Raw genomic sequence first — 55,529 nt, forward strand, 5'->3', positions numbered from 1 at the left:
TACCAGAGCGGGACAGGTGCCAGCCAAGCAGCTCTCTGGTATGGCAATCGATCACCAGCGCCAGCACCGCCCAGCCATCCCGACCGGCCCAGACTCGACACAGATCCGTTGCCCACCGCTCGTTCGGCGCTTTGGCCACCGAAGGTAACGCTTGCACCCGCGGCCGGAAGCCGATGGGCCGTTTCTTCACCTGCCAGCCCTTGAGCTGGAAGATGCGCTGCACGGTGTTCTTGTTGAAGTCCAACAGGTGCGCTACCGTCCGATAGCCGAAGGACGGATTCTCGGCGATCATGGCCTTGATCGGACCGGCGAAGCGGTCCTGGACCTTGGGTGCCGACTTGGCCGGCTTGTAGTACACCGTTCTGCGCGGCACGCCGAACCACTGGCAGATCTTGCTGGTCGAGACGGTAAAGCCGTCGTCCTTGAGTCCCTGGTGGATCGTCTCGATCACTTCTCGTCCTCGCCCAGCAGGGACTGCAGCTTTTTTCTTGCACGCAATTCAAGCATGGCTTCGCCGTACGCCTCCTGCAGTTCCTTGATCTGCCGCTCGTACTGTTCCTTGACGTCCAGCGGCTTGGCGCGCAATGCGTTTTCCAACCCTTTGCGTCCTTCGTCAACCCATTCTTCGATCTCGGACGGCGGGATGTCGAAGGCCCGACTGGCCTCAGCGACGCTGGTTTTGCCCTGAATGATTTCAGTAACCAGCGCCGCCTTGCGCTTGGCTGTCCACCGCTTGAATTCTTCGTCCATTGTCATGCTCATGTGATTCCCTTTCGTGATTATCACCTGAGCAGGCTTTCAGTGGGTCGTTACAGCGGTGCAGTCATTGCAGGAGGATCGAGTAACGTTTTCGTCGGCGGAGGAATAGCGCAGACTGACCCGGTTCAACCGGAAAATTTGGTACCAGGCTGGGTGCATGCTGCATTGCTTGCAGTCGGGTTGGGTACAGCACTCGTTCTGGGCGGACCGATAGTCACAGCTGCAGGTACGTTCGGCGGGCTGGCTGGCGGAGAAGTGTTGGGCCGGGTTGGAGAGCGGGTGTTTGGCGCGGGCAGCGACGGGCAGAAATGGTCGATGCTGGCAGGGTCGATGGCAGGTGGATTCTTAGGATTGAAAGGTGTACCTAAAGGACTTAATTTACACGTTGAGCATGGCTCTTTGGGAATGAGTGGCGGAAATTTGAAATTTTCGCCTAAGTATAAAACTAAGGTGATGGACCCGGGTTATATGGATGAAAATTTACAAGGCAACACCGCACGTAATTGGATCAGCAATGGTATGAGAGTGCAAGTTGAATACCTTTCGCCAATTAAAAGAGAAGATTATAAAATTAATTTCTATAAAGGGAAGGTAGTAGATCAATATGGGGCACTATTTGATTCTGCTAAAGGGGAAGGCGGTCGAGCTATTTTTGTGATGGATGAGCAAGGAAACATGTACGCCTCGGTCAACCAGAAAGTAGGTAAATTCCATCATTCAAGTTTGACATCCGGAGGACCTGTGGCTGCAGCTGGTGAGCTAGAAGTTGTCGAAGGTGTCATCACATTGATTTCGGATCGCAGTGGCCACTATAAGCCAACTAAAGAGCTTATGGCACAGGCCCTTCAACAACTTGAAGAAAATGGCGTAGATATGAGATATGTATTCACAGATTTTGACTAATTTTAGATCAGCAGCACGTTAGCCTTAAGTCTACTACGGAGGACAAATGGAATATATTGATGAAATCAAAGGACCGTTGAATGCAATGCTACTTCCAGTGCGCTGGAAAGGTCTTAGAAGAAACGAAATAAGCCGTGTCATGACAAGTCTTGTTCATGCTTGGCTATACAAATATCCACCTCAATGGTACTTGAAGAAAATCATAGACATCATTGCGCTGCAAGAGAACTTGGAAGTCTATCTGCAGGAGCGATTTGAGAACGAGACTGATCATAACATAAGGCAATTTCTCCTAGATTTGGCACTGGAAATTGAAAGGCAATATCCTAATGTTGCGCGTTCAGGGCGATGTGTAAAGACGGCCGGACATTGGGTTAGCAATGAAGTATCTCAAAATCCTATTGAGATCGATGCAGGGCAAAGCCTTCCTTTCGTCAATGGAAGGGAGGTCGTATGGGAATTGCAAGAACATCTCCCAGAAACGCCCGAAGATGCACTATTAACAGAATTTCAGAAGTTTTATCACCAAAAAACGTTAAAAGGCAATATTAGATATGAAAACACATTGGAATTAGCGCACTATTCGGTAACGCGTTTTAATAAGAATTATTCGGAGCATTTTAGAGCAGAAATTGCTGAATTGCTGAGGGTAATGGCTATCGATAATGCTCATTCAATGCACAGAAATATCGAAACTACAACCGAACATGATTTTACGAATGATGAACGCAAATGGGAGTGGTATTGTCGTCTGCTAAACGATATTAGTAGCGGTTTAAAATCAATTGCGTATCAATATCATTAATAAGTTGGGTAACAATTATCAACGTTGGGAAGGCCAGTCAGTCGCAAAGAAATCTGATCGGCGATGATCCCAAGAGATAGGATGGCACTTGGCATCTCTGGCGCCTGACTCGTCCTGGCCAACCGCCGTTACAACGCACGGCGCTTCTTAACTGCCCTAAACCCCCACCCGCCCCTCAACCTTCCTCTTCGCCTCACTCGCCAGCACCACCAAAGGCGAGCACTTCCAATCCGGCGCCTCCAACACTTTTGATGCCTTCAGCAGATAAGCCCCATCTTCGCTGTCATCAAGCACGAACCCCATGTTCACCATCAGCCTGACCATCGCTTCATTGTCGGCGAGGACGTCACCCTGCAGGATGGCGATGCCCGCCGCCCGTGCGACGCAGATCAATGTCTGGATGAGCCGGGTTGCAAGGCCGCCGCGCTGCCAGGCATCGGCGACGACCACTGCGAATTCGCCGCGTACCGGATAAGGGTCGCAGACGTACTGGGCCATCGCGATGGCGGTTTCCTCGCCACCCTGCTGCACGGTGGCGAGCAGTGTGATGGCTCCGGTCGGGTCGTCCTGGAGGAAGCGCGCGAGCATGTCGGGTGACAGTTCATGCAGCGGATGAAAGAAGCGTTGATAGCGGCTATCCAGCGATAATCCGCGCACCAGGTCTTGTATCCGTTCACCGTCGTCCAGGCGCACGGCACGCAAGGTGACGGCGGTGCCGTCGCGCAGGCGGACGATGTCGCTTAGCTCCCGGTTTGCGGAGGAGCTGGAGTTGTTGAGGCCAAACGGAAGATAGTCTTTCCAGCTCAGCGAGAAAGGGAAGAGGTTGCCCATGATGCGCTCCTGTCTGATGGGATCAGGCGGCGGACCATTGGGGGCCGGTGCGGCGTGCCGGCGCGGTTTCCACACCCGACAGCGGACGGGCGCGGGCCGTTTCGAGCCGCAGGCTGATGCGGGCATCGCTGAAGGCAGAGAGCAGGGCCGGGGTGTCGCGGTCGAGGACGAAGGACTGTCCGGCGGCGAGGACGACATCACGGATATCGCCGTCCTGGGTGATCCAGACGCTACCCTCGAGGGCGCGCACCGTCCATCCCAGCGCATGCTTCACATGGGTGGAATGGAGCGCTTCAAGTGCGATTTCCTGGCCGGCGGGATCGAGTCTGAGCTGAGCCGGTGCGGCATTGCGTTCAAGTGTCTTGTGGACGGTGGCGTTCATGGTGTTCTCCCTTTGTGTGGGTGGGAAGGTTCGTGGATGGAAACCTCCATGTGGCACATTATGGTTTGTTCTCAGGTATTTACAATCCATCAAATTGGAATAAGATTGTTCTTGTAAATGGACAATCGATTGAGCGGAGGGAGGGGGCGATGGAGCGGCTGGTGGAGATGATGGCGTTTGCCAAGGTAGTGGAGACAAAGAGCTTTTCGGCGGCGGCGGTGGCGCTGAAGACGTCGAAATCGCTGGTGAGCAAGCAGGTCAGCAATCTGGAAGCCGCACTCGGCGTGCGCCTGCTGAACCGCACGACGCGTCGCATGAGCCTGACCGAGATCGGCGCCGCCTACTATGAGCATTGTTCCCGTATCTCACAGGAGATCGATGCGGCGGCCGAGACCGTGACCCAGCTGCAGGTGGAGCCGCGCGGGGTGCTGCGCATCACGTCGCCGGTCATCTTCGCGTCGCTGCACCTGGCGCCGGCGATGCAATCCTTCATGCGGCGCTACGATGAGGTCGAGATCGAACTCAATGCCACCGACCGACCGGTGGATATCGTGGAGGAGGGCTATGACCTGGCCATCCGCATCACCGACCATCCCGCGCCGACCATGGTAGCGCGCAGGATCGCGCCGGTGCGCTGGGTTACCTGCGCCGCGCCGGCTTACCTGGAAAAGCACGGCACGCCGACGACGCCGCAGGAACTGGCGCAGCATCATTGCCTGCTCTACCAGGGCATACCGACGCTGCGCAGCGGCTGGCGCTACCAGACCGGGGGCAGGGAAGTGTCGCCATCGACCAACGGCAAGTGCCGTGTCAACAATTCCGAAGTGCTGCTGCAGCTGGCGCTCGGTGGCATGGGTATTGTCCTGTTCCCCACTTATATTCTCGGGCCGTATCTCAAGGATGGGCGGCTCAGGCAGATCCTGCCGGACTTCGAAGCCAATCCCGGCATGGCGATGCATGCGATTTACCTGCCCAATCGCTACATGCAGCCGAAGGTAAGGGCTTTCATCGATCACCTGATGGAGCATTTCGGCCCCGAGCCGCACTGGGACCAGTTTTAGACCCTCGTTGCCGGCTCGACCCGCCCATGCCATATCCTATGCGTCAGCGCACCCCGATGTTTGTTGCGACAATGAATACGGCAGGTCAAGGGGTCGCCGGCAATTTCCCTGATGCAGTCATTGCATGTAAAATTTGCGGTTTTTCCAAAAGGCGGCCGGGTCGGTTTGGTGCATGCGATAACCAATAGGGGCACCTCAGGGACATGAAATCTTATCCGCTTGCCGGACGAGGGGCGCGGGCGAAAGCCCTTACTAATTTCTGATGGGATCCATTTTGCGTAATTTGCAGTGGTCAATGCAGTGGTCGATGGTTGTCATATCAACACTTTTTCCCCTGCTTTGCTTCCTTCCCGTCAAGGGTGTTGGGCCAAGCTTCTATCTCTACCTGCTTATCCTGTTGAGTCTGATCTGCATCGCTTGCCGATTCCGTCCGGCGGGAAAAGGTTTCCTTGAGCGAATCGGCGAGCATTGGCCGCTGCACCTTGCGATGGCAGGCATGCTGGGTGCCGTCCTGGCGAGTCAGCTGGTGAACGGGCATACCGCCCGGTATGAACTGCCGTTGCAGCTGGCTTGTTTTCCCCTGGTACTGTGGGGACTGCTTTTCGGTTCCTTCCAGCAGCTCAGGCAGGTGCAATGGGGCTTGGCTGCCGGCGTCCTGTTATGTACCGCGGCGCTGTACATGGAGACGGCTGCAATGGCATTGCGCCCGGAGGCGGTTGCATTGGGATTGCGCCCGAATTTCGTGCTAGGGATGCCGTTGGTGCCTTTTACCAACATGACGGTCATGATGGGCGTGCTGGTCCTGTTTTCCATCGGCTGGAACAATAAAGGCGACAAGTTGGAAATCGCACTTAAACTGCTGACCGGTGCGGTAGCCGTTTACGCCTCTTATTTGTCGCTTACGCGCAGCAGCTGGGTGGCTTATCCCGTCTTTGTCATCATTGCGTTGCTGGTTTTCAGAAACATGCAGCTTCGCCTGAAGCTTGCGATTTTCGCCATGATGGCGGGACTGTTCTTCGGGACTTATCTGTTCAGCGATGCGGTGAAAGCAAGGGTCCGTCTTGCGCATGCCGACATTGAGCTCTTTGTCAGTGCCAAGGAAAAAAATACTTCGCTTGGGCAGCGTCTCCAGCTCTGGCAGGCGTCTTGGGAAGTATTCAAGGAACATCCGGTCGCGGGGACTGGACGCGAACATTACCGGACGACTGTGCAAAAGCTGGCGGAGCGGCAGATCATCACGCCGCTTGCCGCCACCCAGCCGCACATGCATAGCGATTTGCTGTTTCATATGGCGACGCTAGGCCTCTTTGGCCTCGCCGCTATCCTGGCTCTTTACCTCGCTCCTGCCTATTATTTTCTAAAGGAAGTACGCCATCCCGACCGGGAAACCAGAACCATCGCCGGCATGGGATGTGTCCTTGCCCTGGGATTCTTCGTTTTCGGCCTGAGCGATACAATGTTTTACTGGAGGGTGAGCTACGCCTTTTATATCATCCTGCTGGCGGTCTTGTTTGCCGGCATGGTCAGGCGCAAGGAGTCTCTCGCCGGGGCGAGCGGAAGCGCGAGATCTGTTGCCCGGGCGGAGTGAGCGCCATTGCATTAAGCGAAAAAAGACATGATTCATATAGTTTGCTGTACGGACGAAAACTACGCCTTCAACTTTCCCGTTATCGCGCAGTCGGTCCTGCAGCACCATTCTGCCGACGAAGTCTCGTTCCATCTATTGCATTCCCCGCTCGAGCCGCTCACCCTGAAAAAGATCGAGCGGTATGCGGCGGACAAGGGTTTGCAGTTTTCGCGCTACCTTCTGGACGATGTGGTCTTCGCCGATCTGCCCGAGATCGGTTATTTCACCATCGCCATTTATTATCGCTTGATGATTCCCGAGCTGATCTCGCCGAAAATAGAGAAGGTTCTTTATCTCGACATGGACGTGATAGTCGAAGGCCGGCTGGACACGCTGTGGAACGAGGAGATGAGCGGCAAGGCAGCCGTCGTGGTCGAGGATGGGGCACCAAAGCATTTGGCGAGGCACTCACCTGCACGCTACTTCAACTCCGGCGTGATGCTTATCAACCTCGATTACTGGCGCCGCGAGGATGTCAAGCGAAAGGCCATCGATTTCATGCAGCAGAACCCCGACGTTCTGCGCTTCCCCGACCAGGATGCGCTCAATGTCGTGCTGCAGAAGGACGTCATTTTCTTTCCTGAAAAATGGAATTACCATCTCAACCTTGACCGGCATTTTCTAAAAAATGTATTGAAGGGCAAGGTTCCAGCCGAAAACAAGCCGGTCATTGTGCATTTCAATCAGAAGCTCAAGCCTTGGATGTACCATTGCAAGCATCCTTACCGCTTCCGGTACTGGGACCTGCTCAGGCAAACGACATTCGGGGACTATCGGATGAAAAACAAATCGTTCTCCAGCTTTGTGTTCTATAACACGCCCAGACCGCTGCGCTCGAAGCTATGGCCGCGCCTGGCCGCAAAGTTGCCGCAGAACTGATCGCCGGCCGCATTCGGCATTCGGCGCTCGGCCGCGCCGATCGATCCGCGCCGCCGATGCCGATGCCGGAAACACGGCATGCGATACACTCCTGAGCGATTCCATAACGCCTTATCGATTTTTCCTATTCCGGAATGAGCCAATCCCTGAACGTCCTGTTCATCAGTCCGACCGTGGACTGTTATATCGGAGGCACCGAAACCGTGGTGGGCCAGCTAGCGCAGTGCCTGAAGCACAAGATGCGGCTGACCGTGCTGAGCGGTGTGCCGGGCGATGGAAAAGGAGGCCTGTTCGATGCCGCCGGATGTGAGCTGCTCACGCTGCCGTTTGCCGGCCGCGATTCCAGGCGCAACCGTTTCTGGAGCAAGCTGTTGATGACCAGCTGCTTCAAGATTGAAAGCTACAGCTTTTTCCGGTCCCTCGCGCGCAGCGGTATCGATTTGTCACGCTACGACGTGATCGCGACCTTTTACGAAGCCGACGCCTATCTGCTGGAAAAGCAGTATCCGGCGCTGCGCGAACGCTTCCGCCATCTGCTGCCGGGCGTGTCGATGCGGCGCTTCTTCAAGCGGGTGCCGGCGAGCGACGTGTTCTTCTTCGGGTACCGCGCCGCGCCCCGCGCCGAACGCAAGTGGGGGGTGAAAGTACGGTCCCTGCCGCTGGGCGTCGACGAGCGTTTTTTTCCTGCGGCCGCGCCCGCCTATCCTGAGCCGGGGCAAAGGCGGCTGGTGTTCGTCGGCCGACTCGACAGGAGCAAGCATGTGGACTGGCTGGCGCAATTCTTCGCCGCGAGCGGACTGGCGCAGCAGGGATACCGGCTGGACATCATCGGCGACGGTCCCCTGCTCGACAGTTTGCGCGGCGCCTACAGCGCCGATTCCGGTATCCGCCTGCATGGCCGCAAGCGGCAGGAGGAAGTGATCGGCCTGCTGCATGGCGCCTTCCTGCTGCTGCACCCCACCGACCTGGAAAGCTTCGGCCTGACCATCCTCGAAGGCATGGCGGCCGGCGTGCCGGTGATCACGCATGAACTCGACAGCGTGAAGGTCTGGGCTGGAGATTATCCGCGTTATGCGGCGCATCTTGATGAGGCGGCATGGCTGCAGGAGATCCGGCGCTTTGAGGAGCGGGATTATTGGGAGCGGGCCAGCGCGGAGGGGATAGAATTTGCTCGCGGGCTGACCTGGACGGGGATTGCGGAGCAGGTGTTGGGGATTTTGCGGCGCGGGAAAGGCTAATTGACGCATATCTGGTGATGGCGGAGCGCCGTTACTCCTCCCTTCCCGCAGTCAAACTGGCTTGCAAACCAGTTCGTGGAGAGGGTTAGGCGGTGAGGGCGGTAGTCGGGACAATTGCAGCCGCCAATGCGGGAGTTGTCTTCATGGGCATTCAACAAGGACAGGATTTAGGCAGTACGGCTTGGCGATCACCCTCACCCCTGCCCCTCTCCCGCCTGCGGGAGAGGGGTTTCATTCTACATAGCTGAGAACACCACCTCAACCCGATCCTCCGCCTTCGGATGACTATCCATCCCGATGTCGGCCAGCGTGACGCCGGTCTGCATGCGTTCCTCGACGCGCCGGCGATTCTCCGATTCGGTGGCGCGGGTATTCTCGCGGTGCCAGAGGTGAAAGACTTCCGTCGAAAACGCGCCGCCCTTGCGCCGCACGCCGTGGCGTGCCAGCCGCAGCACCAGGTCGGCATCTTCATGTCCCCATCCCACGAAGCTTTCATCGAAGCCATTGACCGCCAGGTAGTCGTCGCGCCAGATCGCCAGGTTGCAGCTCTTGATGCGACTCCACTTGACCGCGCGGTAATGCCGCATCGGGGTGTCGGGAAAGTGCAGCAGCGGCACCACCTTGTTGGTCTTGCCGATCAGGCGTTGCTTCAGCCAGTAGGCCAGCCCGTAGCGGTGGACGGGAGCGGAAGAGGACAACAGTTCGCCGGTGAACCGTTCCGACAGCAGCACCCGGCTGCCCGAGACCATGAAGCCGCGCTCGGCCAGCAGGCGGTGGCGCGCGACATAGTCGGGGCGCGGGATGCAGTCGCCGTCGAGGAAAACCAGATAGTCGCCCCTGGCCGCGAAGACGCCCAGATTGCGCGCCGCCGAAGCGCGAAAGCCAGTGTCGGGCTGCCAGGCATGCACCAGACGTCTTGCGCCAGGCGCATGCGGCACGGCGGCGAAGGCGGACAGGGCGTCGCGCGTGGGCTGCCGCGACCCGTCGTCGGCAATGATGATTTCAAAATTTGCATCGGTCTGGTCGAGCAGGGCGCGTACCACCGCTGACAGCGCGTCGGGCCGGTTGTAGGTGGTGACGATGACCGAAATCAGCATGTTGAGGATTTTGCAAGCGCGTTGCAGGCACGCGGGTTGATCAAGGCCGCGAGTATACCCGAGCGGGCGTGGCAATCCGATAGGTGTTGCCGGGCAGCGCATCCTCTATAATCGAGAGCCTATGCCCGGTTCCCAGCCGGGTTTCCTTTTATTCATGCAATTCCAAGGCCCGCCGCGCAACGGTTTGAATTTGCCGCGCGGTACGGCCGCAAGCAGCGAGCTGAAATATATGACTTTGCCCCCCAACCTGGTGCGGATCTTTCGAATGGTGGGTCCGTTCAAGGGGCGCCTGTTTCTTGCCTTCCTCGGCATGATCTTTACCGCCGCCACCGAACCGGCATTCCCCGCCGTGATGAAAGTGCTGCTCGACAAGGGTTTTGTCGGCAAGCCGACTCTCGAACTGTGGCTGGTGCCCGTGGCGGTGATCGCCATCTTCGTCGTGCGCGGCCTGTCGACCTTCGCTACCAGCTACCTGATGACCTGGATCACCACCCAGCTGCTGAGCATCCTGCGCGGCCAGATGTTCGCCCGCATGCTTGAGGTGCCGGCGAGCTACTACACCACCAATTCCATGGGCAAGATCATCAACTCGATGATGTTCGAGGTGCAGCAGATCGTCGACATGATCCGCAACGTGGTGACCTCGGCCGTGCGCGACATGCTCACCGTAATCGGCCTGATGGCCTTCCTGATCTGGCTGAACTGGCGCCTGACCATCGTTGCGCTGATCCTGCTGCCGTTGACGGCGCTGGTGGTGCGCATGACCGGCAAGCGGCTGCGCCGCCTCAACCGCGAATACCAGGAAGTCAACAATGAACTGACCCAGGTGATCGAGGAAACCACCCGCGCCAACCAGGTGATCAAGATTTTCGGCGGCACGAAGTACGAGCGCGACCGCTTTGAAGGCCGTGCCGCCAAGCTGCGCCGCTACTCGATGCGCATGGCCACCACCTATGGCGCGACGGTGCCGATCACGCAGGTGATGGCTGCGTGCGCGGTGGCGGTGGTGATCGTGATCGCGCTGATCCAGTCGAGCCAGAATCAGACCACTGTCGGCGGCTTCGTCTCATTCATCACCGCGATGCTGATGCTGCTCACGCCCTTGAAGCGGGTGGCCGAAGTCAACGGTCCGCTGCAGCGCGGCCTGGCTGCGGCCGACGCGGTGTTCAACCTGATCGATTCGCTGCCCGAACGCACCGACGGCAAGAAGCTCGCCGGCCGCGCCCGGGGCAGGCTGGATTTCATCGATGTCAGCTTCCACTATCCGGGCCAGACCCAGATGGCGCTTAACCATATCAACCTCACCATACATCCCGGCGAGACCGTGGCCTTCGTCGGCACGTCGGGCGGCGGCAAATCCACATTGGTCAGCCTGGTGCCGGAATTTCACCAGGTGACTTCGGGTGAAATCCGCCTCGACGGCGAGCCGATCGGCAACATCGCGCTGGCCAGCCTGCGCGCGCAGATGGCAATGGTCAGCCAGAACGTGGTGCTGTTCGACGACACGGTGGCGGCCAACATCGCCTACGGCGACGTCAGCCCTGACCGCGCGCGCATCGAAGCGGCCGTGCGTGCCGCGCACCTGGGCGAGGTGGTGGCCCGCCTGCCCGAAGGGCTCGACACCATGATCGGCGACAACGGCAGCCGGCTCTCGGGCGGCCAGCGCCAGCGCCTGGCGATCGCGCGCGCGGTCTACAAGGATGCGCCCATCCTCATCCTCGATGAAGCCACCTCGGCGCTCGACACCGAATCCGAGCGCGCGGTGCAGGCGGCGCTGGACGACCTGATGCAGGACCGCACCACGCTGGTCATCGCGCACCGCCTGTCCACCATTGAGCGCGCGGACCGCATCGTCGTGCTGTCTGGCGGCGAGATCGTCGAAAGCGGCACTCATGCCCAGCTGCTCGAAGCCAACGGCGTGTATGCCAATCTGCATCAACTTCAGTTCGCCAAGGAGAATGTCGCATGAGCCAAGCCAAGCAAGCCGATCAACCCCAACAAGCGATTTCCCGCTTTCCCGTGCCCGAGATCAAGGACCTGCCCGACGACATCCGCACCGCGATTCTCGCCGTGCAGGAGAAGGCCGGCTTCGTGCCCAACGTGTTTCTCACGCTGGCGCACCGGCCGGCGGAATTCCGCGCCTTCTTCGCCTATCACGATGCGCTGATGCTGAAAGACACCGGCAGCCTGACCAAGGCCGACCGCGAAATGATCGTCACCGCCACCAGCGCGAAGAACAACTGCCTGTACTGCGTGGTCGCGCACGGGGCCTTGCTGCGCATCTATTCGAAGCAGCCGCTGGTGGCTGACCAGGTCGCGGTCAATCACCTGAAGGCCGACATCACCCCGCGCCAGAAGGCCATGCTGGATTTCGCGGTCAAGGTCTGCCTCGATTCGCAAAGCGTAGGTGACGAAGATTATGCGCTGCTGCGCGGCCACGGCTTCGATGACGAAGACATCTGGGACATCACTGCCATCACCGCATTCTTCGGCTTGTCCAACCGCCTGGCCAACGTGATCGGCATGCGTCCGAACGAGGAATTTTTCCTGATGGGCCGCGTGCCGCGCCAATGACGGTCCCGCAATGACGGTTCCCATTCAGGGCGTGGCGCGCACGCTCATCATTTCCCCCAACTGGATCGGCGATGCGGTGATGGCCCAGCCGCTGCTGAAGCTGCTGCACGACCGCCATCCCGGGCGTCCCATCGACGTGCTGGCGCCGAAATGGGTGGCGCCGGTATGGCGCGCGATGCGCGAAGTCGATACCGTGCTGGAAGCACCGTTCCGCCACGGCGCGCTGCAGCTGCGGGAGCGACGCGAATTCGCGCGCATGCTTAAGCAGCGCGGCTACGCCGATGCCTACGTGCTGCCCAACACCCTGAAGTTCGCATTGATTCCCTGGCTGGCCGGCATACCCAAGCGGGTAGGCTACAAGGGCGAGATGCGCTACGGCCTGCTCAACGTCATTCATCACGACAACCGCGAGGCGCCGAGGCCGATGGTGTCCTTCTATGCGGCACTGGCGGAGGCACCGCGCGCCGACGTGCCGCCGCCTTCGGCCCTGCCGAGGCCCAGCCTGAGCGTATCGGACGAACGCAGGCAGGAAGTGCTGGCCCGCGTGGGCCTGCGGTCCGGCCTGCCGCTGGTGCTGTTTGCGCCGGGTGCGGAATTCGGTACGGCCAAGCGCTGGCCCGCAAGCCATTTCGCTGAACTGGCGAAGACGCTGCAGGCACAGCGGCCCGGCGTGCAGATTGCGCTGATGGGGTCGGGCAAGGACAGGGAAGTGTGCGACGAGATCGTGCGGCTGGCGCCCGGCGTGCTTAACTTGGCCGGAGTGACGGCGCTGGACGAGGCGGTGGCGCTGATTGCCGGTGCCAGCGTGATGGTCAGCAATGATTCCGGTCTGCTGCACATCGCTTCCGCGCTCAACCGGCCCATCGTTGCGATCTACGGACCGACCGACCCGAATCATGCGCCGCCGTTCTCGGATGTGGCGACCTCGATTTATCTTGCGCTGGAATGCGCGCCGTGCAGGCAGCGGGAATGCCCGCTGGGGCATCATCGCTGCATGAAGGGAATCAGTGCGGAGATGGTGCGGGTGCCGGTGGAGGAGGCGCTGGCGTCGGACGTATGAGCGGTCCGGATCCGCATTTTTTCAGCCGATTGCCGGAAGATTTCTTGCGTCATGCGAGGGAGATGCGTTCGGGGATGACGGATGCCGAGGCGCTGATGTGGAGGCTGCTGCGCAATCGAAGGGTGGCTGGTGCGAAGTTTCGCACGCAGCATCCGATGGGAAGGTTCATTCTGGATTTTTACTGCGATGAGAAGAAGCTGGCGGTGGAGCTGGATGAAGGGCAGCATGTGGAGGCCGGGGAGTATGATCAGGCGCGGGATGCTTGGCTGCGGCAAAGGGGCGTGCGGGTTTTGCGGTTTTGGAATAATCAGGTGCTAAGCGAGACCGAGGCGGTGATGGAAGTGATTTATGCGGCGCTGGTTGGAGATGTTTGTCCCGACTGACGCCCTCACCCCCAACCCCTCTCCCGCCTGCGGGAGAGGGGAGTAGGCAGTGCTTGGAACCCCTCTCCCGCAGGCGGGAGAGGGGCAGGGGTGAGGGGGCCTGCCAAGACATCTTACCCAAGCCCAAACTTAATCTCGAATCTCCCTGACCGCCCCTCCAAACACCACCCCCGAACAAGCATTCCCCCCAATTCCATAAGCCAATTCCCCCGGCCGCTCCACCTCCCACAGCGCAAAGTCCGCCGCCTTCCCCACCTCCAGCGTCCCGATCTCCCCGCCCAGCCCAAGCGCCGCCGCCGCATTGCGAGTCACCCCCGCCAGCGCCTCCAGCGGCGTCATCCTGAACAAGGTGCAAGCCATGTTCATTGCCAGCAGCAAAGAAGTCATCGGCGACGTCCCCGGATTGCAGTCGGTCGATACCGCGATCGGCACGCCGGCCTCGCGCAGAGCGGCGATCGGCGGCAATGCCGTTTCGCGCAGGAAGTAGAACGCGCCCGGCAGCAGCACCGCGACCGTCCCCGCTTCCGCCATCGCCGCGATGCCTTCGGCAGACAAATACTCCAGGTGATCCGCGGACAACCCGCGATAACGCGCCGTCAGCGCGGTGCCGCCCTGATCGGACAATTGTTCCGCGTGCAGCTTCACCGGCAAGCCATGCCGCTGCGCCGCCTGGAATACGCGCTCGGTCTGCGAGGCGGAAAAGCCGATCTTTTCGCAGAAGGCATCGACCGCATCGACCAGGCCTTCGCCGGCCAGCGCCGGCAGCATGCGGTCGCACACTTCGTCGATGTATCCATCCGCATCGCCCGCGAACTCCGGCGGCAATGCATGAGCGCCGAGAAACGTGGTCCTGACTCGCACCGGAAGCTGCTCGCCGATGCGCCGCGCCACGCGCAGCATCTTGCGTTCGGTGTCCAGGTCGAGGCCGTAGCCGGACTTGATTTCCAGCGTGGTGACGCCTTCGGCCAGCAGGCTGCGCACGCGGCGCAGGCTTGCCTGCATCAGCGCCTCTTCGCTGGCCGCACGGGTCGCGCGCACGGTGGACATGATGCCGCCGCCGGCGCGGGCGATGTCTTCATAATTTGCGCCGTTGAGGCGGGCTTCGAACTCGCCGCTGCGGCTGCCGCCGTACACGATATGCGTATGGCAGTCGACCAGGCCGGGCGTCAGCAGGCGGCCGCGGCCGTCATGTTCGACCGTCGCACGCGCGCCGGACGGCAGCGCCGAACGCGGGCCGACCCAGGCGATGCGGCCATCGCGCACCGCGATCGCCGCATCGCTGATCTCGCCGTAGCCTTGTGCTTCGGACAGTGTGAGTGTGGCGAGGTGGACATGGGTCCACAGCGCATCCCAGCGCGGATCGGATTCAGTTGTTGTCGGCATTGCGTTTTTGCATGAGGCGTACGATGTACAGGGTGGCTGCCGCCGTTGCCGCCAGGTCGATATGCTCGCCGTCGCTGGCATCGATCAGCACCGACTCGCCGCCGCCGATCGCGGCTTCGCGGCCGGCCAGCGTGCGGCAATGAACGTCGCCGCCACGCGCATGAAAGATGAAGATCAGGTCGGCCTGCATGTCGCATTGCAGGCTGCCGCTGAACTGCAGCTTTTCCAGCGTATGGGTCCAGCAGGCGCGGCGGGTGATCACGTTGAGATCCCGGATGGGGCCATCGAGCAGCGCGGCATGCAATTGCTGTTCGCCGCGAAAGGCCAGCGGCTTGTTGTCGGGCGTCAGGATGGTGGCGTGCAGGCTGTCCAGTTCCAGCATCAGGCCGCTGCCTTCCAGTACGGCAAGCGAACGGTCGAAGCCTGCGAACAGCGAGAACGGTCCCGCGCCGCCGATCTCTGCGGTGCTGACCCGCCAGTCGAAATTGCTCAGGTCCGCGTCTTCCGGCGCAATTGCAAGCTGCAGGGTATTGCCGCCGCCGTTCTTCCACGGCATCGATACATAGTCGTCGCGGGTGAATTTGCGCATGGTCCCCTCATGTTCACTTCATGTTCCGGTACGCTCTGCGAGCCTTGCCAGCAGGCGGGCGGCGACCCGGGCTGTCCGTTGATCGATGTCCCGGCCGGGATTGAGTTCCGCGATGTCGGCCAGGCAAAGCTTGCCGCTGACTGCGATCATGTCCGCAATCGATTCGACAATCTCCAATGGTACGCCACGCGCGGCCGGCGCGCTCACGCCGGGCGCCACCCCCGCGGGCAGCACGTCGAGGCAGATCGTGAAATAGACATAATCGACTTCCGACAGGAAAGCGGCGACCTGCGTGCGCACGTCCTCGATGCGCGTGGCGGTGATGTCTTCATCCAGCATCCAGCGCACGCCGAGCGTCTTGGCGCGTTCGAACAGGGCTTGCGTATTGGCGAATTCGCTGATGCCGAGGCAGCAATAATGAAACGGCCAGCCTCGTGCGGCACACTCCTCGGCGATCTGCCGGAACGGCGTGCCGGAACTGGCGCGTTCGGCAAGGCGCAGGTCGAAATGCGCATCCAGGTTGAGGATGCCGATGCGCGGCTTGCTTTCCTTCTTTTCAAGATGCCGTGCCAGTCCGCCGAAGGAACCGAAGGCGATTTCATGTCCGCCGCCCATGGCCAGCGGCAGGTAGCCGGCGTCGAGCAGGGCGGCGATGCGCGACGACAATTCCTGCTGCGCATCTTCCAGCGCATCGCCGGTACAAGCGACATCGCCGGCATCGACGATCGCGGTGCAGCGGCGCACCGGCATGTTGCCGAGCATGGCGCGGATCGCAGCCGGTCCCTCGGCGGCGCCGGTGCGGCCATGGTTGCGCGCCACGCCGGCATCGCAGGCGAAGCCGATCAGGGCGACGCCCTTGCCCGGGGCATCGGGATCGAGCGCCTGCACGATCTGGTGCCAGCGCCGGCCTCCTATGCCCTCGGCCTCATCGATGCGGCCCTGCCAGCGGTTCATCTCGGCTTTGCGGTACATGATGCGTCCCCGTTCGTTTCGCTTGTTCAGGTTTTCAATTCGAATACAGCGGCAGGAACAGGTCGTGGCAGCCGGCACTCAGGTCGCCGCGCAGCACCATCTGGCGGGCGGCTTCGATATCGGGCGCGAACAGGCGGTCCTTGTCATAGAAGGGCACGCGCTGGCGCAGGCGCTGGTGCACCTCGGCCAGCAGCGGCGAGGTCGCGAGAGGGCGGTGGAAGTCCACGCCTTGCGCGGCAGCCAGTGCCTCGATGGCGACGATGGTGGCGGTGTTGTCCGCCATCTCGTTCAGGCGGCGGCCGGCGAAGGTGGCCATGCTGACATGGTCTTCCTGGTTGGCCGAGGTCGGCAGGCTGTCGACGCTGGCCGGATGGGCCAGCGACTTGTTTTCCGAAGCCAGCGCGGCGGCGGTCACGTGGGCAATCATGAAGCCCGAATTGAGGCCGGAGGATGCGACCAGGAAGGGCGGCAGGTTGGACAGCGTGGCATCGATCAGCAGCGCGATGCGGCGTTCCGACAGCGCGCCGATCTCGGCGATGGCCAATGCCAGCGAGTCGGCGGCGAAGGCCACCGGCTCGGCGTGGAAGTTGCCGCCGGAAATGACATCGCCTTCCTCCGCGTACACCAGCGGATTGTCGGTGACCGCATTGGCTTCGATCAGCAGCGTGCGCGCCGCATTGCCGATCACGTCGAGGCAGGCGCCCATCACCTGCGGCTGGCAGCGCAGGCTGTACGGGTCCTGCACGCGCTCGTCGTTTTCCAGGTGCGAGCGGCGGATCTCGCTGCCCTGCAGCAGGGTGCGGTAGATCTGCGCCACCGCGATCTGGCCGGGCTGGCCGCGCACCGTGTGCACGCGCGGATCGAAGGGTGCGTCGCTGCCCTTGGCGGCGTCGACCGACAAGGCGCCGGATACCGTCGCGGCTTCGAGCATGCGTTCGGCCAGGAACAGGCCGTTGAGGGTGAAGGCGGTCGATACCTGGGTGCCGTTGATCAACGCCAGGCCCTCCTTGGCGGCGAGGGTGACGGGCTTGATGCCGGATTTTTCCAGCGCTTCCTTCGCGGGCATGATGCGGCCGTCGACGCGCACGTCGCCTTCGCCCATCAGGGCCAGCGTCATGTGCGACAGCGGGGCGAGGTCGCCGGAGGCGCCGACCGAGCCCTTGCTCGGGATGCAGGGCATGATGCCGGCGTTGTAGTGGGCGATCATGGTGTCGATGACTGCGGCGCGGATGCCGGAGTAGCCGCGGGAGAGGCTGCCGATCTTGGTGGCCAAGATCAGGCGGGCGACGTTGTCGGCGATCAGCTCGCCGCTGCCTACCGAGTGGGACAGGATGAGGTTGCGCTGCAGCTCTTCGAGCTGGTCGTTGGGAATGTGGGTTTTTGCCAGCTTGCCGAAGCCGGTGTTGATGCCGTAGGCGGGGGCGCCTTTTTCCACGATCTTCTGGATGGTGGCGGCGGAAGCGTTGATGGCTTGGTAGGCTTCGTTGGCTAGTTGGAGGGTGACTGTGCCGCGCCAGATTTGGCGGAGGTCGGTCAGGGTTAGCTTGCCTGGGGTGATGGTGAGTGTGGTCATGGTGTTGTCTCTTGTATTGCTGTGTTCGGGTTGCTGCTCTTCGGTGAGGCTATGCGGTTGTTTCTTCGGACTACCTTGCCGGGACTGGCCCCGGCGGGCCACCTACTTTCTTTGCTTCGCCAAAGAAAGTAGGCAAAGAAAGGGGGCCGCCGAGGTGCGACCCCGTTGCCGGCGCCCCTGCGGGGTTCCCAAAAGTGCGCTGCACAAAGCGGGAAGCGCAGAAACTCGCCTTCGGCTCAGACATCTGCGCTTCTTTATCCGCTTTGTACAGCGCACTTTTGGCGTCGGCAAAGGGGGAAAGGCACAGCACAGCCTCTTTGATTTAGCTTGGTCTGTCTTTTTGTTGTGCTTCTTATTTCACCATCGGCAGATTCAGTTTATTGCGCTTCGCACATGCTACCGCTGCTTCATACCCCGCGTCTGCATGCCGCATCACGCCGGAGCCGCTGTCGTTGACCAGCACTCTTGCCAGGCGCTTCGCCGCGGCCTCCGTGCCGTCGGCGACGATCACCATGCCGGCGTGCTGCGAGTAGCCCATGCCTACGCCGCCGCCGTGGTGCAGCGACACCCATGTCGCGCCGCCGGCGGTGTTGAGCAGGGCGTTGAGCAGGGGCCAGTCGGAGACCGCATCGGTGCCGTCCTTCATGCTTTCGGTCTCGCGGTTGGGGCTGGAGACGGAGCCGGTGTCGAGGTGGTCGCGGCCGATAACGATCGGGGCCTTGAGTTCGCCGTTCTTCACCATTTCATTGAAGGCCAGGCCTGCAATGTGGCGTTCGCCCAGGCCGAGCCAGCAGATGCGCGCGGGCAGGCCCTGGAAGGCGATGCGTTCGCGCGCCATGTCGAGCCAGTGGTGCACGTGCTTGTTGTTCGGGAACAGTTCCTTGATCTTGGCGTCGGTCTTGTAGATATCCTCGGGATCGCCGGACAGCGCGGCCCAGCGGAACGGGCCCTTGCCTTCGCAGAACAGCGGGCGGATATAGGCAGGCACGAAGCCGGGGAAGTCGAAGGCGTTGTCCACGCCGGTGTCTTTCGCGACCTGGCGGATGTTGTTGCCGTAGTCCACGGTGGGGATGCCCATCGCGTGGAAATCGAGCATGGCCTGCACGTGCACCGCGCAGGATTTCGCCGCTTCGGCGGCGAGGCGGGCGTGCTGGCCGTGGTCCTGCTGCGCAGCCTTCCATTGCGCGACGCTCCAGCCAAGCGGCAGATAGCCGTTGATCAGGTCGTGCGCCGAGGTCTGGTCGGTGACGAGGTCGGGCTTCATGCCGCCGGCCTGCGCACGCCTGACCAGTTCCGGCAGCACTTCGGCGGCATTGCCGAGCAGGCCGATGGAAACCGCTTCCTTGCGCTCGCAGTGATGCTTGATCAGCGCGAGGGCTTCGTCGATGTCCCTGGCCTGCTTGTCGAGGTAGCGGGTGCGCAGGCGGAAGTCGATGCTGCTCTGCTGGCATTCGATGTTCAGCGATACCGCGCCGGCCAGCGTGGCCGCCAGCGGCTGCGCACCGCCCATGCCGCCGAGCCCGGCGGTGAGTATCCAGCGGCCGGACCACTCGCCCTTGTAATGCTGGCGGCCGGCTTCGACGAAGGTTTCATAGGTGCCCTGCACAATGCCCTGGCTGCCGATGTAGATCCAGCTGCCGGCGGTCATCTGGCCGTACATGAACAGGCCCTTGCGGTCGAGTTCGTTGAAATGCTCCCAGTTGCCCCATTTCGGCACCAGGTTGGAATTGGCGATCAGCACGCGCGGCGCGTCGGCATGGGTGCGGAATACGCCGACCGGCTTGCCGGACTGCACCAGCAGGGTTTCGTCGTCTTCCAGCTTGCGCAGGGAGTCCAGGATCGCGTCGAAGCATTCCCAGTTGCGCGCGGCGCGGCCGATGCCGCCGTAGACGACCAGGTGCTTCGGGTTTTCCGCGACTTCCGGGTCGAGGTTGTTCTGCAGCATGCGGTAGGCGGCTTCGGTCAGCCAGCTCTTGCAGGATTTTTCGCTGCCGCGCGGCGCGCGGATGACGCGGCTCGCATCCCAGCGCGGGTCGGCGGCGGTGTCGATATTGTCGGTGACTGTGTTCATGGAATCTCCTCCTTGGCGGCGATGACGAACGCGGCCGGCAAACCTGCCCGACCCGGGTCTACTGAAATCGAGTTTAAGTTGTATAGACAACTTATGCAAGAAAAACTTAAGTTGACAATACAAATTATTTCCCTAGAATCGGGCAGGCGAGTACAAGGAGAACAATGTGAAAGCGGACATGGAAGACGGCGGCAACGCGGAGCGCACGCCCGCCTTCCTGCATATCAAGAACTACCTGCTGGCGGAAATCCAGGCCGGCATCTGGAAGGAAGGCGATGCGATTCCTTCCGAGCAGGCCTTGGCGAAACAGTTCGGCGTATCGCGCATGACGGTCAACCGGGCGGTGCGGGAATTGACCGACGAGCAGATCCTGACCCGGGTGCAGGGTTCGGGCACCTATGTGGCGCAGCAGAAGTACCAGTCGACCCTGGTGGAAATCAAGAGCATCGCCGACGAGGTGCGCATGCGCGGGCATGTGCATCGCAGCGAACTGCATCTGCTCGAGCGCAGCAAGGCGTCGGAACTGCTGGCGGCGCCGTTCGGCATCAAGCCCGGCCATCCGCTGTTCCATTCCGTCATCGTGCATTTCGAGAACGACATCCCCATCCAGGTCGAGGACCGCTGGGTCAATCCCGAGGTCGCGCCGGACTACATGCTCCAGGATTTTTCAGTCATCACGCCCAATGAATACCTGATGGCGGCCGCGCCGCTGCAGGGCGTCAACTACAGCATCGAAGCGCTGCACCCGCCGCGCGAGATTGCCGAGATGCTGCAGATCCGCAAGGACAAGGAGGCTTGTCTGGTGCTGAAGCGGCGGACATTGTCGAAGGGGGTGGTCGCTTCGGTGGTGACGATGTGGCATCCGGGGGGGCGGTATCAGTTTGCGGGGAGCTTTTGAAGTGGTGCGGGCCTCCATGCCTGCAAAGATGCTTGCTCTTCGAGAGCGAGCAAACCAGAATTTTCAACGCGCAGAACGGAACAACCCCTCTCCCGCAGGCGGGAGAGGGGCAGGGGTGAGGGCGATTGCACGACCTAATAAGGTCTTGTTATTCCCTTGCCCCTAGCTTCTACCTCGTACTCAATCAATTCACTCACAGTTACCGAATCTTTATATGTGTTCACTTGTTTGAACCGTGGGTTCTCCGTGGAGACCTGCCGGGACTGGCCCCGGCGGGCCACCTACTTTCTTTGCTTCGCCAAAGAAAGTAAGCAAAGAAAGGGGGCCGCCGAGGTGCGACCCCGCTGCCGACGCCCCTTCGGGGTTCCCAAAAGAGTGATGCGTAAAGCGGGAAGCGCAGAAACTCGCCTACGGCTCAGACATCTGCGCTTCTTTATCCGCTTTACGCATCACTCTTTTGGCGTCGTCAGAAGGGGAGACTTAACAGCCTCTCTCCGCCGGCTTGGTCAGTTCTAATCAACGATTTCTACTTTGCTGGAGCAGCCTAAGCCGCTACCTCCACCGCCACCCTCTTCACCGGCTGCCGAAACCCGATGGCCAGCCGGTTGAACGCATTCATCACCGCCACCGCAAACCCGAGATCGGCAATCTCGCGGTCGGTGAAATGTTCCTTCAATGCCAAAAACACATGATCCGGTACCTCGCCGTTGGCGAGCCGCGTCGCCGCTTCCGCCCACCCCAGCGCCGCCCGTTCGCGCTCGCTGTAGAAGGCGGTTTCGCGCCATGTCGAGAGGCTGTTGATGCGCTGGAAGTCTTCGCCTTGCCTGAGCAGATCATGCGCATGCTTGTCGATGCAGAAGGCGCAGCCGTTGATCTGCGATACGCGCAGGTAGACGAAGTCGATCAGCGCCTTGCCCAGCGGCGAGTGTTCAAGCGCAACACTGGCGGCGGCGAGGCCGCGGTAGGCTTCGTTGGAAAGCGTCTGGTAGGGAATGCGTTGGTCCGACATGATGTTGTCCTTTCCGGAGATTGTCTGAAGTTGGCGATCTGTTCGCGATCTGTCGATCAACTGCCAGACGCGCCGGCTTCCGGATCTGTGACAACGATTTTCAGACTTCCAGCGCGATGCCCTTGAGCTTGTCGGGATTGCGCACGCTGTACATCTCGACGATGCGGCTGCCGTCGGTGACGAGCGAGATCACCGAGTCGAGCTTGCCGTCGATCAGCCGCAGCACGCCCGGTTCGCCGTTGACGGTGGCGATGCGGTAGCTCGCGCGTTCGCCGAACTGTCGCGCGACCACATGGAACAGGCGGGCGATGCGGTCGGCGCCATGCATCACGGTATTGACGGAAACCGCCTTGCCGCCGCCGTCGGCCGTCATGCTGGCATTGTCGGCAAGCAGGGCGGTCAGCTGCGCGCGGTCGCCCGACCGGGCGGCGTCCATGAAACGCTGCAGCAGCGCGACATGCGTTTCCCGGCTAATGGCGAAGCGCCGCCGCTCCTGCGCAACACGCTCGCGGGCGCGGTGCACCAGCTGGCGGCAGGCAACCTGCGACTTGCCGAGCATGCCGGCAATCTCGTCATAGCCCAGGTCGAATACCTGGTGCAGCAGGAAGGCCGCGCGTTCTTCCGGCGCAAGACGTTCGAGCACTACCATGAAGGCCATCGACACGTCGCTGGCCAGCTCCGCCGATTCTTCCGGCGTCAATGCCGCCGGCGCCACCAGAGGTTCTGGCAGCCAGGGACCTTGATAGGTTTCGCGTTCGAGCTTGGCATGGCGCAGGCGGTCGAGGCAGAGGCGGGTAACCGCGGTCACCAGCCAGGCTTCGGCGCTGCGGATGTCAGCGATTTCCGCTGCGCCGAGCCCGTGCCAGCGCAGGTAGGCATCCTGCAGGATGTCTTCGGCATCCGCCCGCGAGCCAAGCATGCGGTAGGCGATGCCGTAGAGCTTGGGGCGGCAGGCTTGAAAGGATGCGGCGCGCTGGTTCACGGAAAGGCTCCTTAGGGAAACTCATTCATCCCGCAAGACGTTTGGCGCGCCGCTGTTGTGACAGGATCAGCGCGACGGCAGACTCAGGATCTGGCCGCCGGTCCAGGTCTGGCCCGGCGCCAGCGTGACCGGCGTGATGACGCAGGCGGCTTCGACGCAGATCATGTGCAGCCAGTCCTGGTCCGGAAAGTCGGGCAGGGCGGCCGCCTTGACCGGACCCGGATTCCAGACCACGGTGTCCTCGAAGCCGACCTGCTCGATCTGCAGCGAAGGCTGCCCGTTTTCCAGCAGCAGCAGCTTTTTCGGCGGCGACATGTAGACGCGGTCGAGTTCGGCGGCGATCTTCACCGAGGCATCCTGCTGCACCACTTCCACGCAACCCGCCGTCGCGTCCTGGTAGCGCACCTGCTGCAGGCCCTGCAATTCCACCTGGCGGATATCATCGACCCGGAAATAGGTATGCAGCGCGGCGGTGAACGGAAAGGCAACATCGCCGCGGTTGGTGGCGGTAAGGGTGATGACCAGGCGGCCGGCGTCCAGTACCACGCCGACTTCGGCATGGAATGCATGCGGCCAGATTTGATGCGTCTGCGCATCGTCCTCGATGACGAAGGTCGCCATCGCCGGCGACTGCGCGGATGGCGAGGTCGCGACCTGCCACGGCAGGCTGCGGACGAAGCCATGCTTGACCATGGGGCCGCGGTCGGAAAACTGGGGGAAGCAGACCGGCACGCCGCCGCGTATCGCCGCCGCCGGAATGGTGTCGTCGGCGCGCGTCATGCCGCCGGTGCTGGCCGACAGGTACATGCGCTCCCGGCCGTCGGCGGTCTTCCATGAAACGACCTGCGCGCCCTGGCGGGTGACGAATGCCGAATCGCCCTGCGCATTCGACAGCGTCAGCCCGGGCAGCGCCTGCAGTTCCTGGGTGAAGGAATCGGCGGCCGATGCTGCCGGCAGCCCGAGGTCGATGCCGCCGAGGTCGGCGACTTCCCGCAGGTTCACCGCGTGACCGACGAAGGGGCTGCGATCCTGCCAGCCGTTATTGCGAGCCGGCACCTGCCAGTAACCCTGTTCGTCGTGCACGATCCAGAAATGGGGCTGCTGGGTGTATTCGTAAATCTTGGTCATGCTGGTCCTTGATGTGAGTGAAGCGCAACGCGGGCAGGTTTGTTACAGCACCTGCCGGGTCACCGCGACCTTGATGATGTAGGCGAAGACGAGCAGCGCGGCCACGAAGGCGGCGGCGCGCACGCCCTTGCTTCCGCCGCGCTTGAGCGCGAACGCGCCGATCGCGATGTAGGCCACCAGCGCAACGACTTTCGCCGTCAGCCAGGACTGCACGAAAGGATACTGCGCGCTCCATACCACCAACACCAGCGCGCTGGCCAGCAGCAGGGTATCGACGATGTGTGGCGCGACACGGAAAAACTTGCGCTGCAACGCCGCCGAGTCGGCCAGCATCAACAGGCCGCGCACGAAGAACAGGATGCCGCTCAGCGCGACGAAACTCATGTGGAGATGCTTGACGGCGAGATAGCTCATGGGAGGCAGGAGTAGTTGGAGAAAGGTCGACGGCGCCCGTAGAACGATAACCGTCTTCGGCATCATCGGCCATGCACTCACGCAAACCGGCAGAGGATGCCTGCGGCTGGCATTTTAACAAGAGAGGGGGAACCGTAACCGCGGATGCCGTCACTCAAGAACTTGAAAGTTAGAAATTGTCTTTCCTGAAACCAATGGAATGACAATCAGATATTGCACCAGTGAAATTCAAACGGGGAATATCTGATATCTAAACTTCGAATTGGAATTATATCTGTTCCGTCCATACACTCTATCCGTACCAGACATTTTTGAGAGGAATACACCATGTCTACAGCAACATTCAACTCCACACAAACCGTTGGCCTGAGCTATACCGAAAACCTCAGCCGCGCCGCCCGCGCCTTCCTGCAAGCACTGCTGGCCATCACTCCGGAAGCCAAGCCGGCCGCCGAAGAAAAGCGCGACGTCGCATCGATCGCCCAGCTGTACCGCATGGCACGCAGCTACGATTCCATCCAGCCGAACCTGGCTCAGGAACTGCGCGCAATCGCTGCACGTGCCTAAGAGGCAACAAGCCGCAAAGGCAAGCTAAGAAAGAAAGCAGTACAAGCAAAATAGCAGGCAGTAGATTCAAGTGCAGCGCCCGTGGCAAGGGCGATCGAGCAGCAAGCACATCCGTCGGAAGCAAGGCGCAAGTCCCGCAATGGGCCTTTACAGGAGACCGCCTTACTTTCCGCACATAGGCTTCGTGGCGCAAGCCCGGGCTCACATCACAGATATCGGCATCGGCCGGGACTCGTCCGGCTTGTCACGCCGGCAGGCATTCCGAACCGAACTTCCCAAAACAGAATTGCAAATGGCGGTACCGTCACGCGCCGTTCGGCCGTGTCACATTCCCGGTTCTATGAGGCGAAAGCGCGGCACCTGCATGCCATTCACTTCCACCTGTTCGAAAAACATGTCGGCATTGCGGTGGACCAGCTGCGGCCAGTCGGTTTCATACAACGGGCGGTACACCACGCAGACTTCATTGCTCTCGGTGTTGCGAGACAGGCCGAGCACGAAATAGCGCTTGCCCTTGTAATGCTCGTAGACGCCTGGCGTAATTGCGGTTCTGGTCATGATGAGATCAGAAAATCGCAGGCCCGGTTGATCGATGCGGCGTTCATTTCGGCCACAGGATCATCTGCGTGCAGCGGAAGGTGGCGATCAGCTTGCCGCTGTCGCGGTGCGTAACGAGCGCATCCCAGACTTGCGTGTTGCGGCCGAGATGCACCGCCTTGGCTTCGCAGGCAACGATGCCTTCGCGCGCGGTGCCGAGGAAATTGCTCTTGAGTTCGATGGTGGTGAAGTTGGCTGCGCCCTCGGGCAGGTTGGCGACGCAGGCATAGCCGCAGGCGGTATCGGCAAGGGTGATGACGCTGCCGGCATGCAGATAACCGTTCGGCGCGAGGTGGGATTGCCGCACCGTGATCTGCGCCTGCAGCGTGCCTTCGCCCAGGCCGGTCACTTCAATGCCGAGCAGGCCGGGCAGGTAGCCGGTGCCGACGCGATTGTAGTGGGCGAGGTCTTTCGAAGAGTCCATGCGTGTCCTGCCTTTCTATTGTTATATCTGTATGGCTATGCGGCCTTGAGCACCAGCTGATGCACGGTGCGAGTCAATGCCTCCAGGTCGACATCGCTGGCCATCTCAGCAAATTCCTTCTGGACATTTTTCCACAACGGCATTGCCTGGCTCACCCTTTCCTCGCCTTCGCTGGTAATGGTCCAGCGCCGCTCTCGCCTGTCTTCACCGGGAGTGGCCTTGATCCAGCCGCTGTCGCTGATGATTTTCAGCGTGCGCGTCAGCGTGGTGCTGTCCATCGCCAGCAGCTCGGCCATCGCACCGGTAGTCAGGCCGGGACAGGCGCCCAGCAGGCGCAGGATGCCGAACTGGGTGATCTTGAGCCCGGACGGCTTGAGCGCCTGGTCATACAGCTGCGTCACGACGCGCGACGCCTGGCGAAGTGAGCCGCAATAGCAGGGCAAGCGTAAGGGTTCCACGAGGATGGCCGGGTAAAGGTAGATGCGGTAGATGCGGCGAATATAAATGCATGTACATATATTGTCAAACCGGCTCGAATCGGCGGGAGCTTGAACATTAATAAATGTGCATTGAACTTCATGCATGGACTGAACTTCCAACAGCTTTGTCCATCCTGGGAGCAGAACAAATGAAGAATTATTCCACGCAGTACGATGCCGATCCGTCCCTATCATCCGACCCGGCTGTATCGCAGGTTTCATCGCATAGGCCTATGGTGCTCGACTTGTCCGGGACGGGCGCGTCGGGAACCTCGGGCACATCCCGGCGCACGCCCTGGCTGCTGGCCGCCGGCGCCGCACTCGCGACTGCCGCGCTCGTGGTGCGGCAGAAGACCCGGCAGGCGGTACTCGAGAATCCGCCGGCTGGCGAATTTCTCCAGATCGACGGCGTGCGCCTGCACTACGTGGAGCGGGGCCAGGGCCAGCCCGTGGTGTTTTTACATGGCAACGGCACCATGATCCAGGATTTCGAAACCAGCGGGCTGATCGATCTGGCGGCCCAGAAGTATCGCGTGATCGTCTTCGACCGCCCGGGCTACGGCTACAGCGAAAGGCCGCGCAGCACGATCTGGACGCCGCAGGCGCAAGCCAAGCTGCTGCATCGCGCCTTGCTGCATCTGGGCATCGAGAATCCCATCATCGTCGGGCATTCCTGGGGCACGCAGGTCGCGGTATCGATGGCGCTCGAACAGCCCGATTATGTGAAGAGCCTGGTGCTGATGTCGGGATACTACTACCCGACCGCGCGGCTGGATGTGACACTGGCCGCGCAGCCGGCCATTCCCGTGCTGGGCGACCTGATGCGCTTTACCGTTTCCCCGCTGTTGAGCCGGGCCATCTGGCCCGCGGTGCTCGGCAGAATATTTGGCCCGGCACCGGTGCCGGCGCGTTTCAAAGAGGAATACTCGGTATGGATGACGCTGCGTCCGTCACAGCTGCGGGCGGCGGCGGCCGAAGCGGCGCTGATGATCCCGGCCGCCTATGCATTGCAGGAGCGCTACCATGAACTGACCATGCCGGTGGTCATCATGGCCGGCGCCGACGACAAGCATGTCACCACCAGCCACCATTCCGAACGGCTGCATGCCGAACTGCCGCACAGCAGCCTGCATGTGACGGCCGGTGCCGGGCACATGCTGCATCACGTGGCGCAGGAAGAGGTGCTGGCCGGTATCGGCCAGGCCGCCAGCGCGGTGGGCGCGGAATTGCGCAGCGGCGCCGTGCATTCCGCCGCCGCGCCCGTCGGGGTCGCTGACCGTTGACCTTCGCTGCGGTTCAGGCGCTGACTTCATGGCGATTGCGGCCAGCCTGCTTGGCCGCATACAGCGCCTTGTCGGCACGCCTGACGAGCTGGGCCCAATCCTGCCCGACTTCAGCCGCGCCCATGCTTGCCAGCCCGATGCTGATGCTGATGTTGCGGTCAATCGAGAAGCGATGCGCCGCGACGGTTTGCACCAGCCGTTCGGCCACCGTCCTCGCGACTGCCTCGTCGGTGCCCGGAAAGACCAGGCAGAATTCTTCGCCGCCGTAACGGCCGATCAGATCCACGCTGCGGCAGGCATCTTTCAGCAGGCGCGCCACTTCAATGATGGCGCGGTCTCCCGCTTCATGTCCGAGCGTGTCGTTGATCTGCTTGAAAAGATCGATATCGGCCAGCGCCACCGTGATGGGCGTGTGCATGCGCTGCGCCAGCCGCAGTTCGCGTTCGCCGCCGGCAACCAGGGCGCGGCGGTTCAGCAGCCCTGTCAATTCGTCATGCGTGGCGAGATGATGCTTGTCGGCGATGACGCGTTCGAAATACAGCAGCAGGAGACCGTTGCAGAACAGCAGGGTGCCCGCGATCGGAACGAAGTAGATCAGGACCACGGCCAGCGTATTGCTGGAACTGGGCAGCAGTTCGGAAGTGTTGACCACGGTGGCAACGACACGGCCGCTGTAGCTGATGACAAGCAGCAGCAGCGAGCCGACCGTGAGCTTCCGGGCAAAGGTGGTGCGCGAACCCGGCCCGGTCCACATCTCGACCAGGGTCACCAGCAGCATGACCAGCACGAATACGGCCGACAGCAGCGCCCGCGCGCCGATGCCGGAATCGCGGACCACCAGCAGGATGAACAGCATCACGAACAGCAGCCATAGTACCCATCCCGTCCTTGCCTGCGTCTTCTGGAAAAACGCGCGTATGCCGCACCACTGCAGCACCAGTCCGAGGATCAGCGTGCTGTTGCCGACAATGAGGATCAGGGGGCGCGGCGCGCCCGCATTGAGCACCACCATCAGAACGCCGATGGCGAAGGACACGCCGGACAGTGCCCAGAAGCGCGTGCAGGTTTCCGTCGGCGCGGCATAGAAAATGCCGGCCATGACGAGCGCAACGCAAAGCTGCACGACGATCAGCGCGGCGCCGGCGGTTAAGACATCCATGAATTTCCCATCATCGCGGAGTCGGCGTCGCTCATCGATCGTTCCATCCGCAAGCCGTTGTATCTTAGCGGATGACGGCAACTTTTCCGGCTGGAAATGTAGCGCAAGACCCCGAGGCCGGCGCAAAACGTCGGTCGTCAACAACGTTTGCCGGGCGGTGATTGTCTATTTGCCCAGTATCGCCTGGCGGTATCGAGTAGGCGACACGCCGGACATTTTGCGGAAGCGGTGGCTGAAATGGCTGAGGTCGGCATAGCCGCAGGCATCGGCGACATGCTGCAATGACAAGCCGGGAGACCTGAGCAGCGCCTGCGCGTGGTCATGCCGGCGCGCGGCGATCCAAGCATGGGGCGGCATGCCAAAGGAAATGCGGAACATGCGGGCGAGGTGAAATTCCGACATGCATGCGAGTGCGGCCAGCATGCCCAGGGTGATGGGCTGGTCGAGATGGGTCTCGATGTAATCGGCCAGCCGCCGCCGCATCAGGGGCGCCAGCCCGCCCTTGAGCCGCGGCGCGCGGCGCAGCACGCCCTGCGATTGCAGCAGGCGGCTGAGCAGTTCGTGCGAGGTTTCATTGACCCGCAGCAGTTCATCGCTGCCTTGCCATGGCATCTGCACCAGCGACTGGCACAGGTGCGCGATCTGCGCATCTTCGAAATAGGTACGGTCGGCCAGGGTCAGTTCGCGCGGTTCGCGATCGAGTTCGATGACGGCGCGCCGGGTGAAATGCTCGGGCAGGAAATACACATGCAGGAAACGCAGCTCGTCGCGCACCACCCAGCGCGATTCGTGCTCGTCCGGCAGCGCGCACAGGCGGCCGGGGCTGCCGTATAGTCCGGGCAGCTCGTTGCGTTCGGTGCGGTAGCCGCCGCCGAGGTAGCAGGACAGGGTATGGTGGCCGGGGCGTATGTAGGCGGTTTCTTCCTCGTCGGTGCGCCGGTGCCAGATGGCGATGGCCATCTCGTCGCCCAGCCAGGCGAAGCGCTCCAGCTCCGCATTGGTGCCGCGCAGGGTATTGAATACCGCATGCGTGATGCCGCTGGGATGGGATGGCAGGAGTGTCGACGGAGTCTGCATGGCAAGGGGCCGGAAAGGTGCCGACTACTGTATCACTTTCCCTTGGCCCGGGTGGCCGCCGGGCGCGCGGCGCAAGGTCCGGCGCGCAAAAAGCGCAAGAATGGACAAACGCGGCGTCGCCATGATTGATGACCCGATGACCCGGCGCGCTGGTCACCGCGGCACAAGCGCAATTCCAGACAAGTCGCCGGCCTTCGATCGGGGCATCCTGCGTGCTCAACACTAAGGAATATCCGCAATGAATGCCTTTCTCTACCTGCTCACCGTCCTGATCTGGGGCTCGACCTGGATCGCCATCAAATGGCAGCTCGGCGCCGTGCCCGCGCCAGTGTCGATTGCCTACCGTTTCTGGATCGCCGCGGCGGTGCTGCTGCTGATCCTGGTGGCGATGCGCAAGCCGATACGCCCGCCGCGCGAGGCGTGGCGCTATCTTGTGGCGCAGGGCATCGCGCTGTTCTGCTGCAATTTCCTCTGCTTCTACTATGCCAGCCAGTGGGTGCCGAGCGGGCTGATCGCGGTGGTGTTCTCGACCGCGCCTCTGTGGAATTCGATCAACGGCCGGCTTTTCCTCGGTCGCGCCATTCAGCCGCAGGTCATCGTCGGCGCGCTGCTCGGCCTGACGGGCATCGTCATGCTGTTCCTGCCGCAGATGAGCGGCCACTGGGGCGACGGCGCGATGCTGCGCGGGCTGGGCCTGGCCTTCCTCGGCACGCTGTTCTTCTCGACCGGCAACCTGCTGTCGAGCCGCATGCAGTCGCTCGGCCTGACGCCCTGGCTGACCAATACCTGGGCCATGTTCATCGGCGCCGCCGTCCTGACGCTGATCGGCATCGTGCTCGGCATGCCGTTCACGCTCGACTCCAGCCCGCTCTATCTGGGCTCGCTGCTGTACCTGGCGGTTCCGGGGTCGGTGATCGGGTTTACCGTCTACCTGCTGCTCGTCGGGCGGCTGGGGCCGGAGCGGGCGGCTTATTGCACGGTGCTGTTTCCGGTGGTGGCGTTGAGTATCTCGACGGTGTATGAGGGGTATGTGTGGAGCTTGATGGCGTTTGTCGGGCTGGCTTGCGTGCTGGGGGGGAATCTGCTGGCGTTCATGCCGGTGCGGGCGAAGCTTAAGCCGGCGGCGGCTTGAATCGGTGGCATCGGTGGTAGTGCAGGCCTCCGTGCCTGCACAAAGGACTTTTGTCCGGAGAAAGCTTGAACGTTGATTTCTTCGTGGAGGCGTGCTTTGCCGGGACCGGCCCCGGCGGGCCACCTACTTCTTTGTGTCGACAAAGAAGTAGGCAAGAAAACGACCCCGCTACCGCCGCCCCTTCGGGGTTCCCAAAGGAGTGTGGAGCCAAGCGGGAAGCGCGGAAACTCGCCTTCGGCTCAAACATCCGCGCTTCTTATCCGCTTGCCTCCACTCTCCTTTGGCGTCGTTAGAAGGGGGACTTCTACAGCCTCGCTGTGCTGCGTTTGTTAGCGTTTGTTAGCTTTTGATGCAGTCTTTCTTCATCGCTCGGTAGTGCAGGCCTCCGTGCCTGCACAAACTTCGCTTGTCCGGAGAGCCGTCCCTGCGTCCGAGGTCTACGCCATCCCCTCAATACGACGCCCGATACCGATACCCCTTGTAATTGAGGATCATGCCGCTCGGCGTCATTGTCTCAAGCTTGAAGCCGGGAGCGATTTCGTCGCCTTCGCGCAGCAGGCGCTTGTTGATCAATATAGAACGGTCGGCCTTGCTGGCGGAGTAGATGTAGCCGCCCACGCTGTATTGCGGCACTTCCTGCTGGATCTGCGCGGGCAGGTCGCGCAGTGTGCCGACCGGCGGTTCGGGCGCGGGCCGGGGTTTTTCAGGTGTTGTCGGTGCGGCAGCGGCTTTCGTGTCTTCCTGCCGAGGCTTCCTGGCGGGCTTCGCGGTTTCCGGCATCTTTTTTTCCACCGGCTTGCGCTCCGCGGCCCTGGGCTTTTCGACGGGCACCTCAGGTGCCCTGGCGGGAGCTTGCGCCAGCGGAGGCGTCGGCGCGGCGGCCGGGGCGGGAGAAGGCTGCTGGGCAGCGGGTGCCGGTGCCTGGGCAACCGGCGGCGGCGAACCCGGCGCGGGTGTGCTAGATGCGGCAGGTGCCGGCGGCGTAGCCTGCGTTGCCTGTGCCGGGGTCTCCGGCGCCGGCGCGCCGCCCATCCAGATCATGCCGGCGCCCACCACGGCCGCCGCCGACAGCACCGACCACACCCATGGCCGGCGCCATAGCGGCTGGCGCTGCGCATGCACATGGAACGACGGCGGGATCGGGCCGGCCGCGCGTGGGCCGCCGTGGCGTTCGGCCTCGGCTTTTTTCAATGCGTCGAGAATGTAGGACATGGCTTCATTTTCCTGCGTTCGCGCTTTCGCGGCCCGCGCGCGGGCTGGCGCCCAGGCGCGGCTCCTCGATGCCGGAGGCGCGGTTGATGTGGATGGCGGTGACCGGGCCGACGATGCCGTCGACATGCAGGCCGTGCGCCTGCTGGAACTGGCCGACCTGCCTGACCATGCCCGGTCCGTAAGGCGCGCCGGCCGGCGGCGCCTCGACGCCGTTGATCTTCGCCAGGCGCTGCGCCAGCCAGTCCACGGCCGGGCCGCGGTCGCCGGGCTTGACCGGGCCTTCGAAGCCGGGCGGCATGCGCCACAGGGTCACGAACTCGCCGTGGAAGTAGCGGCCCAGCACCGACAGCGGCACGTTCTGGCTGAGGTCGCCGGCATGCAGCGTCGCTTCGGTATCCCGGAGTTCGCTCAGCACCACGTAGTAGCTGCGCTTCTGATTGTCTTCCAGCCTGATCGCCACCGGCCTGTCGATGGAACGGATCTCGCCGAAGCCGCGCGTGCTCCAGTAGCAGCGCAATCCCGCCTGTCCGGCGCTGTCGCAGGGCGTTTCCTTCTCCGGCAAGCCGGATGAAAAATAGGCGGCCAGCTGGCGGATCGCGGCGTTTTCATCGAGCGCCGTGCCGAGCGGGCTGCCGTCGTGTTCGGCGAACAGGCGCTGCGGTGCGCCCGGTGCGCTGGCCGTCGCCGGCTGTCCCTTGGAGTCGTCCGCCGCGTTTGCCGATGTCGGCATTGCCGGCTGGGCGGCCTTTGGCTGCGCTGCGTTCCCGTCCGTATTCTTGTCCTTCGGCGCCGGGACCGGGGTTTCCCTGGACATCAGGCTGGCGACGCGCGCCCATCCGTCTTCGGCGGCCACGCGCAGGGCTCCGGCATTGGCGGTGATCAGGGCCACGCCGAGAATGATGACGCCGGCCAGCGCGCCCAGCAGCGGATAGTGCCAGGCATGCATCCGCGCACCGGCATGGCGCCGCTGGTTGATGAACAGTTCGGCGCCGGCCGCGGCGATGGTGTCGCGGTCCACCGTCGCCAAGCCTTTCGCATAGGCGCCCAGCATCGCGCGGTCGCACAGCAGGTTGATGCGGCGCGGCACGCCGCCGGTCAGCCGGTGGATCTGGCGAATCATGGACTGGCGGAACGGCGAGGGCGATGCCAGCCCGGCGGTGGACAGGCGATGCTGGATGTAGCTGGCGGTCTCTTCCTCCGACAGCGCGGTCAGGTGGTAATGCGCGATCACGCGCTGGGCCAGCTGCTCCAGTTCCGGCTGCGCCAGCATGGCGCGCAGCTCGGGCTGGCCGATCAGGATGATCTGCAGCAGCTTGCGTTCATTGGTTTCGAGATTGGTCAGAAGGCGCAGCTGCTCCAGCACCTTGGGCGAGAGATTCTGCGCTTCGTCGATAATGAGCACATTGTTGCGGCCTTCCGCATGCGACGCCAGCAGGTAGCCGTTGAGCGCATCGATGTAGTCCTTGACGCTGTGGCGCTCGCGTTCGGCGACCGGAATGTGAAATTCCTCGCAGATCGACTGCAGCAGTTCGGCCACGCTCAGCTTGGGATTGAAGATGTACGCGACATTGCAGTTGGCCGGCACCTGTTCGAGGAAGCAGCGGCAGATCGTGGTCTTGCCGGTGCCGATGTCGCCGGTCAGCAGCACCAGTCCGCCGCCGCTGTCGATGCCGTACAGCAGGTGCGCCAGTGCCTCGCGATGGCGCTCGCTCATGAAGAGATAGCGCGGATCGGGAGAAATGGAGAAGGGGGCTTGCCTCAGCCTGAAGAATTCGGTGTACATGGCAATCGAAAATTGAGCCCGACAGGATAGCATGCATGCGGCCGTGCAATTTGCGGGGCAACAATGGAGATTCGTTCCAGCTGGAAATTCTGGCGATGCCGTTTGCTACCTTCGGGTCAGCGCAGGGCGGCAGTCCCCGTGACACCGCCACCGGTTCCAGTGGCGCCGCCCGCTCCCGAGCGCAGCGCAATCTGGCCCCGGATCTCGCCGGCGGTAAAGGCCGCGCTGGTGACATTGACATAGAACTGCCCGGCGCGCATAGCCGAATGTTCGGCCACGCTTAGGGTGGTGCGCCCGGTCCAGGTGCCGCTGCCGGGCGCCGTTTCAACCAGCGAAAGGAAGATCGGGCCGGTCGCGCCGGGCGCACCCTGGTGCAGGTTGACTGCGTTGGCGGTCGTGCCTGTCACGGTAACGCTGACGGTCATCTGGCGCGTTGCCGGATTGACCGAGGCGCTGCCGCTGCCCTGCGCGCCGGTGATGCGCGGCGGTACCTGTTCGGCGCCGCTCAGCGTCACGGCATAGGTTTCGCTCTGGGGCTGCGCGGCCGGCTGTGGGGCGGGCTGCGTCGAGGAGGAATCCAGGCTGGTGCTGCCGGAGCCGCTGTCGCCGCCGCCACCGCCGCAGGCAGCAAGTATCAGCAGTATGGACAGCAGGATGCATGAGTGGCGCGGCATGATGTCTCCCGTTGAACGAGGGCGATGTGCATCCGCATGGGGTTTGGATGGGCAATCCCTCGCTGCCCATTGTGCGCGAAGCGCGCGCCGGGTCCGCGACCCAGCGCAAGGAATCGGGCGGTTGGGCGGTTGGGCAATTGCAGTCAGGCAGCGGAACGCATCTCGACCTGCGCCGATTCGGCCGCGTTTTTTCTGTCGAGCAGCAACTGCTTCATCGCCTCCAGCGCGACCGACTGGTGGCCGCGCCGCCACACCAGGCAAGTACGCGCCCGCGCCACCGTGGGCGGCAATGCGAACACCGCGACGTCTTCGTCGGCGCGCACCACGCCGAGCACCGAGCGCGGCACGATGGCGATGCCCGAGCCGGCCGCGACGCAGGCCACGATCGCATGGTAGGAAGCCAGTTCCAGCACCCGCGCCGGCATGACCGACGACATGCCCAGCCATTCCTCCAGGATGCGTCGATACGAACAGCCGCTGGAAAAGGCGATCAGCGTGCGCTTCTGCACATCCTTCGCCGATTCGATGCGCGGCGCATGCCTGGCCGCGATCAGCACCAGTTCCTCGGTGAAGACTTCGATCATGTCGAGATCGGCGGCCTGGAAGGGCTCGGCGACGAAGGCCGCTTCCACTTCGAAGCGGTGCACGCGCTCGACCAGACCGCCCGAGGTGCCTGTCGCCAGTTCGATCTGCACATCCGGATAACTGCGGTGGTATTGCGCCAGCAACGGCGGCAGGCGGGCGGCGGCGGTGCTTTCCATGGTGCCGATACGCAAGGTGCCGCGCGGCGTGCCGCTGCGCAGCGCATTTTCGGCTTCCGTGGAAAGGCGCAGCAATTGTTCCGCATAAGCCAGCAGCACCGAGCCCTCGGCCGATAGCACCAGCTTCCCGGCCCGGCGCTGGAACAGCTGCACGCCGAGCCGCTCCTCCAGGTTCTTGATGCGGGTGGTGATGTTCGATTGCACCCGGTTCAGCTGGGCGGCCGCGCGGGTGATTCCGCCGTGATCGACGACGGCCTTGAAGATATGCAAGGATTCCAGATCGATGTTTCTCATTTTGAGAACCTCCTATCTTCATTATTCATTTTTCAGAATGGACCGGTCAAGCTAGACTGGCGTCATGACTCCTTCTCCCGCCTCCCTTCCCGAAAGCCGGAACGATTCCGGCGCATCCGGCGCGTCCGGCGCGACCGGAATCGTTCCTGCGCTGGCCGGCCTGGCCGCACTGGCGGTGGCCATGGGCATCGGCCGCTTCGCCTTCACCCCGGTGCTGCCGATGATGCTGCAGGACGCCGGCCTGAGCCTGGCCGCCGGCGGCTGGCTGGCCTCCGCCAACTATGTCGGCTACCTGCTCGGCGCGCTCAGCGCGATGCGCATCCGCCTGCGGCCGGAGACTGCGATCCGCGCCGGCCTGCTGGCCATCGGCTTTACGACGCTGGCGATGGCGGCGCAGCTGCCGCTCGCCGCGTGGGCGGCATTGCGCCTGGTGGCTGGCGTTGCGAGCGCATGGGTGCTCATATCCGTTTCCGCCTGGTGCATGGAAAACCTGAGCCGCTACCAGCGGCCCTTTCTCAACAGCGTGGTGTTCGCCGGAGTCGGCACCGGCATCGCCGCCGCCGGCCTGCTGTGTCTCGCGCTGATGCAGATGCATGCCGCTTCGCCCACGGCCTGGCTTTGCCTGGGAGCGCTGGCAGCCGGCATCACGCTGCTTGTCTGGCGCTTATTCCGTCCCCAAGCGCACGACGCTGCGGAAAAGGCGCCGGCAGGCGCGGGATCCGATACGGTATCCGGTGCAGCGGCAGGCGGCTTCCGCTGGAATGCGCGGGCGGTGCGTCTGGTGGCCTGCTACGGCATCTTCGGCTTTGGCTACATCATCCCGGCCACCTTCATTCCCGTCATGGCCAGGCAGGCCTTGCAGGGGTCGGGCGCATTCGGCTGGTCATGGCCGGTCTTCGGGCTGGCGGCAGCATTGTCGACGCTGGCCGTCGCCGCGCTGGTCAGCCGCATGGGCAACCGGCGGTTGTGGATGGCATGCCACTTCATCATGGCCGCCGGCATCCTTGCGCCCGTGCTTTGGTCCGGCCTGCCGGCGATCTTCGCCGCGGCGCTGTGCGTGGGCGGCACTTTCATGGTGATCACGCTGGCCGCCCTGCAGGAAGCCAAGCGCAGCGCCGGGCGCAATGCCACCGTGCTGCTGGCCGCAATGACATCGGCCTTCGCCGCTGGGCAGATCGTCGGCCCGCTGACCGTCGGCGGCGGCAGCTTTTCCGGCGGCCTGATCGTGGCCGCGGCGCTGCTGGCCGCAGGCGGCGCGGTCCTGGCAATGGAGCGCGATGCGCCGTGACCCCCGCTGCAGCGCTGCACAGCCGTACACATTCAACGTATAACTCACCGAGGAAATACCCATGACCAATGCCAAACCCACCAGTCTGCAGGATTGCATGCCCGGCCCGGAACGCATGCCGGCGCTGCCGATGGAACAAATGGATGCGGCGCAGCGCGCAGCGGCGGAAGCACTGATCGCCGGCCCGCGCGGCGCGGTGTTCGGGCCCTTCATCCCGCTCATGCGCAGCCCCGAACTGCTGAACCGGCTGCAGAAGGTCGGCGAATACCTGCGCTTCGACAGCGTGCTCGACAAGCGCATCAGCGAATTCGTGATGCTCATCGTGTCGCGCCAGTGGACCCAGCAATTCGAATGGTGCATGCATTATCCGCTCGCGCTGAAGGCCGGCGTGCGGCAGGAGGCGCTGGATGCGCTGGCCGAAGGGCGCCGGCCCACCGGCATGGCCGCGGACGAGGAAGCGGCGTATGAATTGTGCGAGGAGCTGGCGCGCAATCACGGCGTATCGGACGCCACCTATGCCCGCGCCGTCGAGACCTTCGGCGAACGCGGCGTGGTTGACCTGATCGGCCTCGCCGGCTACTTCACCACGGTGTCGATGCTGATGAACGTCGCCCGCACGCCGCCGTTGGCTGATGCTGCCGCTGCGCCGCTGGCGTCGTTTCCGCGCTAGATTCACCATGCGGCCGCCGACAGGACCGGTTCCGGCAACAACGCGAATACACGGTAATTCAAGAAGACCTCAAGGTACATGTGCCCCGAATTCTGAGGCCCCGTAGTCCCGCGGCGTGCCGATCGCGCCACAAGTCCGCGGTACCATCAGCGCACCGGGGTATGAGCACCCAGGTATTTGTGGCATATTGCTATATGGCAAGCTACGACATGGGATGCATTTCCGGCATGCCGTAGTTCGGACAGACTGGATGCGACTTATACAGAAGACAAGAGGGACGGGGAGATGTTATTTTTAAAGAGTACTGCCGCGCCGGTGGCTCCGGGCGTGTACGTCGTCGATGTCGCCGCCAAGCCGCCCGGCAAGACGTTCATGATTTATACCGCACTTGATGCGACCACGCCTCCCGCCGAGTTCATCCAGGCAGTCGAGGGCCTGGGTTTCAAGCAGGTGCTGTCCAAGCCCTATACCCATCACGACGGCAAGAAGATCGTCGACATGCATTTCCAGAAGGCTGGCACGGATATTTTCGAGGGCTGGACCGCCGCCGAGAAGGAAACCAATCTCGCCCAGCTTGCCGAAGCGCTGGGCAAGTTCAACATCCAGTTCACGCCGCGCGTGATGTCGCTGGCCGAGGCATTCCGCTGAGACTGTATTGAAATGACGGGCCCGGAATACCGGGCTGCGTCATGCGTTGGCGCGCCGACGTGCCGACGCTGTCAGGCCACGGAACTGTTGAGCGCCTCGTGCACCAGGCCGTCAATTTCTCCGGTGATGTCCGACAGCACGCCCGCCACCACCGAAAATTCCCTGCCCGCCTGTCCGGCCCTTGCCGCGACGATCTGCGCGTTGAATGACACCATGCGCGCCTGCCGGGCGATCGATTCGATGTCGTTCATGATGCCGTGCAGCTGCTTGCGTACCTGCGATGCATGCCGTTTCGATAATTCCTCGTAAACCTGCGTCAACCGGTTGAGCACCGTGAGCAGCGGCGTGGCTTGGCCGACCAGCTGCTCCAGCAGCGCCGGCGCCTGGCGCGCGCCGGATGCGATGGCGTCAAGGCAGCGTCCGGCCAGATCGATGAAGCCGCGGATCTGGCGGTCGCCCTGTGCGCTGCCGAAGTAGGCTTCCTGCAGTTCGGTGCAGAACACGCCGGGAATCTGCGCATTGCCGTTGACCAGCGCGAGATGGGCATCGGTGAACAGCTTGAGCGCATCGCGCGAGGTTTCCGCCGCATTGTCATGGCCGAGCGACGCCAGTACCGCATACAGCACGAGTCGCTGGGAAGTGAAGCGGCGCCGGCCCGACAGGTTGATCATCGAGGCAAAGAGTTCGCCCGACAGTTTGACCTTGGCGGCAGAGGGCGTCGGTGCTGGCGTCTTGACGAGGCTGAGTTGGGTCATCGCTGCTCCATTGCAAAGATAGTTTCTCTGTAGAAAGCAGAATCCATACCATCCTTTCCGTATCGTCCTTTCTGATCCGCCGACCAGTCCCCATCCGCTCGCGGCGCACCGATGCGGAGCATGGCGTCGCTGCCCGCACCGAGGCGGAGCGGCGGTATTACCCGTTTGGAAAGAATATGCTAGGCTAGCGCTCCCCGGCGCAGTCGCGCATTCGTTCGCAATTCGTTCGTCGCTCGCCGGGCGCGCTGTTTGACCACTTTCCCCTATCCGCGGGAGAGCCCGGTGCCGGCCCGCTTGGCGCGGCAGCACCTATCACGGCACGCCGGGACATTACCAATTCCCGTGCGCACCGCAAACGATGGCGAAAACGTTTGCACACCCATTCCAGCGTAGCGTTCCTGATCTGCCGCCACCAGGGTGGTCAGGGAATGCCGCACCAAGGCGCATCGCGCGCCGCAAAAGGCATGACGCAAGGGCATGACGCATGACGGGAACGGCCATGGCCGCCCCGGTCGGTCGCCCTGGCATATTGCCGCGCAGGTCCCGATGTCGCATCGGGACCTGTGCCGACCACTCATTATCCATTGCCAAGAAAAGAACATATCCATCATGCTGGAACAACAAGCACTTGAGTACCATGCCGCCGGACAGCGGGGCAAGATCGCCATCCAGGTCACCAAGCCGGTCGCCAGCCAGGCCGACCTCTCTCTGGCCTATTCGCCGGGCGTCGCGGCACCCTGCATGGAAATCAACAGGGATCCGGCCAAGGCCTACGAGTACACCGCCAAGGGCAACCTGGTGGGCGTGATCACCAACGGCACGGCAGTGCTCGGCCTGGGCGACATTGGCGCGCTGGCCGGCAAGCCGGTCATGGAAGGCAAGGCGGTGCTGTTCAAGAAATTTGCCGGCATCGATTCCTTCGATATCGAGATCGACGAGACCGACCCGGAAAAGCTGGTCGAGATCATCGCCGCGCTGCATCCTACCTTCGGCGGCATCAATCTCGAAGACATCAAGGCGCCCGAATGCTTCTACGTCGAGCGCAAGCTGCGCGAGCGGCTGTCCATCCCGGTCTTCCATGACGACCAGCACGGCACCGCCATCGTGGTCGGCACCGGTTTCCTCAATGCCCTGCACCTGACCGGGCGCGACATTTCTCTGACCAAGGTGGTATGTTCCGGCGCCGGCGCGGCGGCGATTGCCTGCCTCGACATGCTGGTCGACCTCGGTGTGAAGCGCGAGAACGTCTATGTCTGCGACAGCCGCGGCGTGCTCACCACCGAGCGCGAACTGACCGAGGAAAAACGCGCCTGGGCGCAGAGCACCGATGCGAAGACGCTGTCCGATGTCATCGGCATGGCCGATGTGTTCCTCGGCCTGTCCGGCCCGGGCCTGCTGAAGCAGGAAGACGTGAAGAAGATGGCGGCGAAGCCTATCGTGTTCGCGCTCGCCAATCCGGAGCCCGAGCTGCGGCCCGAGCTGATCCGCGAAGTGGCGCCGGATGCGATCATCGCCACCGGCCGTTCCGACTATCCGAACCAGATCAACAATGCCTTGTGCTTCCCTTACCTGTTCCGGGCAGCGCTCGATACCGGCGCCAGCACCATCAACCAGGATATGAAGCGCGCCTGCGTGGTGGCGCTGGCGGAAATGGCGCGCAGCGACGATCAGTTCGGCCGCCAGTACATCGTGCCCACGCTGCTCGACAAGCGCCTGCTGACAGGCGTGACACCGCGCATCGCGGAAGCGGCGCAGGCGAGCGGGGTGGCGCGCAGGGAGTTGGATGCGCGGGCTTACCGGGCACAACTGGAGGCGCTGGCGAAGACGCTGCTTTGATGCTGTGATTATGTCGGCGTTAGCCTGCCTTGGCTACCCCCCTCATCCCCAACCCTTCTCCCGCCTGCGGGAGAGGGGTTGGGGTGAGGGCGGTCGTGGCAGAGAGAAAGCTCATGCATGCCGGTTTGGCAGACGTAAAGCAATGGTTCAAAACCTTCGCCTCACCCTCTTAGGTTCTCCTTGTGAAACTTCAGATGATCCTCGATGAAGCTCGCAATGAAGTAATACCCGTGGTCATACCCCTCGTGCCGCCGTAGCGTCAGCGGCTGTTTTGCCTCGATGCAGGCCTGCTCGAATTCCTCCGGCAGCAATTGCTCCGCGAGGAATTTGTCGCCCAGCCCCTGGTCGATCAGGATGCCCTTGGGGAAGGGCGTGCTGCGGTGCTTCATCAGTTCGCTGGCATCGTGTTCCTTCCACGCCGCCTGGTCGCTGCCCAGATAATTGCCGAAAGCCTTCTGGCCCCACGGCGCGCGGACGGGGGCGGCGATCGGGGCGAATGCCGACACCGAACAGAACTTGTCGGGATGGCGCAGCGCCAGCGTCAGCGCGCCGTGGCCGCCCATCGAATGGCCGAAGATGCCCATGCAGCTTTCCTCGACATTGAACTCGTCGATGATGATGCGGCGCAGCTCCTGCGTCACATAGGTCTCCATCCTGAAGTGCCTGCTCCATGGCGCCTGCGTCGCGTCGAGATAGAAGCCCGCGCCGTGGCCGAAGTCCCAGTCCTTGTCGGCGCCTTCTATGCCGGTGCCGCGCGGGCTGGTGTCGCAGCTGACGAGCATGATGCCGTGCTCGGCGGCGTAGCGCTGCGCGCCCGCCTTGATCATGAATGTCTCTTCGGTGCAGGTCAGGCCGGCCAGGTAGAACAGGACGGGGACCATTTCCTTGCGTTCGGCCGGGGGGTGGAAGACGGAGAATCGCATCGGCAGGCCGATGGCTTCGGAGTCGTGGCGGTAGTAGGCTTGGATGCCGTTGAAGCAGCGGTGTTCGGAGAGGATTTCTAGCATGTTGGCACCTTATGATAGGTTGGTCGCGTGTGCTTCCCTGTGTCTCTTCGGTGATTCAACACTTCGGGCTCTTCGTGGAGGTTTGCCGGGGGCGGCCCGGCAGCCGCTTACTTTCTTTGCTCCGCCAAAGAAAGTAAGCAAAGAAAGGCGGCCGCGGGCAAGCGGCCCTTCGGGTTCCCGAAGAATCACGTGCCGCACCGGGAAGTGAAACAAACTCGCCCTGCGGGCTCAGACAAGTTTCACTTCTTATCCGCTGCGGCACGCGCTTCTTCGGCTGCTTGCAAGCGGTCTACTGCCACAGCCTTTAGTGGCTGCGGCAGTCAGTTTTACTCATATCTCATTTCTTATTTCTCGTGCCTGTTGCCGGCCGGCTTAATACATCACCACCGACCTGATCGACTCGCCGCGCTTCATCAGATCGAAGCCTTCGTTGATCTGGTCGAGGCTGAGCTTGTGGGTGATCAGGTCATCGATGTTGATCTTGCCTTCCATGTACCAGTCGACGATCTTCGGCACGTCGGTGCGGCCGCGGGCGCCGCCGAAGGCGGAGCCTTTCCATTCGCGGCCGGTGACGAGCTGGAAGGGGCGGGTGCTGATTTCGGCGCCGGCTTCGGCCACGCCGATGATGATGGATTTGCCCCAGCCCTTGTGGCAGCACTCGAGCGCCTGGCGCATCACCTTGGTGTTGCCGATGCATTCGAACGAGTAATCGACGCCGCCGTCGGTCAGCTGGACGATCGCATCGACGATGTTTTCATGGTCCTTCGGATTGAGGAAGTGGGTCATGCCGAACTTGCGGGCCATCTCTTCGCGCGCCGGATTGAGGTCGATGCCGATGATCTTGTCGGCGCCCACCATCTTCGCCGCCTGGATCACGTTCAGGCCGATGCCGCCCAGGCCGAATACCGCGACAGTGGCGCCGGCTTCCACCTTCGCCGTGAACAGCACCGCGCCGACGCCGGTGGTGACGCCGCAGCCGATGTAGCAGACCTTGTCGAAAGGCGCGTCGGAGCGGATCTTGGCCACCGCGATTTCGGGAACCACGATGTGGTTGGCGAAGGTCGAGGTGCCCATGTAATGGAAGATTGGCTTGCCGCCGATCGAGAATCGGCTGCTGCCGTCCGGCATCAGGCCCTTGCCCTGGGTGGACCGGATCGCCTGGCAGAGATTGGTCTTGCGCGACAGGCAGAACTTGCACTGGCGGCATTCCGGCGTGTACAGCGGAATGACGTGGTCGCCCTTTTTCAGCGAGCGCACGTCGGGCCCGACGTCGACCACCACGCCCGCGCCTTCATGGCCGAGGATGGCGGGGAAGATGCCTTCCGGGTCGGCGCCCGAGAGCGTGTAGTAATCGGTATGGCAGATGCCGGTCGCCTTGACTTCGATCAGCACCTCGCCGGCGCGCGGTCCGTCGAGATCGACTTCTTCCACGGAAAGAGGGGCGCCGGCCTTCCAGGCGATCGCGGCTTTGGTTTTCATTGAGGAGCTCCTGAACGGTAGATTGATCGGTGGTGTTCGATGAACGGGGCGCGATGACGGAGACTTCGTTCCGCTTTCCTGGCATTGCGCCCGACATGCCGCCACATTCTACCGGTCCGGATGAAGTCGCGCTGCGGGCGCTGCCGGAAATCCGCCCGCGACTTGTCCGCTTTACCGTTCAGGTATTGCGTATCGTCACGAGTCGGGACAGGCCGAACAGGTTCACCTTCTTCACCGATTCGATCTTCCAGTCGTACTTCAGGATTTGTTCATCGAAGCAGAAGCTGGAGCGGAAGCCGATGCGGGCGGCCAGCTTGTGCACCGCGCGTTCCATGAACCACCAGAAGCGGCTGCCGCTGAAGTGGTTGACAATCAGGATGGTGCCGCCCTTGCGGCAGACTCGCCGTATCTCGGCAACCAGGCGTTCCGGATGCGGCGTGACCGACAGCACGTAGGGAATGGCCACACAGTCGAAGGAGCCATCAGGAAAATCCATCGCCTCCGCATTCATCGCCGCCAGATGGATGCTGCGCTCGGGCATCTTGGCGGCACGGTCGCGCGCGATATTGAGCATCTCGTCGGAAATGTCGATACCCACCACCGAGGCCGACGCCGGATAGCGGGCCAGCGTCAGCCCGGTGCCTACCCCGACTTCGAGTATGGAAGACGGCTTGATGACGTTGACGGCTTCGGTCAGCGCGCGGCGGCCCGGCTCCAGCACTGCACCGAACAATCTGTCGTAAAGCGGGGCATAAAAACGGTAAGTACTGACTACGTTATCGACGGAGATCGGATTCATAGGCCTGTTTTGAATTGGAAGTTGTCGGGACGGATATTTTATTCTGATCAAATCGATAAGACATTTGGAGAGCAGAAAGTTCATCCTTTGCCTGTTGTGCGCAAAAGAGGTCGCTTCCATGCCCGGGCACGGAGCTTCCATTTGGAAACTCATGGATGCAGATTCTACTGCGTTACGTCGCGCTCCCGCAGCTTGCGCTTAATATCCTGCAATTCGATCTCGATTGCATTGGTGCTGATCAGAATTTCGTACAGGGAGAAAACCAGCGATACCAGCAGCAGAACGATGCTGACGCCGAAAATGATCTGGCCGGCATCGATCATGTCGAGAAACACGAACAGCATGGCCATCGCGCAGAAGATGAAGCTCAGCACCCCCATGGCCTGCATGCGGCGGATCAGCCTGATGCGCAGTCCCAGGTTGGAAATCTGGCGCACCACCACGTCGGTCAGGTTTTCCTGGTTCTGGCTATGCAGGTGCCGTATCAGCTGGGTCAGCACGATGAAGCGGTTGGTGTACGCGAGGAGCAGCAGGGAAATCGCGGGGAACAGCAGTGCGGGCGTGGTGAGATTCATTGATGGCCTGGCGGAATTCAACGTCGTTTGGATTTGTGGTGCGCATCGTAATACGCCGGATGTTTTTTTTGAACCCACTTGACGAACTTGCGGATCTCTTCGTTCTCGAGCAGACGCTCGGGCGTGTGGTAGTACTGGGCCAGCTCCCGTTCGCTGAATACCGAATGAATCTTGTTGTGGCAGATGCGGTGCATCTTCACCGTCTCCCGGCCGCGGAAGGTGCGCGGCACGAGATGGTGTTCGTTCACCGAGGGACCGTCGAGCATTTCGCGGCCGCAGAGGGGACAGAGCTCCATCGACGTCCGCCGCGCCTCATGCACGCTGGCGCCAGGCCAGGCATGCCGCAATGCGGACAATCGAGAAAACGATCCTGGAAGACAAGCACATGATGACATTCCGTAGGCAAGAGCATCACATTATGAGCGTTTGATGCCTTGCTTGCAGGCGAGGGCAAAAACGGATCCGGCCGCTTGCCGTCGAGCAGAGCCTGCTTGCCAGCTGAATGAAAAGCCGATTTAGCATGAATGGCTGATGTAGTGATTTCAGACTTTCTGCTAGTTCGGAACCAGTTGAGACCGCTCAAGCTGCACGAAAGCGTCCTTGAAAACCTCGACCGCGCCGACCAAGATGGTGTGGCAAGCGAGCTGCCACGTTTTGCGGATGCGTTCCGATGCATGCCGCACATGAATGACGTGCGCGATTGAAAGCTTCCATGTGGCCTCGCTGTGCGAATCGCCGCGGCACGATGCCGCGGTGAACTGCCCGCCGTGACGGCCGCATCCGCGTGACTCGGAGCCGTCGCACGGCCCCTACCAAAACGTATGAATGAATGCGTTGCTGCCGCAGGCCCGGACACGTCTGCACCAAACAGCGGTTAACGCATTCATGACTTCTAAAGGACATTGACATGACGGATCTTCAGCAAGGCTTCAACAGCGGGCTCGCAGGACAACAGCTTTCGCCGCAAGGCTTTTTCGGCGGATTGCTCGGCGGCCCGGTAGGCGGCCTGATCGGAAAGGGCATCGGCGGACTGTTCGGCAATCCATCGCTGGGTTCTCAGATCGGGCAGATCGCAGGCGGTGTCGGCGGTTCACTCCTGCCGTTCAATGTCGATCCGATGCAGGCCTATGCGCAACAGCTGCAACAGCTGCAGCAACTGCAGCAAGCGCAGCTGGCGCAGCAGCTGGCCCCGCAAGGCTTCTTCGGCAACCTGCTCGGACAGATCGGCCAGCCGCTGGGCAGTGCCATTGGCGGCGCATTCGGCAACCAGCAGCTCGGCGGCACTATCGGCGGTCTCGCCGGCCAGCTTGGCAGGATCCTGCCGTTCAATGCCGATCCTATGCAGGCCTATGCGCAGCAGCTGCAGCAAGCGCAGCTGGCGCAGCAGCTGGCCCCGCAAGGCTTCTTCGGCAACCTGCTCGGCCAGATAGGCCAGCCGCTGGGCAGCGCCATCGGCGGCGCATTCGGCAACCAGCAGCTCGGCGGCACTATCGGCGGTCTCGCCGGGCAGCTTGGCAGAATCCTGCCATTCAATGCCGATCCGATGCAGGCCTATGCACAGCAGCTGCAGCAAGCCCAGCTGGCACAGCAACTCGCTCCGCAAGGCTTCTTCGGCAACCTGCTCGGCCAGATTGGTCAGCCGCTAGGCAGCGCTATTGGCGGCGCATTCGGCAACCAGCAGCTCGGCGGCACTATCGGCGGTCTCGCCGGCCAGCTCGGCAGGATCCTGCCGTTCAATGCCGATCCGATGCAGGCCTATGCGCAGCAACTGCAGCAGCTCGCTCCGCAGGGCTTCTTCGGCAACCTGCTCGGCCAGATAGGCCAGCCGCTGGGCAGCGCCATCGGCGGCGCGTTCGGCAACCAGCAGCTTGGCGGCACCATCGGCGGTCTCGCCGGGCAGCTTGGCAGAATCCTGCCGTTCGGTGCCGATGCCTATGGCCAGTCAATGGGGGGTGTGCCGGGGTACCAGGCGTTCCAGGGACAGCAGGGCGGTGCCTTCGGCGGGCAGGGCGGGTATCCGTCACAGCCAACCATCCATTGAAGCGTAATCGTAAATCGTAACGACGCATTCACCCGGTCCATCCGCACCGGGTGAATGCCTCCCGGGAGGCAGCACGCATGGCATCGAACTGCAGTGAACAGGGCCAGGGGCCGCAGCGGGAACGCTATATCATCCGCGCGGCGGAACCCGGCAGGCTTGCCGAGTTTCTCGCAAGCGTATCCGATGATCCTCATATCACGATACTCGACCTCATCGGGCCGGCGGGAATGCCGCATACCGCGGTGGCCACCATGCCGCGCGAAACCGCGCAATCTCTCGAACAGCGGTTCCGCGCCTCCAGGCAACTCATGATCGAACCGGACCGGCCGCTGTCGCTGTTCGCGGACAGTCCGGAATTTCAAGGAAAAGCAATGCCAAAGACCACCGAATCCAATCAGCCCGGTTCACCGGGAGCATCCGCCGCACCGGATGGCGCGCCAGCAAAGGCCGGCGAGCCCCAGGCGCGCCACGGCGGGCGCCATGTCGCGGAACGCAAGGGACAGTTTCTGATCACCAGCCGGCGGCTGCCGGGTTTGATGCCGATGGGCGTGAGTCCCTTGCAGTTTTCGCAGATCGAACAGACGCTGCGCGCCAGTCCCGACATTGAAGTCGTCGATACCGTCGGCCCCAAGAACATCGTCGGCATGCTCGGCGACGGCGTGGGCGATGTGCCGGGCGTGCTGGTGGCGCGCATGACGCATCAGAAGGCCGGCATGCTGCACCAGCAGGCCCAGGGCCGGCTGGTGGTGGAACACGACCAGCCGCTGGTGCTACACGACGTGGCCTACCAGCCGCCGGTGATGGTCGCCGGCACCCTGCCCGCCACCGGGCCGGTGCTGTCGGCCCTGTTCGTGGTGCTGGGCAAGGACAATGCGCCGGTGCAGGATGCCGAGGTCTACCTGTTCGGCAGCATGCTGCCGGTCAGCGGCGTCACCAATGATCGCGGCGAAGTGACACTGTCGATGTTCGGGGAAACGCCGCAGACAATCCGCGCGTTGTACGTCAAGCCCAAATCCGATTACTGGACCTTCTACCAGCAGCAACCGGACATCACGCCGGATGAAGCCAATCTGATCGGCCTGCGGCCGCTGTCGGACTGGCCGTCGCTGGCGAATTTTCCGCAGCAGCAGTCGATGGGATGGGGGCAGAAGGCGATGCGGCTCGACCAGCTGCCGGGCAATTTCCGCGGGCAGGGCATCAAGATTGCGATCATCGACTCCGGCGCCGCGACCACGCATGAAGACCTGAAAAAGATCCGCTTCGGCGTCGATGTCATCAACAAGAAAACCAATCCCAACGGCTGGAGCGACGACACCGTGATGCATGGCTCGCATTGCGCCGGCATCATCGCCGGCGCCGACAATGCCTTCGGCGTTCGCGGCTTCGCTCCTGATGCGGAAATCCATGTCTGCAAGCTGTTTCCCGGCGGGCAGATCAGCCAGTTGATCGATGCACTCGAGTATTGCATCGAGAAGCAGATCGACGTGGTGAACCTGAGCCTCGGCGGCGCCGCGCCGTCGGAAGCGCTCGAGCAGCAGATCGTGCGCGCCAAGAATGCGGGCATCGCCTGCATCGTCGCCGCCGGCAATTCGGGCGGCAGGGTACAGTATCCGGGCGCCTCGCCGAATGTGCTGGCGGTATCGGCGATCGGCCGTCTCAATGAATTTCCGTCCGACAGCTACCATACCCAGGCGGTCACGCCCGTGATTGACGCCGATGGCTACTTCTTCGCGCGCTTTTCCTGTTACGGTCCCGAGATCGGCGTCTGCGGGCCGGGGGTGGCGATCACTTCGTCGGTGCCGGCCAACAATTTCGCGGCATGGGACGGCACCTCGATGGCGACGCCGCACATCACCGGGCTGGCCGCCCTGGTGCTGGCGCATCACCCCGACTTCCAGGCCGCGTACAAGGCGCGCGGCCCCGAGCGGGTGGAGCGGCTGTTTCAGGTCATTAAGGCCAGCGCGCGTCCGATCAATCTCGGGGATACCAGCCGCACCGGCTTCGGCCTGCCGGATGTGCTGGCCGCGGTCGGCCTGCAGGCAACGGCCGGGGCGTCGTCGGGTATCGCGGCGAGCGCGGCAGGGGCTCCATTCGGAATGGCGCCGCAGCAGTCCGGTTTCTTCCCGCTGGGCGCGGCCTATGCGGATGCAGCCCGGCTGGCGCAGCTTGCGCAATTGTCCCGGCTGGCGCAGATGGCGCAACTGGCCCGGCCGTCCGCCTCATCGTGGGCGCAGCAGAGCCAGGGCAACGGACTTGGTGTGATGTCCAGCGATCCTTTCGGCATGTACTTCGGACGGCAAGGAACGGGGATCGGAGGAGCAGGCGGAATCGGCGCCGGCACCGGCACGATGATGCCCTTCCAGATGTCGGCGGGAGGAATGACCGGCCAGGGATGGTAGCCGGGCCGAACGACCGCCAGGAATGAGCGCAACCGCGGCTTACTTCGCGCGCGGATGCTGGAGGCGCGCATCCGGCGCCGACAGCGTGCCCTTGCGCAATTCATCGACGGCCTGCGCGACGGCGCGGGCCACATTGCGCACTTCTTCCTGAACCGCGACATCGTGGTCCAGGGTGTCATGGCTTTGCGCATACGGCTCGTAGTAGCCGATATAGCGGTCCAGCCGCGACTTCATGCCGGCATCGATCAAGCCCATCCAGTCCAGCCAGTCGGACAGGTTGCGGCGTACGCTCTCGATGCCGGCCACATCGCCATGCACCGCCAGGCCATAGGCCCGGCCGGCGAGATGCTTTGGATACGGCCAGCCTTCGTTCTCCATGGCCTTGGCCTTCTCCGCATTCTTGCCCGAGGTGCTGGTCGGGTCGGGATTGCCGCCGTCGGCGCAGACCATGCGGTCCATCATCTGCTTGAGCACGCTGGGAACCTGGTACCAGTAGACCGGCGTGAGAATGATGACGCCGTGGGCGGACACCCATTTTTCATAGATCTCGTTCATCCAGTCGTTGGTCTGGCGTTCGCCATGGTTGGGATAACAGCTGCAGGGCCAGTGGCACAGCGGCATGGCGGTCGAGGCGCAGGCCTTGCATGGATGGATATGGCGGTCGTAGTCGGATATCAGCAGGCTGAGATCGAGCAGGTCGACTTCGATGCCGTGCGCTTCCAGCACGTCGCGCGCCAGGCCGGTCAGGCGGAAGGTCTTGGAGATTTCCCCGGGGCATGAGCCGTCGTTGCGGGCGGAGCCGCAGATGAGCAGCACCCGTGAACGGGTGGCCGGGTCCTTCTGCCTTGCCTCGGCCGCCAGCAGCCGATCATGCGCCTCGCGCCATTCGACAGACAAGTCATAGTCGGGATCGGCGAAGCCCGGTCCCGCCTTCGAAGTCACCGGTGCCTTGCGGCTGCCCTGATAGTTTTCCCACGCAATCCGCTCGATCTGATCGAGCGCCTGGCCCGCCTCTTCGAAACTCGGATCCACGAAGGAATTGCGGAAGCGAATATGGAATTCGTCGCGTGTCAGCTTGGCAGGCGCCTGCCCGGTGCGGGGTTTGGTCATGGGAGTGGAAAGGTGGTTGATCGGAACGGCGAAGACCGCGCCGCCTTACCGCGCCCCGCCATGACTGCGCGGAGCCCGGATGCGGCAGCTGTTGCAGGGTGTCAATCCCTGCGCCTGACGGGACGCTGCCGGTTTTCCCGCCGTACAACATGCACGCGCTGTGCCTCGCCGCCCATCCACAGCCACTGCGGGTCGGCGCCGCCGCGGTTGAGGCACCATGCGTGCCAGCGGTAGTTTGCATAGAAGCCCAGCGTAATGGCGACGCCCGCCAGCAGGATGAAGGCTGTCGCCCATGCCAGCACAGGCACCAGCGGAAGCCCGGGGAAGGTCTTGCTCGCAAGGTAGATCATCATGGCCGCGAAGGCCGTCGCGCATGTCAGCACGCGTGCGAAAAATCCGAAGCGGGGCTTACGGTTCATTCTTGTTCCTTCCTTGCTCCTTGAAAGCAGCTCTTCGTCCCACGGCAGGAGGAGAAGCTGCAGCCGCTCGCCTGGCGGCCGTCGTTGTCGATCATTGTCATTCATTGCCAGCGATCTTGCATTGCTACGGTTGGAGCCGTGGCGTGCGGCAATGGTTCACTTCGGACCGATTGATCCAGTGCAAGAACCCAAACTCACCGAAACCTCGAAAGTCTCAACAGGGTTTATTCAGCGGATTTGCCGACCGGCGATTCCATGCATTTCCATGCATTTCCATCCTCCCTGGAAGGCCAATGACGACAGTCCTGTTTGCCGGCACCATCTTCTGCAGCGCCTTCCTGCTGTTCCTGGTGCAGCCATTGATTTCCAAGCAGATTCTGCCATGGTTCGGCGGTTCCGCAGCCGTATGGGCAACCTGCATGGTGTTCTTCCAGGTGGTGCTGCTCGCCGGCTATGCCTATGCCGACTGGATGGCGCGCCGCCTCGTGCCCCGGCGGCAGGCATTGGTCCACGGCGCATTGCTCGCGCTCAGCCTGCTGTTTCTTCCTATCGCCGCCGATCCCGCATGGAAACCGGAATCGGCGCAAGATCCCGCGCTGCGCATCCTGCTGCTGCTTGGCGCGACCATAGGCCTGCCGTATTTCCTGCTGTCGACCACCGGGCCGCTGGTGCAGTCATGGATCGCGCGCACCCTGCCCGACGCCAGGGTCTATCGCTTCTACGCGCTGTCGAACTTCGCATCGCTGCTGGCGCTGGTGTCCTATCCCTTCCTGATCGAACCGTCTGCCGCGCTGCTGCTGCAGGCCAGGCTGTGGTCGGTGCTATACCTGCTGTTCGTGCTGCTGTGTGCGGCGGCGGCCCTGCGTTTCGCACGCGGCACCGCCATCCCGTCGCAGCCTTCCGGACGCGGCGCCAGCGGCAGTGACAGAGAGGCGTCGGACCCTCCGCCGCGCATGCGCGACTACCTGACCTGGCTGGCGCTGTCGGCGATGGGGTCATGGACGCTGCTCGCGGTCACCAGCCACATCACGCAGAACATCGCGCCCGTGCCTTTCCTGTGGCTGCTGCCGCTCACGCTCTACCTGCTGAGCTTCATCCTGTGCTTCGAAAGCGACCGCTGGTACCGGCGCGCCATCTATCTGGCGCCCACCGCGCTGGTGACCGCCTTCTGCGCCTATGCCTTGCAGCATGCAACGCTCGGGCTCAACCTCAAGGTCGCGGTGCCGCTGTACGCGATCGGGTTGCTGCTGATCTGCATGCTGCTGCATGGCGAGCTGGCGCAGATGCGTCCGAAGGGACGCTATCTCACGCGCTTCTACCTGATGCTGTCGCTGGGCGGCGCGCTCGGCGGCATCGCGGTCAGCATCGTGGCGCCGCGCGTGCTGCCCGCCTATTTCGAACTCGGCATCGGTTTCGTGATCGTCGCCTGCCTCGCCGCCTGGGTCTTTCGCCGCAAGCCGCTGCAGGCCGGCGCGATGCTGCTGCTGGCGGTCGCCTGCGGCTATTTCGTGCATGCCCAGATCAATCTCTACCGCAAGGACATGCTTGTTCTGGTGCGCAATTTCTATGGCAGCCTGCGCGTGGCCGATACTCGCCAGGGCGATCCGCGCAACCATGTGCGCGGTCTTTATCACGGCGTAATCCGGCACGGCGAACAGTATCTCGATCCGCAGCGCCGGCGCGAACCGACCAGCTACTACGGCCGCGACTCCGGCATCGGACTTGCCATCGTCAACGCCGGCGACGGACCGCGCAGGGTCGGCCTGATCGGCATGGGCGCAGGCACGCTCGCCGCGTACGGCCGCGCGGGCGACGTCTATCGCTTCTATGAAATCAATCCGCAGGTGATCGACATCGCCGGCCGCGACTTCAGCTTCCTGCTCGATAGTCCGGCGCGCATCGAGACGGTGCTGGCCGACGCCCGGCTGGCGCTGGAAAAGGAAGCGCCGCAGCGCTTCGACGTGCTCGCCGTCGATGCCTTCTCCGGCGATGCGATTCCGGTGCACCTGCTCACGCGCGAGGCGATCGCGATCTATCTGCGCCACCTGCGGCCGGGCGGCGTCATCGCCTTCCATGTCACCAACCGCTACCTGCAGCTGGCCCCCATCGTGCGCCAGCTGGCCGATGAGCAAGGCCTGGTTTCGGTGCTGATCCATGACGACGGCATGCGCAGCACCCTCCACAAGACCGATTGGGTGCTGGTGTCGCAGGATCCGGCCGCACTGCGGAAGCCGGCGCTGAGCAGGGCGAGCCTGCCTATTCCCTCCATTCCCGGCCTGCGGCCCTGGACCGACGACTTCAACAACCTGTTCCAGGTACTCAAGTAAGCGTATCTCAGGATCCCGGCTTGCCGGGAACGGTGCAGCGGGCATCCTTGTAGGGACCGTCTGCCTGTTCCCAGCCGCTGCCTGGAGGCGTCTGCGCGCAGATCTGCGTGCCATCCGTCTTGCTGCGCCACTTGTGCCACGCGGCCGGCGCCGACCACGCCATGGCGGCAACTCCCGCGCAAGCGGCGAGCAGTGCGGCCGCGATGGACGTTTTGATAGGGCTCATGGGGCTTCGGGAAATCATTGACATGAATCGGACGGCACATTCATACCGCACAGAATTCTTGCGCTACGACAATTGAATAAACGATATGGATCATATGTAGCGAACTCCTTCTTTTGCATCATGGTGTTCATAAACGCCCGGGAGCATGGCTCCCATCGCATTTGAACATACAGGGGGAACTATGATTCGCGCAAGTGTTATGCCCGCGGTGGTGTTGGGAATGAGTCTGGGTCTGGCGGGATGCGGCGGCGGGGGCGGAAGCGACAGCATCGTCGCTTCGACCGCCGGTACCGGCAGCAGCGTGCTTCCCGGTGCAGGTTCGGGCGGCGCCAGTAATGGAAATGGCAACGGCAGCGCGCAGGCAGGCAATACAGGCAATACAGGGAGCACGGGGAGCACGGGGAGCACAGGCGGCACAGGCGGCACAGGCGGCACAGGGAGCACAGGCGGCACGGGAACCCCCAACGCAAATTGCGTCGACCTCAGCCGCTGCCTGGATTTCACTGCGGTGAAAGTGGCCCGCTACAAGGACAACAGGCAGGCGGCAGCCTCGTACACCTTCGACGACGGCTATGCCAGCAGCCCCGCCATCGCTTCGCTGTTCGAGCAGGCCGGCGTACGGGCAACGTTCTATATCATCCCCGGTCTGGTGGCGGCCACCGACTGGGGAATCTGGCAAGACCTGTCGCGCCGGGGACATGAAATCGGCAACCACTCCATGACCCATCCGAACTTCACCGCTGCCCCGATGACCGAGCAGATGCTGGAATCGGAAATCGTGCAATCGCAGCGCCTGATCGAACAGAAGGTCGGCGTCCGTCCGCTGACTTTCGCCTTCCCTTATCATCTTTCCACCGCCAGGGCGATGGCGCTGGCGGAGCAAAGCCACATGGCGGTGCGCAAGACGGCCAACGGCGAGGACAGCTACCGATTCGCCTACTTCGATACGGACCGCGGCACCGACCTGGCCGGGACCCTGCGCACGGTGAACCGGCAACTCGATGAAGCAGTGCAGGCGGGCGGCTGGTTTGTGGCCGGCGGACACGGCATCGACGGCGACGGCTGGAGCCCGGTGACCACCGGTTTCATTCAGCAGCATCTCGCGCATGCGGCGACACATGCGCCGCGGCTGTGGAGCGATACCTTTGCCAACGTGTCGCGCTATCGCCTGTGCCGCGACACGGTCAGGCCGGAAGCGCAGATCCTGTCGGCCAACAAGGCCAGCGTGCGCCTGGCCGGCACTTACAATGCCGCCGTCTGCACCGCGCCCCTCACGGTGACGCTGCCGGTCACCGCAATGAAGGAAGGCTGCAAGCTGCGGGCGCGCGGTGCCGATGGCAGCGAACTGCCGGTCGTCATTCAGGGCAGCATCGCATATTTCAATGCACGTCCGGGGGAGACGGTATCGGTCGAACTGATACCGGCGCCTAGCGGGGCAAGCTAGAAATTCGTGGAAGGCAAACACCGGATTCAGGCGTGCCGGCGGAGTTCCGGGCAAGGAGCCCGAATGCGCATTACAGGATCAGCTTGAAGTGATAGCAGGTGATGTCCATCCTGTTGCGCAGATAGAAGCGATGCGCGCCGTGTCGCTGCACGCCCGAATCCAGATGAAGCTCGGCGCATCCATGCGCCTTGCCGAACGCGGCGACCCAGTCGACAAGCGCTTCGCCGTAGCCGAGGGAACGCATGCCGGCATCCGAGATCAGGTCGTCGATATAGACATGCCGGCCCCAGGCCAGCGAATGGCTAATGCGGAATCCCGCCACGGCGCAAACCCTGTCGCCGTCGTGAAGGCAAGCCAGGCAATAGCCGGATTCCTTAGCCTGATGCTGGATCAGTGCGACATACTCGGCTTCCTTGAGGTGGGTGCGCAGCTGCGCCATGACGCCG

At 62.6% G+C, this 55,529-nt stretch carries 56 protein-coding genes (1 of these 56 running past the window's edge); 22 read left to right on the forward strand and 34 right to left on the reverse strand.

Translation table 11 applies throughout. The features are described from left to right. Positions 1 to 451 (reverse strand): transposase family protein (locus RY831_RS04820; protein WP_496196639.1); only part of this gene is annotated, 451 nt, incomplete at its 3' end. Next, a complete protein-coding gene (locus RY831_RS04825; protein ID WP_437126216.1) occupies positions 448 to 786 on the reverse strand; it encodes a transposase in 339 nt (112 codons plus the stop codon). The genes RY831_RS04825 and RY831_RS04820, both read right to left, overlap by 4 nt. 15 nt (positions 787 to 801) lie before the next feature. On the opposite strand from RY831_RS04825, the gene RY831_RS04830 reads away from it, so the two are divergent. Continuing rightward, on the forward strand, positions 802 to 1,662 hold the full coding sequence (locus RY831_RS04830; RefSeq protein ID WP_326505191.1) for an IQM protein middle domain-containing protein: 861 nt from the start codon (positions 802 to 804) through the stop codon (positions 1,660 to 1,662). Positions 1,663 to 1,708: 46 nt separating this feature from the next. Beyond that, positions 1,709 to 2,467 (forward strand): hypothetical protein, encoded by a 759-nt coding sequence (locus tag RY831_RS04835; protein WP_326505192.1) that lies wholly within the window; start codon positions 1,709 to 1,711, stop codon positions 2,465 to 2,467. A 156-nt stretch (positions 2,468 to 2,623) separates the two neighbouring features. On the opposite strand, the gene RY831_RS04840 is transcribed toward RY831_RS04835, so the two are convergent. Then, complete coding sequence (locus RY831_RS04840; protein WP_326505193.1) at positions 2,624 to 3,298, reverse strand: GNAT family N-acetyltransferase; 675 nt, start codon at positions 3,296 to 3,298, stop codon at positions 2,624 to 2,626. A 22-nt stretch (positions 3,299 to 3,320) separates the two neighbouring features. Beyond that, entirely contained in the window at positions 3,321 to 3,680 is a 360-nt protein-coding gene (locus RY831_RS04845) for a DUF2917 domain-containing protein (protein WP_326505194.1), read from the reverse strand. A gap of 149 nt (positions 3,681 to 3,829) precedes the next feature. Here RY831_RS04845 and RY831_RS04850 point away from each other — a divergent pair, with 149 nt between their 5' ends. After that, a complete protein-coding gene (locus RY831_RS04850) occupies positions 3,830 to 4,741 on the forward strand; it encodes a LysR family transcriptional regulator (RefSeq protein ID WP_326505195.1) in 912 nt (303 codons plus the stop codon). A 319-nt stretch (positions 4,742 to 5,060) separates the two neighbouring features. Here RY831_RS04850 and RY831_RS04855 read toward each other — a convergent pair whose 3' ends face one another. Then, a complete protein-coding gene (locus RY831_RS04855; RefSeq protein ID WP_326505196.1) occupies positions 5,061 to 5,375 on the reverse strand; it encodes a hypothetical protein in 315 nt (104 codons plus the stop codon). A gap of 87 nt (positions 5,376 to 5,462) precedes the next feature. Here RY831_RS04855 and RY831_RS04860 point away from each other — a divergent pair, with 87 nt between their 5' ends. The 3 genes from RY831_RS04860 (at position 5,463) to RY831_RS04870 (ending at position 8,485) form a co-directional block, all read left to right on the forward strand. Beyond that, complete coding sequence (locus RY831_RS04860) at positions 5,463 to 6,329, forward strand: O-antigen ligase family protein (RefSeq protein ID WP_326505197.1); 867 nt, start codon at positions 5,463 to 5,465, stop codon at positions 6,327 to 6,329. Between the two features lie 27 nt (positions 6,330 to 6,356). Continuing rightward, the gene (locus RY831_RS04865) at positions 6,357 to 7,247 is read left to right on the forward strand and encodes a glycosyltransferase family 8 protein (protein ID WP_326505198.1); all 891 of its coding nucleotides are present in this window, start codon (positions 6,357 to 6,359) and stop codon (positions 7,245 to 7,247) included. A gap of 134 nt (positions 7,248 to 7,381) precedes the next feature. Beyond that, the gene (locus RY831_RS04870) at positions 7,382 to 8,485 is read left to right on the forward strand and encodes a glycosyltransferase family 4 protein (RefSeq protein WP_326505199.1); all 1,104 of its coding nucleotides are present in this window, start codon (positions 7,382 to 7,384) and stop codon (positions 8,483 to 8,485) included. 236 nt (positions 8,486 to 8,721) lie between these two features. On the opposite strand, the gene RY831_RS04875 is transcribed toward RY831_RS04870, so the two are convergent. Continuing rightward, a complete protein-coding gene (locus tag RY831_RS04875; protein ID WP_326505200.1) occupies positions 8,722 to 9,582 on the reverse strand; it encodes a glycosyltransferase family 2 protein in 861 nt (286 codons plus the stop codon). Positions 9,583 to 9,811: 229 nt separating this feature from the next. On the opposite strand from RY831_RS04875, the gene msbA reads away from it, so the two are divergent. From msbA to RY831_RS04895, 4 genes are read left to right on the forward strand one after another with little or no spacing between them, the layout of a single operon-like run. Continuing rightward, positions 9,812 to 11,551 carry a lipid A export permease/ATP-binding protein MsbA gene (gene msbA, locus RY831_RS04880; protein ID WP_326505201.1) on the forward strand — a complete coding sequence of 580 codons (1,740 nt, stop codon included), beginning with the start codon at positions 9,812 to 9,814 and terminating at the stop codon, positions 11,549 to 11,551. Continuing rightward, on the forward strand, positions 11,548 to 12,156 hold the full coding sequence (locus tag RY831_RS04885) for a peroxidase-related enzyme (RefSeq protein WP_326505202.1): 609 nt from the start codon (positions 11,548 to 11,550) through the stop codon (positions 12,154 to 12,156). The genes msbA and RY831_RS04885 overlap by 4 nt, the downstream gene beginning before the upstream one ends. Before the next feature lie 10 nt (positions 12,157 to 12,166). Continuing rightward, on the forward strand, positions 12,167 to 13,216 hold the full coding sequence (gene waaF, locus RY831_RS04890; protein WP_326505203.1) for a lipopolysaccharide heptosyltransferase II: 1,050 nt from the start codon (positions 12,167 to 12,169) through the stop codon (positions 13,214 to 13,216). Continuing rightward, positions 13,213 to 13,599, forward strand: coding sequence for an endonuclease domain-containing protein (locus RY831_RS04895; protein ID WP_326505204.1), 387 nt, complete (start codon positions 13,213 to 13,215; stop codon positions 13,597 to 13,599). The genes waaF and RY831_RS04895 overlap by 4 nt, the downstream gene beginning before the upstream one ends. Before the next feature lie 129 nt (positions 13,600 to 13,728). On the opposite strand, the gene hutI is transcribed toward RY831_RS04895, so the two are convergent. From hutI to hutU, 5 genes are all read right to left on the reverse strand, one after another. Next, positions 13,729 to 14,982 carry an imidazolonepropionase gene (hutI, locus tag RY831_RS04900; RefSeq protein ID WP_326505205.1) on the reverse strand — a complete coding sequence of 418 codons (1,254 nt, stop codon included), beginning with the start codon at positions 14,980 to 14,982 and terminating at the stop codon, positions 13,729 to 13,731. Next, complete coding sequence (locus tag RY831_RS04905; RefSeq protein ID WP_326505206.1) at positions 14,966 to 15,571, reverse strand: HutD/Ves family protein; 606 nt, start codon at positions 15,569 to 15,571, stop codon at positions 14,966 to 14,968. The genes hutI and RY831_RS04905 overlap by 17 nt, the downstream gene beginning before the upstream one ends. 18 nt (positions 15,572 to 15,589) lie before the next feature. After that, positions 15,590 to 16,543 (reverse strand): formimidoylglutamase, encoded by a 954-nt coding sequence (gene hutG / locus RY831_RS04910; protein WP_326505207.1) that lies wholly within the window; start codon positions 16,541 to 16,543, stop codon positions 15,590 to 15,592. A gap of 34 nt (positions 16,544 to 16,577) precedes the next feature. Then, positions 16,578 to 18,116, reverse strand: a complete 1,539-nt coding sequence (gene hutH, locus RY831_RS04915; RefSeq protein ID WP_326505208.1) for a histidine ammonia-lyase — start codon at positions 18,114 to 18,116, stop codon at positions 16,578 to 16,580. A gap of 352 nt (positions 18,117 to 18,468) precedes the next feature. Next, on the reverse strand, positions 18,469 to 20,187 hold the full coding sequence (hutU, locus tag RY831_RS04920; protein WP_326505209.1) for a urocanate hydratase: 1,719 nt from the start codon (positions 20,185 to 20,187) through the stop codon (positions 18,469 to 18,471). A gap of 178 nt (positions 20,188 to 20,365) precedes the next feature. Here hutU and hutC point away from each other — a divergent pair, with 178 nt between their 5' ends. Beyond that, on the forward strand, positions 20,366 to 21,085 hold the full coding sequence (gene hutC, locus RY831_RS04925) for a histidine utilization transcriptional repressor HutC (RefSeq protein WP_326505461.1): 720 nt from the start codon (positions 20,366 to 20,368) through the stop codon (positions 21,083 to 21,085). 544 nt (positions 21,086 to 21,629) lie between these two features. Here hutC and RY831_RS04930 read toward each other — a convergent pair. The 4 genes from RY831_RS04930 to RY831_RS04945 all read right to left on the reverse strand — a co-directional run bounded on the left by RY831_RS04930 (position 21,630) and on the right by RY831_RS04945 (position 24,618). After that, a complete protein-coding gene (locus RY831_RS04930; protein ID WP_326505210.1) occupies positions 21,630 to 22,094 on the reverse strand; it encodes a carboxymuconolactone decarboxylase family protein in 465 nt (154 codons plus the stop codon). A gap of 100 nt (positions 22,095 to 22,194) precedes the next feature. Further along, positions 22,195 to 23,076 (reverse strand): RNA polymerase sigma factor SigJ, encoded by an 882-nt coding sequence (gene sigJ, locus RY831_RS04935; RefSeq protein ID WP_326505211.1) that lies wholly within the window; start codon positions 23,074 to 23,076, stop codon positions 22,195 to 22,197. Positions 23,077 to 23,142: 66 nt separating this feature from the next. Beyond that, entirely contained in the window at positions 23,143 to 24,204 is a 1,062-nt protein-coding gene (locus RY831_RS04940; RefSeq protein WP_326505212.1) for a D-hexose-6-phosphate mutarotase, read from the reverse strand. A 42-nt stretch (positions 24,205 to 24,246) separates the two neighbouring features. Beyond that, the gene (locus RY831_RS04945) at positions 24,247 to 24,618 is read right to left on the reverse strand and encodes a SirB2 family protein (protein WP_326505213.1); all 372 of its coding nucleotides are present in this window, start codon (positions 24,616 to 24,618) and stop codon (positions 24,247 to 24,249) included. Positions 24,619 to 24,945: 327 nt separating this feature from the next. Between RY831_RS04945 and RY831_RS04950 the strand changes: the two genes are divergently transcribed. Continuing rightward, complete coding sequence (locus RY831_RS04950) at positions 24,946 to 25,185, forward strand: hypothetical protein (RefSeq protein WP_326505214.1); 240 nt, start codon at positions 24,946 to 24,948, stop codon at positions 25,183 to 25,185. Positions 25,186 to 25,509: 324 nt separating this feature from the next. Here the strand turns inward: RY831_RS04950 and RY831_RS04955 are convergent, their stop codons facing one another. Genes RY831_RS04955 through RY831_RS04965 form a run of 3 tightly spaced genes read right to left on the reverse strand, consistent with a single transcriptional unit; the run spans position 25,510 to position 26,607 of the window. Beyond that, the gene (locus RY831_RS04955) at positions 25,510 to 25,743 is read right to left on the reverse strand and encodes a DUF1653 domain-containing protein (protein ID WP_326505215.1); all 234 of its coding nucleotides are present in this window, start codon (positions 25,741 to 25,743) and stop codon (positions 25,510 to 25,512) included. A gap of 43 nt (positions 25,744 to 25,786) precedes the next feature. Continuing rightward, on the reverse strand, positions 25,787 to 26,206 hold the full coding sequence (locus RY831_RS04960; RefSeq protein ID WP_326505216.1) for a PaaI family thioesterase: 420 nt from the start codon (positions 26,204 to 26,206) through the stop codon (positions 25,787 to 25,789). Between the two features lie 35 nt (positions 26,207 to 26,241). Next, positions 26,242 to 26,607: a MarR family winged helix-turn-helix transcriptional regulator gene (locus RY831_RS04965; protein ID WP_326505217.1), complete on the reverse strand. Its 366-nt coding sequence runs from the start codon at positions 26,605 to 26,607 to the stop codon at positions 26,242 to 26,244. Positions 26,608 to 26,834: 227 nt separating this feature from the next. On the opposite strand from RY831_RS04965, the gene RY831_RS04970 reads away from it, so the two are divergent. Then, positions 26,835 to 27,968: an alpha/beta fold hydrolase gene (locus tag RY831_RS04970; RefSeq protein ID WP_326505218.1), complete on the forward strand. Its 1,134-nt coding sequence runs from the start codon at positions 26,835 to 26,837 to the stop codon at positions 27,966 to 27,968. A gap of 13 nt (positions 27,969 to 27,981) precedes the next feature. Here the strand turns inward: RY831_RS04970 and RY831_RS04975 are convergent, their stop codons facing one another. Continuing rightward, positions 27,982 to 29,127 carry a GGDEF domain-containing protein gene (locus tag RY831_RS04975; RefSeq protein ID WP_326505219.1) on the reverse strand — a complete coding sequence of 382 codons (1,146 nt, stop codon included), beginning with the start codon at positions 29,125 to 29,127 and terminating at the stop codon, positions 27,982 to 27,984. Between the two features lie 165 nt (positions 29,128 to 29,292). Further along, positions 29,293 to 30,204 carry a helix-turn-helix transcriptional regulator gene (locus tag RY831_RS04980; protein ID WP_326505220.1) on the reverse strand — a complete coding sequence of 304 codons (912 nt, stop codon included), beginning with the start codon at positions 30,202 to 30,204 and terminating at the stop codon, positions 29,293 to 29,295. Between the two features lie 238 nt (positions 30,205 to 30,442). Here RY831_RS04980 and RY831_RS04985 point away from each other — a divergent pair, with 238 nt between their 5' ends. Continuing rightward, positions 30,443 to 31,336 (forward strand): DMT family transporter, encoded by an 894-nt coding sequence (locus RY831_RS04985; RefSeq protein ID WP_326505221.1) that lies wholly within the window; start codon positions 30,443 to 30,445, stop codon positions 31,334 to 31,336. 450 nt (positions 31,337 to 31,786) lie between these two features. Here RY831_RS04985 and RY831_RS04990 read toward each other — a convergent pair whose 3' ends face one another. The 4 genes from RY831_RS04990 to RY831_RS05005 all read right to left on the reverse strand — a co-directional run bounded on the left by RY831_RS04990 (position 31,787) and on the right by RY831_RS05005 (position 36,060). Beyond that, positions 31,787 to 32,548 (reverse strand): general secretion pathway protein GspB, encoded by a 762-nt coding sequence (locus RY831_RS04990; protein WP_326505222.1) that lies wholly within the window; start codon positions 32,546 to 32,548, stop codon positions 31,787 to 31,789. Between the two features lie 4 nt (positions 32,549 to 32,552). Next, positions 32,553 to 34,331 carry an ExeA family protein gene (locus tag RY831_RS04995; protein WP_326505223.1) on the reverse strand — a complete coding sequence of 593 codons (1,779 nt, stop codon included), beginning with the start codon at positions 34,329 to 34,331 and terminating at the stop codon, positions 32,553 to 32,555. 116 nt (positions 34,332 to 34,447) lie between these two features. Further along, a complete protein-coding gene (locus tag RY831_RS05000) occupies positions 34,448 to 35,005 on the reverse strand; it encodes a CHRD domain-containing protein (protein ID WP_326505224.1) in 558 nt (185 codons plus the stop codon). A gap of 143 nt (positions 35,006 to 35,148) precedes the next feature. Continuing rightward, complete coding sequence (locus tag RY831_RS05005; RefSeq protein ID WP_326505225.1) at positions 35,149 to 36,060, reverse strand: LysR family transcriptional regulator; 912 nt, start codon at positions 36,058 to 36,060, stop codon at positions 35,149 to 35,151. A gap of 64 nt (positions 36,061 to 36,124) precedes the next feature. On the opposite strand from RY831_RS05005, the gene RY831_RS05010 reads away from it, so the two are divergent. From RY831_RS05010 to RY831_RS05020, 3 genes are all read left to right on the forward strand, one after another. Continuing rightward, on the forward strand, positions 36,125 to 37,348 hold the full coding sequence (locus RY831_RS05010) for a YbfB/YjiJ family MFS transporter (protein WP_326505226.1): 1,224 nt from the start codon (positions 36,125 to 36,127) through the stop codon (positions 37,346 to 37,348). 61 nt (positions 37,349 to 37,409) lie between these two features. Further along, on the forward strand, positions 37,410 to 38,018 hold the full coding sequence (locus tag RY831_RS05015) for a carboxymuconolactone decarboxylase family protein (protein WP_326505227.1): 609 nt from the start codon (positions 37,410 to 37,412) through the stop codon (positions 38,016 to 38,018). Between the two features lie 285 nt (positions 38,019 to 38,303). Continuing rightward, positions 38,304 to 38,666 (forward strand): hypothetical protein, encoded by a 363-nt coding sequence (locus RY831_RS05020; protein ID WP_326505228.1) that lies wholly within the window; start codon positions 38,304 to 38,306, stop codon positions 38,664 to 38,666. A 71-nt stretch (positions 38,667 to 38,737) separates the two neighbouring features. On the opposite strand, the gene RY831_RS05025 is transcribed toward RY831_RS05020, so the two are convergent. Next, positions 38,738 to 39,421, reverse strand: coding sequence for a methyl-accepting chemotaxis protein (locus RY831_RS05025; RefSeq protein ID WP_326505229.1), 684 nt, complete (start codon positions 39,419 to 39,421; stop codon positions 38,738 to 38,740). 609 nt (positions 39,422 to 40,030) lie between these two features. Here RY831_RS05025 and RY831_RS05030 point away from each other — a divergent pair. Continuing rightward, complete coding sequence (locus RY831_RS05030) at positions 40,031 to 41,257, forward strand: malic enzyme-like NAD(P)-binding protein (RefSeq protein ID WP_326505230.1); 1,227 nt, start codon at positions 40,031 to 40,033, stop codon at positions 41,255 to 41,257. A gap of 161 nt (positions 41,258 to 41,418) precedes the next feature. Here the strand turns inward: RY831_RS05030 and fghA are convergent, their stop codons facing one another. The 5 genes from fghA to RY831_RS05055 form a co-directional block, all read right to left on the reverse strand. Continuing rightward, a complete protein-coding gene (fghA, locus tag RY831_RS05035) occupies positions 41,419 to 42,264 on the reverse strand; it encodes an S-formylglutathione hydrolase (RefSeq protein ID WP_326505231.1) in 846 nt (281 codons plus the stop codon). A 372-nt stretch (positions 42,265 to 42,636) separates the two neighbouring features. Next, complete coding sequence (locus RY831_RS05040) at positions 42,637 to 43,743, reverse strand: S-(hydroxymethyl)glutathione dehydrogenase/class III alcohol dehydrogenase (protein WP_326505232.1); 1,107 nt, start codon at positions 43,741 to 43,743, stop codon at positions 42,637 to 42,639. A gap of 178 nt (positions 43,744 to 43,921) precedes the next feature. Next, positions 43,922 to 44,542, reverse strand: a complete 621-nt coding sequence (locus RY831_RS05045) for a class I SAM-dependent methyltransferase (protein ID WP_326505233.1) — start codon at positions 44,540 to 44,542, stop codon at positions 43,922 to 43,924. A gap of 164 nt (positions 44,543 to 44,706) precedes the next feature. Further along, a complete protein-coding gene (locus RY831_RS05050; RefSeq protein ID WP_326505234.1) occupies positions 44,707 to 45,117 on the reverse strand; it encodes a DUF2721 domain-containing protein in 411 nt (136 codons plus the stop codon). A gap of 17 nt (positions 45,118 to 45,134) precedes the next feature. After that, on the reverse strand, positions 45,135 to 45,473 hold the full coding sequence (locus tag RY831_RS05055) for an HNH endonuclease (RefSeq protein ID WP_326505235.1): 339 nt from the start codon (positions 45,471 to 45,473) through the stop codon (positions 45,135 to 45,137). A gap of 551 nt (positions 45,474 to 46,024) precedes the next feature. Here RY831_RS05055 and RY831_RS05060 point away from each other — a divergent pair. Then, entirely contained in the window at positions 46,025 to 47,158 is a 1,134-nt protein-coding gene (locus RY831_RS05060; RefSeq protein WP_326505236.1) for a hypothetical protein, read from the forward strand. A gap of 77 nt (positions 47,159 to 47,235) precedes the next feature. Next, entirely contained in the window at positions 47,236 to 49,557 is a 2,322-nt protein-coding gene (locus RY831_RS05065; RefSeq protein WP_326505237.1) for a S8 family serine peptidase, read from the forward strand. 39 nt (positions 49,558 to 49,596) lie between these two features. Here RY831_RS05065 and RY831_RS05070 read toward each other — a convergent pair whose 3' ends face one another. Both RY831_RS05070 and RY831_RS05075 read right to left on the reverse strand, forming a co-directional pair. Next, complete coding sequence (locus RY831_RS05070) at positions 49,597 to 50,667, reverse strand: flavodoxin family protein (protein ID WP_326505238.1); 1,071 nt, start codon at positions 50,665 to 50,667, stop codon at positions 49,597 to 49,599. Between the two features lie 101 nt (positions 50,668 to 50,768). After that, positions 50,769 to 51,086: a hypothetical protein gene (locus RY831_RS05075; protein ID WP_326505239.1), complete on the reverse strand. Its 318-nt coding sequence runs from the start codon at positions 51,084 to 51,086 to the stop codon at positions 50,769 to 50,771. 293 nt (positions 51,087 to 51,379) lie between these two features. On the opposite strand from RY831_RS05075, the gene RY831_RS05080 reads away from it, so the two are divergent. Then, a complete protein-coding gene (locus RY831_RS05080; protein ID WP_326505240.1) occupies positions 51,380 to 53,413 on the forward strand; it encodes a fused MFS/spermidine synthase in 2,034 nt (677 codons plus the stop codon). 7 nt (positions 53,414 to 53,420) lie between these two features. On the opposite strand, the gene RY831_RS05085 is transcribed toward RY831_RS05080, so the two are convergent. Then, positions 53,421 to 53,639, reverse strand: a complete 219-nt coding sequence (locus RY831_RS05085) for a hypothetical protein (protein WP_326505241.1) — start codon at positions 53,637 to 53,639, stop codon at positions 53,421 to 53,423. Between the two features lie 220 nt (positions 53,640 to 53,859). Here RY831_RS05085 and RY831_RS05090 point away from each other — a divergent pair, with 220 nt between their 5' ends. Then, a complete protein-coding gene (locus RY831_RS05090) occupies positions 53,860 to 55,083 on the forward strand; it encodes a polysaccharide deacetylase family protein (protein ID WP_326505242.1) in 1,224 nt (407 codons plus the stop codon). Between the two features lie 70 nt (positions 55,084 to 55,153). Here the strand turns inward: RY831_RS05090 and RY831_RS05095 are convergent, their stop codons facing one another. Beyond that, positions 55,154 to 55,529, reverse strand: the 3' portion of a protein-coding gene (locus RY831_RS05095) for a GNAT family N-acetyltransferase (protein ID WP_326505243.1). It continues 50 nt past the right edge of the window; 376 of the gene's 426 nt are visible here — the last part of the coding sequence; its start codon lies beyond the right edge, outside the window — the gene reads right to left on this strand; the stop codon is at positions 55,154 to 55,156.

The organism is Noviherbaspirillum album, from assembly GCF_035916955.1.
GTDB lineage: Bacteria > Pseudomonadota > Gammaproteobacteria > Burkholderiales > Burkholderiaceae_D > Noviherbaspirillum > Noviherbaspirillum album.

Bases quoted from the DNA above. Each gene is read 5' to 3' on its own strand.
- fghA (WP_326505231.1), bottom strand. From the start codon at position 42,264: ATGCTAGAAATCCTCTCCGAACACCGCTGCTTCAACGGCATCCAAGCC.
- RY831_RS04970 (WP_326505218.1), top strand. From the start codon at position 26,835: ATGAAGAATTATTCCACGCAGTACGATGCCGATCCGTCCCTATCATCC.
- RY831_RS05045 (WP_326505233.1), bottom strand. From the start codon at position 44,542: ATGAATCCGATCTCCGTCGATAACGTAGTCAGTACTTACCGTTTTTAT.
- RY831_RS04845 (WP_326505194.1), bottom strand. From the start codon at position 3,680: ATGAACGCCACCGTCCACAAGACACTTGAACGCAATGCCGCACCGGCT.
- RY831_RS04990 (WP_326505222.1), bottom strand. From the start codon at position 32,548: ATGTCCTACATTCTCGACGCATTGAAAAAAGCCGAGGCCGAACGCCAC.
- RY831_RS04865 (WP_326505198.1), top strand. From the start codon at position 6,357: ATGATTCATATAGTTTGCTGTACGGACGAAAACTACGCCTTCAACTTT.
- RY831_RS04940 (WP_326505212.1), bottom strand. From the start codon at position 24,204: ATGACCAAGATTTACGAATACACCCAGCAGCCCCATTTCTGGATCGTG.
- RY831_RS04835 (WP_326505192.1), top strand. From the start codon at position 1,709: ATGGAATATATTGATGAAATCAAAGGACCGTTGAATGCAATGCTACTT.
- RY831_RS05030 (WP_326505230.1), top strand. From the start codon at position 40,031: ATGCTGGAACAACAAGCACTTGAGTACCATGCCGCCGGACAGCGGGGC.
- RY831_RS05040 (WP_326505232.1), bottom strand. From the start codon at position 43,743: ATGAAAACCAAAGCCGCGATCGCCTGGAAGGCCGGCGCCCCTCTTTCC.
- RY831_RS05000 (WP_326505224.1), bottom strand. From the start codon at position 35,005: ATGCCGCGCCACTCATGCATCCTGCTGTCCATACTGCTGATACTTGCT.
- RY831_RS05050 (WP_326505234.1), bottom strand. From the start codon at position 45,117: ATGAATCTCACCACGCCCGCACTGCTGTTCCCCGCGATTTCCCTGCTG.
- RY831_RS04950 (WP_326505214.1), top strand. From the start codon at position 24,946: ATGTCTACAGCAACATTCAACTCCACACAAACCGTTGGCCTGAGCTAT.
- RY831_RS05005 (WP_326505225.1), bottom strand. From the start codon at position 36,060: ATGAGAAACATCGATCTGGAATCCTTGCATATCTTCAAGGCCGTCGTC.
- RY831_RS05075 (WP_326505239.1), bottom strand. From the start codon at position 51,086: ATGAACCGTAAGCCCCGCTTCGGATTTTTCGCACGCGTGCTGACATGC.
- RY831_RS04870 (WP_326505199.1), top strand. From the start codon at position 7,382: ATGAGCCAATCCCTGAACGTCCTGTTCATCAGTCCGACCGTGGACTGT.
- RY831_RS05010 (WP_326505226.1), top strand. From the start codon at position 36,125: ATGACTCCTTCTCCCGCCTCCCTTCCCGAAAGCCGGAACGATTCCGGC.
- RY831_RS04955 (WP_326505215.1), bottom strand. From the start codon at position 25,743: ATGACCAGAACCGCAATTACGCCAGGCGTCTACGAGCATTACAAGGGC.
- RY831_RS04885 (WP_326505202.1), top strand. From the start codon at position 11,548: ATGAGCCAAGCCAAGCAAGCCGATCAACCCCAACAAGCGATTTCCCGC.
- RY831_RS04850 (WP_326505195.1), top strand. From the start codon at position 3,830: ATGGAGCGGCTGGTGGAGATGATGGCGTTTGCCAAGGTAGTGGAGACA.
- RY831_RS05060 (WP_326505236.1), top strand. From the start codon at position 46,025: ATGACGGATCTTCAGCAAGGCTTCAACAGCGGGCTCGCAGGACAACAG.
- hutC (WP_326505461.1), top strand. From the start codon at position 20,366: ATGGAAGACGGCGGCAACGCGGAGCGCACGCCCGCCTTCCTGCATATC.
- RY831_RS04975 (WP_326505219.1), bottom strand. From the start codon at position 29,127: ATGGATGTCTTAACCGCCGGCGCCGCGCTGATCGTCGTGCAGCTTTGC.
- RY831_RS05025 (WP_326505229.1), bottom strand. From the start codon at position 39,421: ATGACCCAACTCAGCCTCGTCAAGACGCCAGCACCGACGCCCTCTGCC.
- RY831_RS04945 (WP_326505213.1), bottom strand. From the start codon at position 24,618: ATGAGCTATCTCGCCGTCAAGCATCTCCACATGAGTTTCGTCGCGCTG.
- hutU (WP_326505209.1), bottom strand. From the start codon at position 20,187: ATGAACACAGTCACCGACAATATCGACACCGCCGCCGACCCGCGCTGG.
- RY831_RS04840 (WP_326505193.1), bottom strand. From the start codon at position 3,298: ATGGGCAACCTCTTCCCTTTCTCGCTGAGCTGGAAAGACTATCTTCCG.
- RY831_RS05070 (WP_326505238.1), bottom strand. From the start codon at position 50,667: ATGACCAAACCCCGCACCGGGCAGGCGCCTGCCAAGCTGACACGCGAC.
- msbA (WP_326505201.1), top strand. From the start codon at position 9,812: ATGACTTTGCCCCCCAACCTGGTGCGGATCTTTCGAATGGTGGGTCCG.
- RY831_RS05015 (WP_326505227.1), top strand. From the start codon at position 37,410: ATGACCAATGCCAAACCCACCAGTCTGCAGGATTGCATGCCCGGCCCG.
- RY831_RS04995 (WP_326505223.1), bottom strand. From the start codon at position 34,331: ATGTACACCGAATTCTTCAGGCTGAGGCAAGCCCCCTTCTCCATTTCT.
- RY831_RS05090 (WP_326505242.1), top strand. From the start codon at position 53,860: ATGAGTCTGGGTCTGGCGGGATGCGGCGGCGGGGGCGGAAGCGACAGC.
- RY831_RS05085 (WP_326505241.1), bottom strand. From the start codon at position 53,639: ATGAGCCCTATCAAAACGTCCATCGCGGCCGCACTGCTCGCCGCTTGC.
- RY831_RS04905 (WP_326505206.1), bottom strand. From the start codon at position 15,571: ATGCGCAAATTCACCCGCGACGACTATGTATCGATGCCGTGGAAGAAC.
- RY831_RS04985 (WP_326505221.1), top strand. From the start codon at position 30,443: ATGAATGCCTTTCTCTACCTGCTCACCGTCCTGATCTGGGGCTCGACC.
- hutH (WP_326505208.1), bottom strand. From the start codon at position 18,116: ATGACCACACTCACCATCACCCCAGGCAAGCTAACCCTGACCGACCTC.
- RY831_RS04895 (WP_326505204.1), top strand. From the start codon at position 13,213: ATGAGCGGTCCGGATCCGCATTTTTTCAGCCGATTGCCGGAAGATTTC.
- RY831_RS04875 (WP_326505200.1), bottom strand. From the start codon at position 9,582: ATGCTGATTTCGGTCATCGTCACCACCTACAACCGGCCCGACGCGCTG.
- hutG (WP_326505207.1), bottom strand. From the start codon at position 16,543: ATGTACCGCAAAGCCGAGATGAACCGCTGGCAGGGCCGCATCGATGAG.
- RY831_RS04980 (WP_326505220.1), bottom strand. From the start codon at position 30,204: ATGCAGACTCCGTCGACACTCCTGCCATCCCATCCCAGCGGCATCACG.
- hutI (WP_326505205.1), bottom strand. From the start codon at position 14,982: ATGCCGACAACAACTGAATCCGATCCGCGCTGGGATGCGCTGTGGACC.
- RY831_RS05080 (WP_326505240.1), top strand. From the start codon at position 51,380: ATGACGACAGTCCTGTTTGCCGGCACCATCTTCTGCAGCGCCTTCCTG.
- RY831_RS04960 (WP_326505216.1), bottom strand. From the start codon at position 26,206: ATGGACTCTTCGAAAGACCTCGCCCACTACAATCGCGTCGGCACCGGC.
- RY831_RS05065 (WP_326505237.1), top strand. From the start codon at position 47,236: ATGGCATCGAACTGCAGTGAACAGGGCCAGGGGCCGCAGCGGGAACGC.
- waaF (WP_326505203.1), top strand. From the start codon at position 12,167: ATGACGGTTCCCATTCAGGGCGTGGCGCGCACGCTCATCATTTCCCCC.
- RY831_RS05020 (WP_326505228.1), top strand. From the start codon at position 38,304: ATGTTATTTTTAAAGAGTACTGCCGCGCCGGTGGCTCCGGGCGTGTAC.
- RY831_RS04930 (WP_326505210.1), bottom strand. From the start codon at position 22,094: ATGTCGGACCAACGCATTCCCTACCAGACGCTTTCCAACGAAGCCTAC.